Source organism: Cryobacterium mannosilyticum, from assembly GCF_004402705.1.
In the GTDB taxonomy this organism is placed as follows: Bacteria; Actinomycetota; Actinomycetes; order Actinomycetales; family Microbacteriaceae; genus Cryobacterium; species Cryobacterium mannosilyticum.
On sequence record NZ_SOFM01000021.1, the window covers coordinates 1 to 53443 of the forward strand.

At 67.0% G+C, this 53443-nt stretch carries 66 protein-coding genes; 10 read left to right on the forward strand and 56 right to left on the reverse strand.

What is annotated here, in order from left to right:
- Window positions 1-211 precede the first annotated feature (211 nt).
- Entirely contained in the window at window positions 212-1195 is a 984-nt protein-coding gene (locus E3O32_RS07395) for a P-loop NTPase family protein (protein ID WP_134508144.1), read from the forward strand.
- Window positions 1196-1436: 241 nt separating this feature from the next.
- Here E3O32_RS07395 and E3O32_RS07400 read toward each other — a convergent pair whose 3' ends face one another.
- A complete protein-coding gene (locus E3O32_RS07400; RefSeq protein ID WP_174776495.1) occupies window positions 1437-3164 on the reverse strand; it encodes a glycerol-3-phosphate dehydrogenase/oxidase in 1728 nt (575 codons plus the stop codon).
- Between the two features lie 40 nt (window positions 3165-3204).
- Window positions 3205-4323, reverse strand: coding sequence for a GuaB3 family IMP dehydrogenase-related protein (locus E3O32_RS07405; protein ID WP_134508146.1), 1119 nt, complete (start codon window positions 4321-4323; stop codon window positions 3205-3207).
- A 112-nt stretch (window positions 4324-4435) separates the two neighbouring features.
- On the opposite strand from E3O32_RS07405, the gene E3O32_RS07410 reads away from it, so the two are divergent.
- Window positions 4436-5578, forward strand: a complete 1143-nt coding sequence (locus E3O32_RS07410; protein ID WP_134508356.1) for a MalY/PatB family protein — start codon at window positions 4436-4438, stop codon at window positions 5576-5578.
- A 73-nt stretch (window positions 5579-5651) separates the two neighbouring features.
- Here the strand turns inward: E3O32_RS07410 and guaB are convergent, their stop codons facing one another.
- Window positions 5652-7154 carry an IMP dehydrogenase gene (guaB, locus tag E3O32_RS07415; protein ID WP_134508148.1) on the reverse strand — a complete coding sequence of 501 codons (1503 nt, stop codon included), beginning with the start codon at window positions 7152-7154 and terminating at the stop codon, window positions 5652-5654.
- A 309-nt stretch (window positions 7155-7463) separates the two neighbouring features.
- Between guaB and E3O32_RS07420 the strand changes: the two genes are divergently transcribed.
- The 4 genes from E3O32_RS07420 to E3O32_RS07435 are packed head-to-tail and all read left to right on the forward strand — an operon-like array spanning window position 7464 to window position 11412.
- Window positions 7464-8741 (forward strand): branched-chain amino acid ABC transporter permease, encoded by a 1278-nt coding sequence (locus E3O32_RS07420; protein WP_134508150.1) that lies wholly within the window; start codon window positions 7464-7466, stop codon window positions 8739-8741.
- Window positions 8742-8755: 14 nt separating this feature from the next.
- A complete protein-coding gene (locus E3O32_RS07425; RefSeq protein WP_134508358.1) occupies window positions 8756-9736 on the forward strand; it encodes a branched-chain amino acid ABC transporter permease in 981 nt (326 codons plus the stop codon).
- Window positions 9726-10649, forward strand: a complete 924-nt coding sequence (locus E3O32_RS07430) for an ABC transporter ATP-binding protein (RefSeq protein WP_134508152.1) — start codon at window positions 9726-9728, stop codon at window positions 10647-10649. The genes E3O32_RS07425 and E3O32_RS07430 overlap by 11 nt, the downstream gene beginning before the upstream one ends.
- Window positions 10636-11412, forward strand: a complete 777-nt coding sequence (locus E3O32_RS07435) for an ABC transporter ATP-binding protein (RefSeq protein ID WP_134508154.1) — start codon at window positions 10636-10638, stop codon at window positions 11410-11412. Before E3O32_RS07430 ends, E3O32_RS07435 begins: the two co-directional genes overlap by 14 nt.
- A gap of 351 nt (window positions 11413-11763) precedes the next feature.
- On the opposite strand, the gene E3O32_RS07440 is transcribed toward E3O32_RS07435, so the two are convergent.
- The 4 genes from E3O32_RS07440 to groES all read right to left on the reverse strand — a co-directional run bounded on the left by E3O32_RS07440 (window position 11764) and on the right by groES (window position 15267).
- Window positions 11764-13059, reverse strand: a complete 1296-nt coding sequence (locus tag E3O32_RS07440; RefSeq protein WP_134508156.1) for an ABC transporter substrate-binding protein — start codon at window positions 13057-13059, stop codon at window positions 11764-11766.
- A 126-nt stretch (window positions 13060-13185) separates the two neighbouring features.
- Entirely contained in the window at window positions 13186-13911 is a 726-nt protein-coding gene (locus tag E3O32_RS07445) for an ABC transporter substrate-binding protein (protein WP_134508157.1), read from the reverse strand.
- A gap of 30 nt (window positions 13912-13941) precedes the next feature.
- The gene (gene rarD / locus E3O32_RS07450; RefSeq protein WP_134508159.1) at window positions 13942-14883 is read right to left on the reverse strand and encodes an EamA family transporter RarD; all 942 of its coding nucleotides are present in this window, start codon (window positions 14881-14883) and stop codon (window positions 13942-13944) included.
- Window positions 14884-14970: 87 nt separating this feature from the next.
- On the reverse strand, window positions 14971-15267 hold the full coding sequence (gene groES / locus E3O32_RS07455) for a co-chaperone GroES (RefSeq protein WP_066597535.1): 297 nt from the start codon (window positions 15265-15267) through the stop codon (window positions 14971-14973).
- Between the two features lie 129 nt (window positions 15268-15396).
- Between groES and E3O32_RS07460 the strand changes: the two genes are divergently transcribed.
- The gene (locus E3O32_RS07460; protein ID WP_134508161.1) at window positions 15397-16596 is read left to right on the forward strand and encodes a class I SAM-dependent methyltransferase; all 1200 of its coding nucleotides are present in this window, start codon (window positions 15397-15399) and stop codon (window positions 16594-16596) included.
- A 46-nt stretch (window positions 16597-16642) separates the two neighbouring features.
- On the opposite strand, the gene E3O32_RS07465 is transcribed toward E3O32_RS07460, so the two are convergent.
- The 10 genes from E3O32_RS07465 to glmS form a co-directional block, all read right to left on the reverse strand.
- Window positions 16643-17071 (reverse strand): hypothetical protein, encoded by a 429-nt coding sequence (locus E3O32_RS07465; RefSeq protein ID WP_134508163.1) that lies wholly within the window; start codon window positions 17069-17071, stop codon window positions 16643-16645.
- Window positions 17072-17079: 8 nt separating this feature from the next.
- The gene (locus E3O32_RS07470) at window positions 17080-17682 is read right to left on the reverse strand and encodes a DUF4190 domain-containing protein (protein ID WP_134508165.1); all 603 of its coding nucleotides are present in this window, start codon (window positions 17680-17682) and stop codon (window positions 17080-17082) included.
- Between the two features lie 55 nt (window positions 17683-17737).
- Window positions 17738-18133: a DUF4190 domain-containing protein gene (locus E3O32_RS07475; protein WP_134508167.1), complete on the reverse strand. Its 396-nt coding sequence runs from the start codon at window positions 18131-18133 to the stop codon at window positions 17738-17740.
- A 142-nt stretch (window positions 18134-18275) separates the two neighbouring features.
- Window positions 18276-19343 carry a tRNA (adenosine(37)-N6)-threonylcarbamoyltransferase complex transferase subunit TsaD gene (tsaD, locus tag E3O32_RS07480; protein ID WP_134508169.1) on the reverse strand — a complete coding sequence of 356 codons (1068 nt, stop codon included), beginning with the start codon at window positions 19341-19343 and terminating at the stop codon, window positions 18276-18278.
- A complete protein-coding gene (gene rimI / locus E3O32_RS07485; RefSeq protein ID WP_166790802.1) occupies window positions 19340-19858 on the reverse strand; it encodes a ribosomal protein S18-alanine N-acetyltransferase in 519 nt (172 codons plus the stop codon). Before rimI ends, tsaD begins: the two co-directional genes overlap by 4 nt.
- A 1-nt stretch (window position 19859) precedes the next feature.
- Window positions 19860-20492, reverse strand: a complete 633-nt coding sequence (tsaB, locus tag E3O32_RS07490; protein ID WP_134508171.1) for a tRNA (adenosine(37)-N6)-threonylcarbamoyltransferase complex dimerization subunit type 1 TsaB — start codon at window positions 20490-20492, stop codon at window positions 19860-19862.
- 9 nt (window positions 20493-20501) lie between these two features.
- Window positions 20502-21011, reverse strand: a complete 510-nt coding sequence (tsaE, locus tag E3O32_RS07495) for a tRNA (adenosine(37)-N6)-threonylcarbamoyltransferase complex ATPase subunit type 1 TsaE (protein ID WP_134508361.1) — start codon at window positions 21009-21011, stop codon at window positions 20502-20504.
- Between the two features lie 38 nt (window positions 21012-21049).
- Entirely contained in the window at window positions 21050-22195 is a 1146-nt protein-coding gene (alr, locus tag E3O32_RS07500) for an alanine racemase (RefSeq protein ID WP_134508173.1), read from the reverse strand.
- 28 nt (window positions 22196-22223) lie between these two features.
- Window positions 22224-22580, reverse strand: a complete 357-nt coding sequence (locus E3O32_RS07505) for a holo-ACP synthase (RefSeq protein WP_134508175.1) — start codon at window positions 22578-22580, stop codon at window positions 22224-22226.
- A gap of 34 nt (window positions 22581-22614) precedes the next feature.
- On the reverse strand, window positions 22615-24465 hold the full coding sequence (gene glmS, locus E3O32_RS07510; RefSeq protein WP_134508177.1) for a glutamine--fructose-6-phosphate transaminase (isomerizing): 1851 nt from the start codon (window positions 24463-24465) through the stop codon (window positions 22615-22617).
- Window positions 24466-24498: 33 nt separating this feature from the next.
- Here glmS and coaA point away from each other — a divergent pair, with 33 nt between their 5' ends.
- On the forward strand, window positions 24499-25455 hold the full coding sequence (gene coaA / locus E3O32_RS07515) for a type I pantothenate kinase (protein ID WP_134508179.1): 957 nt from the start codon (window positions 24499-24501) through the stop codon (window positions 25453-25455).
- Between the two features lie 78 nt (window positions 25456-25533).
- Here coaA and glmM read toward each other — a convergent pair whose 3' ends face one another.
- The 4 genes from glmM to E3O32_RS07535 all read right to left on the reverse strand — a co-directional run bounded on the left by glmM (window position 25534) and on the right by E3O32_RS07535 (window position 28912).
- Window positions 25534-26895, reverse strand: coding sequence for a phosphoglucosamine mutase (gene glmM / locus E3O32_RS07520; protein WP_134508181.1), 1362 nt, complete (start codon window positions 26893-26895; stop codon window positions 25534-25536).
- Between the two features lie 18 nt (window positions 26896-26913).
- On the reverse strand, window positions 26914-27399 hold the full coding sequence (gene rpsI, locus E3O32_RS07525) for a 30S ribosomal protein S9 (RefSeq protein ID WP_134508183.1): 486 nt from the start codon (window positions 27397-27399) through the stop codon (window positions 26914-26916).
- Between the two features lie 49 nt (window positions 27400-27448).
- The gene (gene rplM / locus E3O32_RS07530) at window positions 27449-27895 is read right to left on the reverse strand and encodes a 50S ribosomal protein L13 (protein WP_134508185.1); all 447 of its coding nucleotides are present in this window, start codon (window positions 27893-27895) and stop codon (window positions 27449-27451) included.
- A gap of 183 nt (window positions 27896-28078) precedes the next feature.
- The gene (locus E3O32_RS07535) at window positions 28079-28912 is read right to left on the reverse strand and encodes a tRNA pseudouridine synthase A (RefSeq protein ID WP_134508363.1); all 834 of its coding nucleotides are present in this window, start codon (window positions 28910-28912) and stop codon (window positions 28079-28081) included.
- A gap of 145 nt (window positions 28913-29057) precedes the next feature.
- On the opposite strand from E3O32_RS07535, the gene E3O32_RS07540 reads away from it, so the two are divergent.
- Window positions 29058-30962, forward strand: a complete 1905-nt coding sequence (locus E3O32_RS07540) for an acyltransferase family protein (protein ID WP_134508187.1) — start codon at window positions 29058-29060, stop codon at window positions 30960-30962.
- A gap of 200 nt (window positions 30963-31162) precedes the next feature.
- Here E3O32_RS07540 and rplQ read toward each other — a convergent pair whose 3' ends face one another.
- The 11 genes from rplQ to E3O32_RS07595 form a co-directional block, all read right to left on the reverse strand.
- Entirely contained in the window at window positions 31163-31675 is a 513-nt protein-coding gene (rplQ, locus tag E3O32_RS07545; protein WP_134508188.1) for a 50S ribosomal protein L17, read from the reverse strand.
- 47 nt (window positions 31676-31722) lie between these two features.
- Window positions 31723-32712 (reverse strand): DNA-directed RNA polymerase subunit alpha, encoded by a 990-nt coding sequence (locus E3O32_RS07550; protein WP_134508190.1) that lies wholly within the window; start codon window positions 32710-32712, stop codon window positions 31723-31725.
- A 172-nt stretch (window positions 32713-32884) separates the two neighbouring features.
- Window positions 32885-33283, reverse strand: coding sequence for a 30S ribosomal protein S11 (gene rpsK, locus E3O32_RS07555; protein WP_055821293.1), 399 nt, complete (start codon window positions 33281-33283; stop codon window positions 32885-32887).
- Between the two features lie 44 nt (window positions 33284-33327).
- Window positions 33328-33702: a 30S ribosomal protein S13 gene (gene rpsM / locus E3O32_RS07560; protein ID WP_134363338.1), complete on the reverse strand. Its 375-nt coding sequence runs from the start codon at window positions 33700-33702 to the stop codon at window positions 33328-33330.
- A gap of 158 nt (window positions 33703-33860) precedes the next feature.
- Entirely contained in the window at window positions 33861-33974 is a 114-nt protein-coding gene (gene rpmJ / locus E3O32_RS07565; protein WP_035834639.1) for a 50S ribosomal protein L36, read from the reverse strand.
- Window positions 33975-34040: 66 nt separating this feature from the next.
- Complete coding sequence (gene infA, locus E3O32_RS07570) at window positions 34041-34262, reverse strand: translation initiation factor IF-1 (RefSeq protein WP_022883252.1); 222 nt, start codon at window positions 34260-34262, stop codon at window positions 34041-34043.
- 186 nt (window positions 34263-34448) lie between these two features.
- A complete protein-coding gene (locus tag E3O32_RS07575) occupies window positions 34449-35600 on the reverse strand; it encodes a mannitol-1-phosphate 5-dehydrogenase (RefSeq protein WP_134508191.1) in 1152 nt (383 codons plus the stop codon).
- Window positions 35597-36037: a PTS mannitol transporter subunit IIA gene (locus E3O32_RS07580; protein WP_134508193.1), complete on the reverse strand. Its 441-nt coding sequence runs from the start codon at window positions 36035-36037 to the stop codon at window positions 35597-35599. Before E3O32_RS07580 ends, E3O32_RS07575 begins: the two co-directional genes overlap by 4 nt.
- Window positions 36034-37515 carry a PTS mannitol transporter subunit IIBC gene (locus E3O32_RS07585; protein ID WP_134508195.1) on the reverse strand — a complete coding sequence of 494 codons (1482 nt, stop codon included), beginning with the start codon at window positions 37513-37515 and terminating at the stop codon, window positions 36034-36036. The genes E3O32_RS07580 and E3O32_RS07585 overlap by 4 nt, the downstream gene beginning before the upstream one ends.
- Window positions 37516-37573: 58 nt before the next feature.
- On the reverse strand, window positions 37574-37846 hold the full coding sequence (locus E3O32_RS07590; protein ID WP_134508197.1) for an HPr family phosphocarrier protein: 273 nt from the start codon (window positions 37844-37846) through the stop codon (window positions 37574-37576).
- Window positions 37847-37906: 60 nt separating this feature from the next.
- Window positions 37907-38212, reverse strand: coding sequence for a PTS sugar transporter subunit IIB (locus tag E3O32_RS07595; RefSeq protein ID WP_134508199.1), 306 nt, complete (start codon window positions 38210-38212; stop codon window positions 37907-37909).
- Between the two features lie 151 nt (window positions 38213-38363).
- Here E3O32_RS07595 and E3O32_RS07600 point away from each other — a divergent pair, with 151 nt between their 5' ends.
- On the forward strand, window positions 38364-40277 hold the full coding sequence (locus E3O32_RS07600; protein ID WP_241974699.1) for a BglG family transcription antiterminator: 1914 nt from the start codon (window positions 38364-38366) through the stop codon (window positions 40275-40277).
- Window positions 40278-40300: 23 nt separating this feature from the next.
- Here the strand turns inward: E3O32_RS07600 and E3O32_RS07605 are convergent, their stop codons facing one another.
- From E3O32_RS07605 to rpsJ, 24 genes are all read right to left on the reverse strand, one after another.
- Window positions 40301-40630: a PTS sugar transporter subunit IIB gene (locus E3O32_RS07605; RefSeq protein ID WP_134508203.1), complete on the reverse strand. Its 330-nt coding sequence runs from the start codon at window positions 40628-40630 to the stop codon at window positions 40301-40303.
- 121 nt (window positions 40631-40751) lie between these two features.
- Window positions 40752-41582: a type I methionyl aminopeptidase gene (gene map, locus E3O32_RS07610; protein WP_134508205.1), complete on the reverse strand. Its 831-nt coding sequence runs from the start codon at window positions 41580-41582 to the stop codon at window positions 40752-40754.
- A gap of 81 nt (window positions 41583-41663) precedes the next feature.
- Window positions 41664-42248 carry an adenylate kinase gene (locus E3O32_RS07615; protein WP_134508207.1) on the reverse strand — a complete coding sequence of 195 codons (585 nt, stop codon included), beginning with the start codon at window positions 42246-42248 and terminating at the stop codon, window positions 41664-41666.
- Window positions 42245-43567 carry a preprotein translocase subunit SecY gene (secY, locus tag E3O32_RS07620; protein ID WP_134508209.1) on the reverse strand — a complete coding sequence of 441 codons (1323 nt, stop codon included), beginning with the start codon at window positions 43565-43567 and terminating at the stop codon, window positions 42245-42247. The genes E3O32_RS07615 and secY overlap by 4 nt, the downstream gene beginning before the upstream one ends.
- A 98-nt stretch (window positions 43568-43665) precedes the next feature.
- Window positions 43666-44229: a 50S ribosomal protein L15 gene (gene rplO / locus E3O32_RS07625; protein WP_134508211.1), complete on the reverse strand. Its 564-nt coding sequence runs from the start codon at window positions 44227-44229 to the stop codon at window positions 43666-43668.
- A complete protein-coding gene (gene rpmD, locus E3O32_RS07630) occupies window positions 44229-44411 on the reverse strand; it encodes a 50S ribosomal protein L30 (RefSeq protein WP_174774754.1) in 183 nt (60 codons plus the stop codon). The genes rplO and rpmD overlap by 1 nt, the downstream gene beginning before the upstream one ends.
- Complete coding sequence (gene rpsE / locus E3O32_RS07635) at window positions 44411-45121, reverse strand: 30S ribosomal protein S5 (protein WP_370249150.1); 711 nt, start codon at window positions 45119-45121, stop codon at window positions 44411-44413. Before rpsE ends, rpmD begins: the two co-directional genes overlap by 1 nt.
- Window positions 45118-45489, reverse strand: coding sequence for a 50S ribosomal protein L18 (rplR, locus tag E3O32_RS07640; RefSeq protein WP_134508213.1), 372 nt, complete (start codon window positions 45487-45489; stop codon window positions 45118-45120). Before rplR ends, rpsE begins: the two co-directional genes overlap by 4 nt.
- 2 nt (window positions 45490-45491) lie before the next feature.
- The gene (gene rplF / locus E3O32_RS07645) at window positions 45492-46028 is read right to left on the reverse strand and encodes a 50S ribosomal protein L6 (RefSeq protein ID WP_134508215.1); all 537 of its coding nucleotides are present in this window, start codon (window positions 46026-46028) and stop codon (window positions 45492-45494) included.
- 6 nt (window positions 46029-46034) lie between these two features.
- Complete coding sequence (gene rpsH, locus E3O32_RS07650; RefSeq protein ID WP_134363327.1) at window positions 46035-46433, reverse strand: 30S ribosomal protein S8; 399 nt, start codon at window positions 46431-46433, stop codon at window positions 46035-46037.
- Window positions 46434-46550: 117 nt separating this feature from the next.
- Window positions 46551-47150, reverse strand: a complete 600-nt coding sequence (gene rplE, locus E3O32_RS07655) for a 50S ribosomal protein L5 (protein WP_134508217.1) — start codon at window positions 47148-47150, stop codon at window positions 46551-46553.
- The gene (rplX, locus tag E3O32_RS07660) at window positions 47150-47509 is read right to left on the reverse strand and encodes a 50S ribosomal protein L24 (RefSeq protein WP_134508219.1); all 360 of its coding nucleotides are present in this window, start codon (window positions 47507-47509) and stop codon (window positions 47150-47152) included. Before rplX ends, rplE begins: the two co-directional genes overlap by 1 nt.
- Window positions 47510-47512: 3 nt before the next feature.
- Entirely contained in the window at window positions 47513-47881 is a 369-nt protein-coding gene (gene rplN / locus E3O32_RS07665) for a 50S ribosomal protein L14 (protein WP_134508221.1), read from the reverse strand.
- Window positions 47882-47914: 33 nt separating this feature from the next.
- The gene (rpsQ, locus tag E3O32_RS07670; RefSeq protein ID WP_134508223.1) at window positions 47915-48214 is read right to left on the reverse strand and encodes a 30S ribosomal protein S17; all 300 of its coding nucleotides are present in this window, start codon (window positions 48212-48214) and stop codon (window positions 47915-47917) included.
- 2 nt (window positions 48215-48216) lie between these two features.
- Window positions 48217-48564: a 50S ribosomal protein L29 gene (gene rpmC, locus E3O32_RS17745; RefSeq protein ID WP_134508225.1), complete on the reverse strand. Its 348-nt coding sequence runs from the start codon at window positions 48562-48564 to the stop codon at window positions 48217-48219.
- On the reverse strand, window positions 48564-48983 hold the full coding sequence (gene rplP, locus E3O32_RS07680; protein ID WP_134508227.1) for a 50S ribosomal protein L16: 420 nt from the start codon (window positions 48981-48983) through the stop codon (window positions 48564-48566). Before rplP ends, rpmC begins: the two co-directional genes overlap by 1 nt.
- A gap of 2 nt (window positions 48984-48985) precedes the next feature.
- A complete protein-coding gene (rpsC, locus tag E3O32_RS07685) occupies window positions 48986-49747 on the reverse strand; it encodes a 30S ribosomal protein S3 (RefSeq protein WP_104100964.1) in 762 nt (253 codons plus the stop codon).
- The gene (gene rplV, locus E3O32_RS07690) at window positions 49747-50112 is read right to left on the reverse strand and encodes a 50S ribosomal protein L22 (protein ID WP_134369265.1); all 366 of its coding nucleotides are present in this window, start codon (window positions 50110-50112) and stop codon (window positions 49747-49749) included. Before rplV ends, rpsC begins: the two co-directional genes overlap by 1 nt.
- 26 nt (window positions 50113-50138) lie before the next feature.
- On the reverse strand, window positions 50139-50420 hold the full coding sequence (gene rpsS, locus E3O32_RS07695) for a 30S ribosomal protein S19 (protein ID WP_104100966.1): 282 nt from the start codon (window positions 50418-50420) through the stop codon (window positions 50139-50141).
- A 9-nt stretch (window positions 50421-50429) separates the two neighbouring features.
- Entirely contained in the window at window positions 50430-51269 is an 840-nt protein-coding gene (gene rplB / locus E3O32_RS07700; protein ID WP_134508229.1) for a 50S ribosomal protein L2, read from the reverse strand.
- Between the two features lie 25 nt (window positions 51270-51294).
- Window positions 51295-51597 carry a 50S ribosomal protein L23 gene (rplW, locus tag E3O32_RS07705; protein ID WP_134508231.1) on the reverse strand — a complete coding sequence of 101 codons (303 nt, stop codon included), beginning with the start codon at window positions 51595-51597 and terminating at the stop codon, window positions 51295-51297.
- The gene (rplD, locus tag E3O32_RS07710; protein WP_134508233.1) at window positions 51597-52247 is read right to left on the reverse strand and encodes a 50S ribosomal protein L4; all 651 of its coding nucleotides are present in this window, start codon (window positions 52245-52247) and stop codon (window positions 51597-51599) included. The genes rplW and rplD overlap by 1 nt, the downstream gene beginning before the upstream one ends.
- A 4-nt stretch (window positions 52248-52251) precedes the next feature.
- Complete coding sequence (rplC, locus tag E3O32_RS07715) at window positions 52252-52911, reverse strand: 50S ribosomal protein L3 (protein WP_134508235.1); 660 nt, start codon at window positions 52909-52911, stop codon at window positions 52252-52254.
- Between the two features lie 8 nt (window positions 52912-52919).
- Window positions 52920-53228, reverse strand: coding sequence for a 30S ribosomal protein S10 (gene rpsJ, locus E3O32_RS07720; protein WP_035834607.1), 309 nt, complete (start codon window positions 53226-53228; stop codon window positions 52920-52922).
- Window positions 53229-53443 lie beyond the last annotated feature (215 nt).

Here is a 53443-nt window from a genome sequence, read left to right on the forward strand (position 1 = left end):
CCGCGCCCCTCGCCGCGCCCGTTTCCGCAGGCCGCACCCGCGACCGCCGCCGCGGCCTGCCGAACCCGCCGCGGCGGCGAGGGCCCGTCGACCCGTCGGTCCCTCACCGGCGTGGTGCCTGCAGCCCCTCCCCCGCCGGGGAATCTCGAGATTGTCCACCATCTCTGCGCACCGGGGCAAACCGTGCCCCGACGAAGCGGATCCTCGGGTGATGTCGACGACCTCGCTGACCCCCCTGCACCTGCTCGCCGCGATCGCGCGCCGGAACGGCATCATCCTGAGCCGCGACGCGACCGCCGTCGGTCTTGAGCGCGAGCTGCGGACCGAGTTCGAACGCGGTCGGGTGGTCCGCCTGAGGACGGGGGCTTACACACTCAGATCGGAATGGGACCTCCTGAGCGAGGATGCCCGCTACCTGCGTCGCGTGCAGGCCCACGCCGCGGTGAGCGACGAGCCTGTCGTCTTCTCCAACCACTCCGCCGCCGCCATCTGGGGGCTCCCCATGATCGGTCCCTGGCCGAAGGGAATCACCGTCCTCGTCGACCCGGCCGCCGGTGGCCGTTCTCGCCACGGCATCACCCGTCGTTTTCAGGATGGCCCCCTGTCGATCGTGGAACGGGACGGGATGCTCGTCACCTCGGCCGCCGACACCGCGGTTGCGATGGCCCGAATCCTGCCCTTCCCGGCGGCGGTCGCCATGCTGGACAGAGCCATCCATTGTCCCCGGGAGGGCTCCGCCCTTTCCTCCAGGGATGAACTCGAGGTCGCGCTGGCCGCGATACCGGCGCGGACACGCGTCAACGGCCGCACCGCCGCGTTCCGCGCTGCGGAATTCGCCGCGACGGAATCCGGCTCCGCGGGCGAATCCGTCAGTCGCGCGGTCATGTACCTGCTCGGATTCCTCGTGCCGGAACTGCAGGTGCGGTTCGACGACGATCAGGGTTTCATCGCCTTCGTCGACTTCTTCTGGCGCCGGATCAACCGGGTCGGCGAATTCGACGGGCTCGGGAAATACATCAAGGAGGAGTACACGCACGGACGGAGCACCGCACAGGTGGTCATGGACGAGAAGCGCCGAGAAGACCGGGTGCGGGCCTGCGGCCCCATGGTCAGCCGGTGGGAATGGCCGCTCGCCGTGGACCCGATCGCCTTCGGCCGGTTCCTCGTTCGGGTCGGCGTCCCGCGGGTTCGATGACCCGGAACTACGCCCTCAGGCTCAGCCCCGCGCAACGCAGTCCGGCGCAGCAGACCGCCGCGCCACCACGGGGAGTTCGGATGCCCGCCGCACCCGCAGCAGCGGGCCGCGGCGGCGCCCGGAACCGCAGCCCGCGCCCGCCGTCGCGGCCGCGGCCTGCGGAATCGGGCGCGGGCTGGCTCGCGGTGCGGCGGACCGTGCCCTGCGTGCCGGGGGACGGGCTGAGCGGGAGGCCCGCGTGCTACTTGGTCGCGATGTCCGGTGCCTCGAGCCGGGCGCGGTCGGCGGACTCGTCGTCGGGCTCCAGCTGCGACGCCCGCTCGGCGGCGACCCGCTTGAGGTAGTACGCCACCTCGCGTTCCTCCCGGTCGGTGTCCCAGCCGAGCACCTCGGCCATCAGCCGGGCAGCGACCGGCGCCGCCGAAACCCCGCGATCCCAGGCCTCGATCGAGATCCGGGTGCGCCGGGCGAGCACGTCCTCGAGGTGCAGGGCGCCCATGTGGCTGGCGGCATAGACCACCTCGGCCTTGATGTAGTCGTCGGCTCCGGGCAGCGGATCGGCGAGCTCCGGTGTCGCCTTGATCAGGTCGAGCAGTTCGTCGGTGAGGGTGCCGTACCGGTTGAGCAGGTGCTCGATCCGCACGGTGTGCAGCCCGAACGCCTTGGCGATCCGGCCGCGCTTGTTCCACGCGGCCCGGTACCCCTCCGCGCCGAGCAGCGGGATCTCGTCGGTGGTCGAGGCCGGGATCCGCCCGTCGAGCGCATCGACGGCCGCATCGATCGCATCCTTCGCCATCACGCGGTAGGTGGTCCACTTGCCGCCCGCGATCACGACCAGTCCGGGCACCGAGTGGCCGACGAGGTGCTCCCGCGACAGCTTCGAGGTGCTCTCGGATTCCCCGGCCAGGAGCGGGCGGAGGCCGGCGTAGACGCCCTCGACGTCTTCCCGGGTGAGCGGAACCCGCACGACGGCGTTGACGTGTTCGAGCAGGTAGTCGATGTCGGCGGCGGTGGCCGCGGGGTGCGCCTTGTCCAGGTGCCAGTCGGTGTCGGTGGTGCCGATCAGCCAGTGCCGGCCCCATGGGATGACGAAGAGCACGCTCTTCTCGGTGCGGAGCAGCAACCCCATCGCCGACTGGAACCGGTCGCGCGGCACGACGAGGTGGATCCCCTTCGACGCGCGCACCTTGAACGTGCCGCGTTCACCGACCATGCGCTGGGTGTCGTCCGTCCACACCCCGGTCGCGTTGACGACCTGCTTGGCGCGCACCTCGAAGCGTTCGCCGGTCTGCAGGTCGTGCGCCTGCACGCCGACCACCCGTTCGCCGACCTTGATGAAGCCTTCGACCCGCACCCGGCTGGCCGCGTGGGCGCCGTAGAACGAGGCCGTGCGCACGAGCGACGCCACGTAGAGGGCGTCGTCGACCTGGGCGTCATAGTAGGTGATACCGCCGACGATGGCGTCGGTGTTGAGGCTGGGCAGCAGCCCCTTGACCTGGCGCTTCGACAGGTGGCGGTGGTGCGGCACGCCGGGCGGGCGCCCGCCGGTGTAGGAGAAGATGTCGTAGAGCAACATGCCGGCGCCCACGTAGAACCGCTCGGTGACGCGCTTCTTGAGCGGGTAGAGGAACCGCACCGGCTTCACCAGGTGCGGCGCGATGCGCTGCAACAGGAGTCCCCGCTCGGTGAGCGCCTCCCGCACCAGCCGGAAGTCGAGTTGTTCCAGGTAACGGATGCCGCCGTGCACGAGTTTGGACGACCGGCTCGAGGTTCCGGAGGCCCAGTCCCGCGCCTCGAGGATGCCGACGCTCAGCCCGCGGGTGACTGCGTCCAGGGCGCAGCCCGCGCCGACGATTCCCCCGCCGACCACGAGGATGTCCAACTCCTTGCCTTTCAGCCGCGCGAGCGCGGCCGCGCGTTCGTCAGGACCCAGCTTCGTGGACCGTGACACCGAGTTACCTGTGGCCATGTGCTCACTCCCATCGGGTGGTGTGTTGCTTACCTTGACGCTAGTTCGTTCGGTACGGCGCGACAACCACTTCGACGCGCTGGAATTCCTTGAGGTCCGAGTACCCGGTGGTCGCCATCGAACGGCGCAGAGCGCCGACGAGGTTGGCGGTGCCGTCGGCGATCGGGGTCGGACCGTAGAGGATGGTCTCGAGCGGGGCCAGGGCGCCCACCTCGACGCGCTTGCCGCGGGGCAGCTTCGAGTGGTGCACCTCGGGGCCCCAGTGGAAGCCGCCGCCGGGGGCATCCGTCGCCCGGGCCAGCGCCGTGCCGAGCATGACCGCGTCGGCGCCGCAGGCGATGGCCTTGACGATGTCGCCGGAGGTGTTCAGTCCGCCGTCGGCGATGACGTGCACATAGCGGCCGCCGGACTCGTCCATGTAGTCCCGGCGGGCGCCGGCGACGTCGGCCACGGCGGTGGCCATGGGGGCGTGGATGCCGAGCGAGGCCCGGGTCGTGGAGGCGGCGCCGCCGCCGAAGCCGACGAGCACGCCGGCCGCGCCGGTGCGCATCAGGTGGAGGGCCGCGGTGTACGTGGCCGCGCCGCCGACGATGACGGGCACGTCGAGTTCGTAGATGAACTTCTTGAGGTTGAGCGGCTCCTGGTTCTGGGAGACGTGCTCGGCGGACACCGTGGTGCCGCGGATGACGAACAGGTCGACTCCGGCGGCGACGACGGTTTCGTAGAGCTCCTGGGTGCGTTGCGGCGACAGGGCGCCGGCCACGGTGACACCGGCCGCGCGGATCTGGGCCAGGCGCTCGGTGACGAGGGCGGGCTTGATCGGCTCGGCGTACATCTCCTGCATTCGTGCGGTCGCCCGGTCGGCGGGCAGGTCGCGGATCTCCGCGAGAAGCGGTTCAGGGTCGTCGTAGCGGGTCCACAGACCCTCGAGGTCGAGCACGCCGACTCCGCCGAGCTGACCCATCATGATGGCCGTGGTCGGTGACACCACGGAGTCCATCGGCGCGGCGAGGAACGGGATGGAGAACTGGTAGGCGTCGATCGTCCAGTTGATCGAGACATCCTCCGGGTCGCGAGTGCGCCGGCTGGGCACAATCGCGATGTCGTCGAAGGCATACACGCGGCGAGCGCGCTTGGAGCGGCCGATCTCGATTTCCATGGTCCCAGTTTAGGTGCCGCCCGCCGACACCGCCCACCTGGCACCGGGAGCGACGGAGGGCAGGGCGGCCGGCACCCTCGACGGCACCGGCCGGAGGGTGCATCCTGAGGGCATGAACGTGACCGCCGAACCACTGACCCTGTTGCGCGAACGAACGAGCATGAAATGGCGCACCTACCCGGGCGACGTCCTGCCGCTGTTCATCGCCGAGATGGATTACCCGCTCGCCGAGCCGATCGCGGACGCCCTGCACGACGCCGTGCGCCGCAGCGACACCGGCTACGCCGCCCCGGCCAATGACCTCGGCGAGGCGTTCGCCGGATTCGCCGGAAACCGGTGGGGCTGGCGGGTCGACCCTGACCAGGTGGCCAGCACGACGGATGTCAGCGTCGCCATCGTCGAGACGCTGCGGGGCCTGATTCTCCCGGGCGACCGGGTCGTGATCACTCCCCCGGTCTACCCGCCGTTCTTCGACCTGGTCGCCGAGTCGGGCGGGCGGGTGGAGCCGGTGCCGCTCCTGCACGGCCAGACCGGCTGGACGCTCGACCTCGACGCGCTCGAGCGGGCCTTCCTGGGCGGCACCCGCTTCATCCTGCTCTGCAACCCGCACAACCCGATCGGGCATCCGCACGGCATCGAAGACCTCACCGCCCTGGCCGAACTGGCTGCCCGCCACGGCGTCACCGTGGTCAGCGACGAGGTGCACGCGCCGCTCACCCAGGCCGGGGCCGTGTTCACGCCGTACCTGACGGTGTCGCCGGAGGCGGCGGAGCACGGCGTGTGCCTCACCTCCGCGAGCAAGACCTGGAACCTCGCCGGGCTCAAGTGCGCTCTCATCGTCACCGCGTCCGAGCGGATGCGCCGGGTCGTCACCGCCCTGCCGCAGGAGGTGTCCTGGCGCACGAGCCAGTTCGGTCTGATCGCCGGGGTCGCGGCGTACCGGCACGGGCAGCCGTGGCTCGATGGGGTGCTCGCCGCGCTGGACGCCAATCGCGGCCTGCTCGGCGCCCTGCTCGACGCGCAGCTGCCCGGCGTGCCCTATTCCCCGCCCGACGCGGGCTTTCTGGCCTGGCTCGACCTTCGCAGCCTCGGCTGGGGCGACGACCCGTCGGTCGCCGCCCTGGAGCGTGCGAAGGTGGCGCTCAGCCCCGGCCCGATGTTCGGCACTCCCGGGCAGGGCTTCGCCCGCCTCAATTTCGCCTGCTCGCCCGAGGTGCTCTCCGAGGCGATCTCGCGCCTGGCCGCCGCGATCTGACGCGACCAGCGCCGGCACGCGACCAGCGCCGGTGCGCGACCAGCGCCGGTGCGCGATCAGCGACGGTACGCGATCAGCGCCGGTAGTTGGGTGCCTCGACCACGATCTGCACGTCGTGCGGGTGCGACTCCTTAAGCCCCGCAGCCGTGATCCGCACGAACTTGCCCTTCTGCTTGAGCTCGTCGATCGTGCGCGCGCCGACGTAGAACATGGACTGGCGCAGCCCGCCGATCAGCTGGTAGGCCACTGCGGACACCGGTCCGCGATAGGGAACCTGGCCCTCGATGCCCTCGGGGATGAGCTTGTCGTCGGACGGGACATCCGACTGGAAGTAGCGGTCCTTCGAGTACGACGTCTTCGTGCCGCGGCTCTGCAATGCGCCGAGCGACCCCATGCCGCGGTAGGTCTTGAACTGCTTGCCGTTGACGAAGACGAGTTCGCCCGGGCTTTCGTCGCAGCCGGCCAGCAGGGAGCCGAGCATGACGCTGTCCGCCCCGGCCACGAGCGCCTTGGCGATGTCGCCCGAGTACTGCAGGCCGCCGTCGGCGATCACGGGGATGCCGGCCTCCCGGGCCGCGAGGGACGCCTGGTACACGGCGGTGATCTGCGGCACCCCCACGCCGGCGACGATTCGGGTGGTGCAGATCGAGCCGGGGCCCACGCCCACCTTGATCGCGTCCGCGCCGGCGTCGACCAGGGCCTGGGCGCCGGAACGGGTCGCCACGTTGCCGCCGATCACGTCGACGTCGGCGAAGGCCGGGTCGGTCTTCAACCGACGGATGATGTCCAGCACCCCGGCACTGTCGCCGTTGGCGGTGTCGACCACGAGCACGTCGACCCCGGCCTCGAGCAGCGCGGTGGCGCGCTGCCAGGCGTCGCCGAAGAAGCCGATCGCTGCGCCCACGCGCAGGCGTCCGGCGTCGTCCTTGGTCGCGAAGGGGTATTCCTCGCTCTTGTCGAAGTCCTTGACGGTGATCAGGCCCGTGAGCCGGCCCGCGTCGTCGACCAGCGGAAGCTTCTCGATCTTGTGGGTGGCGAAGATGGCGACGGCGTCCATCGGCGCCATCCCGACCTTGCCGGTGATCAGGGGCAAGGTCGTCATGACCTCGCGCACTCGAACGCTGTGCTTCTTGGTGCTCGAGACGAATCGCATGTCGCGGTTGGTGATGATCCCGACGAGCACGCCGTCCGAGTCGATCACCGGGAGGCCGCTGATCCGGTACTGGCCGCAGAGCGCGTCGACCTCCGCAACGGTGGCGTCGGGCGAAGTTGTTACCGGATTGGTAATCATGCCGGATTCGCTGCGTTTGACCAGGTCGACCTGCTCGGCCTGGTCCGAGATCGAGAGGTTGCGGTGCAGCACGCCCAGGCCGCCTTCGCGGGCCATCGCGATCGCCATCCGGGTCTCGGTGACGGTGTCCATCGCGCTGGACAGCAGCGGCGTGGCCACGCTGATCCGACGCGTCAGCCGAGACATTGTCTCGGCTTCACTGGGAATGACGTCGGTGTGCCCCGGCAGGAGCAGCACGTCGTCGTAGGTGAGCCCGGTGAAACCGAACGGATCTGGCTGATCCATGAAACCCCTTTTGCGTGAGCTGAAGAATGGAAGAAGTCCGGGAATCCCAGGGATGCGACCGGTTCATCAATGTTAAGCGAGATTGACCCCCGCGCATTCCGGCGGGATTAAACAGCGCGACTCGCCGAACCCGCCGAACGAAATCGTCGTCTGGGGGAACATTGCCGAAACATATGAGACATAATCGGCACGTACTGTCGACAATGATGTTGGCAGGTGAGACCCGGGGCAGGCTCGGTGACAGACCCAGCATGCCGCCATGGAGGTGCAGTGAATTCCACTGAAGCTGTTCGCAGATACTCACCCAGGATGCTGGTGATCTTCCTCGGTCTGCTTTTCGCAGCCCTGACGATGTCCACATTCTCCACGCTGTCGGCAAGCCCGGCGCACGCGGACGAGGTCGGCACCGACCAGTACGACTACGTGCTGGCCGGGAACGTCCAGTTCAATCAGAAGCCGCTGGACGGCGTGCTGATCACGGTCAAGGGCTCCGGCTACGAGGCCGAGGTCAAGACCGGCGTCGACGGCAAGTGGAAAGTCGGCGTCCCTGAGAAGGCCACCTACACGGTCAGTCTCGACGAGAAGACCCTGCCCAAGGGCGTCATCGTCGCCAAGGGCGGCAGCGTCATCAAGGCCGAGTTCGGGCTCACCAAGGTGAAGTCGGTGAACTTCTTCCTCGGCGAGGGCACCCGGGTCACGGTCAGCTTCTTCGACCAGTTCCTCAACCGGTTCGTGAACGGAATCAACTTCGGGCTCCTGCTCGCCCTGGCGGCCATCGGCCTGTCCCTGATCTTCGGGACCACCGGGCTGAGCAACTTCGCCCACGCGGAGATGATCACCTTCGGCGCGCTGATGACCCTGGCCTTCTCGGTCACACTGGGGCTGCCGGTCTGGCTCGCCATCATCATCGCGCTCGTGCTCAGTGCCGGCCTAGGCTGGAGCCTCGACGCGGTGATCTGGAAGCCGCTGCGCCGCAAGGGAGTGGGCCTGATCCCGCTGATGATCGTCAGCATCGGCCTGTCGCTCGCCCTGCGTTATGTCTTCCAGTTCTTCGTCGGCGGCGGCACCAGCCAGCTGCCCGGTTCCGGCCTGGCCGACCTGCAGTTCGGCCCGGTCCGGCTGTCCCTGATCGACCTGGGCAGCATGGGCATCAGCATCGTGGTGCTGCTCGCCGTCTCCTACTTCCTGCTGCGCACCCGCATCGGCAAGGCCACCCGTGCCGTGTCGGACAACCCCAGCCTCGCCTCCGCGAGCGGGATCGACGTGGACGGCGTCATCCGCATCGTCTGGGTCGTCGGCGGCGCGCTGGCCGGCCTCAGCGGCATCCTCTGGGCCTACTTCCGCCCCGGCGTCAGCTGGGACATGGGCTTCCAGATCCTGCTGCTCGTCTTCGCGGCCACCACGCTCGGCGGCCTGGGCACGGCCTTCGGCGCCCTGGTCGGCTCGATGATCGTCGGCCTCTTCGTCGAACTGTCGACGCTGTGGCTTCCCTCCGACCTGAAATACGTCGGTGCACTCGTTGTGCTGATCCTGGTGCTGCTGCTTCGGCCGCAAGGCATCCTGGGTCGCAAAGAAAGAATTGGCTAGAAGGGCATCCGATGATCGACTGGGGAGCAATCTTTAGCAACGCGGCCGTCGAGCTGATCAGCCCGACCACCGCCGCCTACGCCCTTGCGGCGCTCGGGCTGGCGGTCCACTTCGGCTACACCGGCCTGCTCAACTTCGGCCAGGCCGGGTTCATGGCCCTCGGCGCCTACGGGTACGCCATTTCCATCCTCAGCTTCGGCTTCCCCGTCTGGGGCGCCGTGCTGGTGGGGATCGGGGCATCCGTGGTCTTCGCCCTGGTCCTGGGCATCCCGACCCTGCGCCTGCGCGCGGACTATCTCGCGATCGTCACGATCGCCGCCGCTGAGATCGTGCGGCTGCTGTTCACGACGAACACGTTCGAGCCGCTGACCGGTTCGGCGAACGGCCTGAGCGGGTACAAGGGCGGCTTCGCCGCACTGAACCCGATCCCCGAGGGCAGCTACGGCTTCGGGCCGTTCGAATACAACGCCTACGACTGGTGGCTGCGCATCGTGGCCTGGACGATCGTGGTGCTGGCCTGCCTGTTCACCTGGCAGATCATGCGCAGCCCGTGGGGCCGGGTGATCAAGGGCATCCGTGAAGACGAGGATGCCGTGCGCGCCCTGGGCAAGAACGTCTACTCCTACAAGATGCAGTCCCTGGTTCTCGGTGGCGTGTTCGGCACGATCGCCGGGATGATCTTCGTGCTTCCCCGGGCGGTGGTCCCGTCGAACTACCAGACGTCGCTCACATTCTTCATCTACGCGATCCTCCTGCTCGGCGGCGCGGCCACGATTCTCGGCCCGGTCATCGGCTCGATGATCTTCTGGGTGCTGCTCTCGTTCTTCTCGGGTTTCATCGCCCGGGCCGTCGAGGCCGGCTGGCTGCCGTTCATGACCAGCATCCAGGCCGGACAGTTGCGCTTCATCCTGGTGGGTGTCGCGATCATGCTCATAGTCATCTTCAGACCGCAGGGCATCTTCGGAAACAAGAAGGAGTTGGCCTTTGTCAAGTAATCCAGTTCCCAGCAGCAAGCCGGTCAAGTCGATCGACCTGCACATCGGCGAGGCCGAACCCGGGTGCAAGAAGCGCGACCCGATCCTGATCGCGGACGGCGTGAGCCGCACCTTCGGCGGGCTCAAGGCCGTCGACGTCGACCACGTGGAGATCCCCCGCGGCGCCATCACCGCCCTGATCGGGCCGAACGGCGCCGGCAAGACCACGCTGTTCAACCTGTTGACCGGCTTCGACAAGCCCGACACCGGGTCGTGGACCTTCGAGGGCCGGTCCCTGTCCGGGATGCCGGCGTTCAAGGTGGCCCGGATGGGCCAGGTGCGCACGTTCCAGCTGACCAAGGCGCTCGGCCTGCTCACCGTGATGGACAATATGCTCCTCGGGGCGAAGGGGCAATCCGGCGAGAACCTGTTCCGGGCGATGCTCCCGTTCTTCTGGCGCAAACAGGAGGAGGACAACAAGGCCAGGGCCATCGACATCCTCACCCGGTTCAAGCTGGACACCAAGAAGGACGACTACGCCGCCAGCCTGTCCGGCGGGCAGCGCAAGCTCCTCGAAATGGCTCGCGCCCTGATGAGCGAGCCGACCCTGGTCATGCTCGACGAACCGATGGCCGGTGTGAACCCGGCGCTGACCCAGTCGCTGCTCGACCACATCCTCAACCTGAAGACCCAGGGCATGAGCGTGCTCTTCGTCGAACACGATATGCACATGGTGCGCCACATCGCCGACTGGGTCATCGTGATGGCCGAGGGCCGGGTGGTCGCGGAAGGCGACCCGCACGAGGTCATGCGCAACCCCGCCGTGATCGACGCCTACCTGGGCCAGCACCACGATGAAGACCTCGGCGCGGATCCCTCCGCCGAGAAGGAACACGTCGTAGCGATCAAGGAGCTGCTCGATGACGAACTCTAGCCCGACCACAGCCCCGGCACCCTCACCCGCGCAGACGGGCGTGCCCGTCGTCGACGTGAAGACGGTCACGGCCGGCTACCTGCCCGGGGTGAACATCCTCAACGCCTGCTCGCTGACCGCCTACGACGGCGAGCTGATCGGCATCATCGGCCCGAACGGCGCCGGCAAGTCGACGCTGCTCAAGTCGATTTTCGGCCAGGTGAAGGTGCGCGAGGGTGAGATCCTGCTCCGCGGGGAGAACATCACCAACCTCAAGGCGAACAAGCTGGTCTCCAAGGGTGTCGGCTTCGTCCCGCAGACGAACAACGTCTTCCCCACGCTCACCATCCAGGAAAACCTGGAGATGGGCATGTTTCAGAAGCCGAAGGGCCTCGCTGAGCGCCTCGAGTTCGTCACCGAGATCTTCCCCGAGCTGAAGAAGCGCCTGCAGCAGCGGGCCGGGTCGCTGTCGGGCGGTGAACGGCAGATGGTCGCCATGTCGCGGGCGCTGATGATGGGCCCGCACGTGCTGCTACTCGACGAGCCGAGCGCCGGGCTGTCCCCGGTGCGGCAGGACGAGGCGTTCCTGCGGGTCAAGGAGATCAACAAGGCCGGCGTGACCACCATCATGGTCGAGCAGAACGCGCGCCGATGCCTGCAGATCTGCGACCGCGGCTACGTGCTCGACCAGGGTCGGGACGCGTACACGGGAACCGGCCGTGAGCTGCTGAACGACCCCAAGGTGATCGGCCTGTACCTGGGCACCCTCGGCCAGGACGACTAGCCTCCCGGAACCCGCCAGCCGGGCACAGAAGCGGCGCCGGAGGACATCCTCGGGCGCCGCTTCTCTGTGTGCCCGCCGCCCCCGTTCCCACCCCGGAGCCTCCGCCCCGCGCTTCCCCGACCAGCAGGTGGCTAATTCAGGAGATTCCGGGCTGTCGCCGCGCTCCGCAGCACTGCTCCGGGCCCTCCGCAGCAGACTCGGCCCGATTCTCCTGAATTAGCCCCCGCGCCAGAGCGCGATGGGGTGCTCCGGGCCCCGGGACGCGCAGCTGAGACGGGTGGTGGAGACGGGTGGTGGAGAAAAAAGGGGGCCCCGACCGAAGTCGGGGCCCCCTTGTTGGTGCTGCGGAGACTAGTTGATGCGCTTGTACGTGTTGTCAGCCTTGTACTCGTAGACCCCGATGGTCGCCTCGGTCGGGTCGCCGTTCTCGTCGAACGTGACCGGGCCGGAGAAGCCATCGTAGTTGACCTGCTCACCCTTCGCAAGAGCCTTGGCGGCCGTCTTGAAGTCGGTGACCTTGGTGCCGTCGCCGGTGCCGCCCGAGACCTGGCGGAGGTAGTCGGCGATGGACGTGCCCTTGACGTCGTTCGCAGCGTAGGCGGCGAGCGCGATCAGCACGACCGCGTCGTAGGACTCGGCCGCATAGCTGAAGTCGGTCAGGGTCGGGTCGATCTCCTTCAGGCGCGTGGTGAAGTCACCGAGCGTTCCGACGTCGAGTCCGGGCAGCGTGCCCTTCGCACCGGTGATGAGACCGGGGGCGAAGTCCTTGCTGTAGTCGGACAGGTTGCCGTCGACGAAGTAGAGCTTGCCACCCGGGTAGCCGGAGCCGACGAGCGCGGGCGTGATGACCTTGGCCTGGTCGAACGTGATCAGGGCGATCGCATCCGGCTTGGCGGCGGTCACTTCGGAGATCTGAGCGGCGAAGTTGGAGTCGCCCTCGTTGAACAGCGACTTGGCGACGACCTTGCCTCCGGCGGCTTCGAACGCCTTCGTGGTGGAGTCGGCCAGGCCGGTGCCGTAGGAGTCGTTGAGCACGATCAGCCCGAGGGTGCTGTTCCCGTCCTCGGCGATCTGGTTGCCGAGCACCTCACCCTGGAGCAGGTCAGACGGCGCGGTGCGCCAGTAGAGGCCCTTGTCGTCGTACTTCGTGAAGTCCGCCGAGGTGTTGGCCGGCGAGAACTGCACGACGCCGGCACCGGTGATCTGGTCGATCACGGTCTTCGAGACGCCCGACGAGGCGGCGCCGAGGATGGCCGAGACGTCCTGGGACAGGAGGTCGGTCACCGACACGGTGGCGGTGTCGGTCGTGGTGTCACCCGAGTCGCGGTAGACGGGATCGACGGTGAGCCCGAGCTTCGCGTCGTTGATGTCCTTGACGGCGAGTGCGACACCGGCCTCTTCGGGCGGGCCGAGGAAGGCGAGGGCGCCACTCTGGGGAAGGATCGTGCCGATCTTGAGAGTGAGGTTGCGGTCGCCGGCCTTGATGGCCTTCGCGTCTCCACTCGCAGCGGGCGTCTCCGATGCAGTCGGGGCAGCGGAATTGCTGCTGCATCCGGTGAGCAGAAGTGCGCTGACACCGACCATGGCGACGCCGGTGATGACTGCCCGGACTGAGCGGGAGGCCGAGGCCTTCGCGAATACGCTCATGTTGCTCCTTGGGAATAGGAAGTGAAAGGTCACAGCGATCGATTGACCGCCGTGCTGTCACATTATTGACAGGAATCGCGTGAAACAAGGCGACAGGGTTACATCCGTGTAACGCGACCCAAATCGTTACGATCGGCGGCCGGTGACACCCTCATAGGCGATCTGTTGCGTCTCGGCCAGCGCCGCCGCACATTCTCCCCAAGAGGCGCAGACCATAGGGCCCGAACTCACCCGGTCGAGGGCCGCCGCAATCGACGGCCCGCCGTCGTCGTCGGCCTGCACCGCTGCCAGCGCAGTGAGGATCACGCCGTCGTAGGCCTCGCCTCCGCCGGCCGTGCCCTCCATCTCCGGGTCCATGGTGCCAAGGCGCGCCGCGAACTCGTCGCCGGCGGCGAGCGGGGTGCCTCCGTTCGCGAACTGAGCGAGGGAGACCAGCGCCACCCGGGCGGCGGCCAGGGCGGATGCGACGTCCGGCGGCACCGGACTGGTCGCGTCCCAGAGCACGGCGTCGACGCCGCGGGCCAGGAGATCGGCCACGGCTCCCGGAGCGTCGCGGACTGAGTCCCGGTGCACGATCACGACGGGGTGGCCGAGCACCAGGCCCTGTTCGGAGATCTCCCTGGCAGCCAGTTCGGTGCCGGCGACCTGGGCTGCCCCGGAGGCGGCGGCGTCCCCCGTCATCGGGAACAGCGAGCCCAGCAACAGCGTGCCGTCACCGGATGCCGCCACCCGGGGCGCGACGCTGGGCGCGGCGGTGGCCGGGGCGGCCACGGTCGTCGGCGCGCAGCCCGCGACGGAGACGAGGAGCAGCCCGGCGAACGCGAGCGAGGCGGCGATGGTGCGACGGGGCATCCGGACTCCTTTCCCCGAGCGTAACGCGGGTCAGGCCGGTTCGAGGGACGCTCGCCGCGGCGCCCGCCCGCTGACGACCATGTCCGTGGTCAGGATGACCAGCGCCACCCAGACCAGGCCGAATCCGACCCAGCGTTCGGGCGGCATCGGTTCGTGCAGGATGAACACCCCGACCAGGAATTGCAGGATGGGCGCGATGAACTGGATCAGCCCCAGGTAGGTGAGCGGGAGACGCCGGGCCGCGGCGGCGAAGAAGAGCAGCGGCACGGCCGTGACGACGCCGGTGGTGAGGAGACCGACCGTGTGCCACGGCGAGATGGCTCCGAAGGTGAGCCCGGAGACGGCACCGACGACGATCAACTGCACGATCGCGATCGGGGCGAGCCAGATGGTTTCCAGGGTGAGTCCGGCCAGGGCGTCGACGCTGTGGCCGACGCGTTTCTTGATCAGCCCGTAGAAGCCGAACGAGAACGCGAGCACAAGGGAGATCCAGGGCAGCGAGCCGTAGCCGACGGTGAGCACGACCACGGCGGCGAGACTGATGCCCATGGCCATCCATTGCAGCGCCCGGAGCCTCTCGTGCAGCACCAGAACGCCGAGCAACACGGTCACGATCGGGTTGATGAAGTAGCCGAGCGCGGCCTCGACCACATGGCCCGACAGGGTTCCGAAGACGTAGGTCTGCCAGTTGACGAAGATCAGGATGCCGGCCAGGCCCATTGTCCAGACGATCCGCGGGCGGCGCAGCACCGCGAGGAACTGACCCCACTTCTTCGTGACCGTGATCAGCAGTGCGCAGAAGACCAGGGAGAACAGCACCCGCCACGCGACGACCTCGAACGCTCCGGTGGGGGCGAGCAGGAGGAAGTACAGCGGCAGCATCCCCCAGAGTCCGTAGGCGAGGACCGCGTAGATCAGCCCGGTGCTGTGCGCGCTCCGCTGCGGGCGTCCTGCTGCGATGTGGGTGTCCATGGTCTGCCCATCCTCCGGGACGGCCCCCGGAAACGACAAATCCCGGATGGCCAGGGCCATCCGGGATTTGCTGCGTGGTGCGTCTGACTAGCGGACGACGACCGCGAGCACGTCGCGGGCCGACAGCACGAGGAGATCCTCGCCACCGAACTTGACCTCGGTTCCGCCGTACTTGGAGTAGATCACCTTGTCGCCGACGGCGACGTCGAGCGGGATGCGGTTGCCGTTGTCGTCGATGCGGCCGGGGCCGACGGCGACGACTTCGCCCTCCTGGGGCTTTTCCTTGGCGGTGTCAGGAATGACCAGACCTGATGCGGTGGTCTGCTCTGCGTCGACCTGCTTGATGACGATGCGATCCTCGAGCGGCTTGATGGAGACCGACACGGTTGACCTCTTTCTTAGCTAAGACATAGTTAGCAGACTCACAGCGAGAGTGCTAAGTCGAGTTTAGGGCGCATCTGGCACTCACGCAACGTGAGTGCCAGATGCGCCCATGGTTGGTAGGTTTGCGGGATGGATCGCTCAGAGCTCGTCGAGCTGTTATCGCCGGACGGCTTGCGCCTGCTGGACTCCCTGCCGCCCTATGACCCGACGGGCGACGTCGTGCAGATGGTGAGTGACCTCCGCAAGGCCGGCCACGCCCCCGGCCTGGTCACCGCCGTGCTGAACCAGTCCCGGCTGCGTGCACGCGCCGTACCCAAGTTCGGAGAGTTCGCCGGGCGGATGCTGTTCACCGAGGCAGGCCTGGAGCAGGCAACCCGGTTGCGGGTGGCCGCACTGCACGCCGGCCGATTCGTCGGTGCCGCCCTGGCCCGCGTCGTCGACCTCGGGTGCGGGATCGGCGGCGACGCGATGGCCATGGCCGCGATGGACCTCGCGGTGACGGCGGTCGACAGCGACGAGGTGACCGCGACCGTCGCCAGCTTCAACCTTGCTCCGTTCCAGAACGCGGCGGTGGCGCACGGCGACGCCGAGACGTTCGATCTTTGCGGCTTCGACGCGGCCTGGCTCGACCCGGCCCGGCGCACCGCGGGCCACAACAACACGTCCCGTCTGACCCGTCCGGAGGACTACTCCCCCAACCTCGATTTCGTGTTCGGCCTGAGTGAGCGGATGCCGATCGGCGTCAAGCTCGGCCCGGGGCACGACCGCGACCTCATCCCCGCCGGCGCGGAGGCGCAGTGGGTGTCCGTCGATGGAAAACTGGTCGAGATGGGACTGTGGTTCGGCGCCCTGGCCCGCGACGGCATCCGCCGGTCGGCCCTGCTCCTGGACCGGGACGGAACCCACGAGCTGAACGCGCCCGCCGACAGCGAGGACGTGGAAGTGGGGGTGCTCGGTGACTATCTCTACGAGCCCGACGGTGCGGTCATCCGTGCCCGGCTGATCGGCGATCTCGCCCGCTCGCAGGGCGCCCTCATGTTGAGCGAGGGAATCGCCTACCTCACCTCCGCCGTCCTGCGCCCGACCCCGTTCGCCACGGCCTTCCGGGTGCTCGAGGTGCTGCCGTTCGACGAGAAGAAGCTCCGTCTGGCGCTACAGGAACGCCGGATCGGCACGCTGGAGATCAAGAAACGCGGCGTGGACGTCGACCCGGCCACGCTGCGCACCCGGTTGCGGCTGAAGGGATCCGAATCGGGCACCCTCGTGCTCACCCGGGTCGCCGGTCAGCGCGTTGCACTGCTCGTGGAGCGTGTGCGCACACTGGCCTGAGCAGCCGGCCGAGGCCGTTCGGCGGCCCGGAGTCAGTACGCGATCGTCAGTACGCGATCCGGCCCAGGGCCTGGCTGATGATCACGCACCAGCCGATCACGATCGCCAGGCCGGCGAGACCGGAGACCAGCCCCCAGACCCACAGTGCGCCGCCGAGGCGTTCGGACCGGCGCGCCATGATCGCCAGCACGACGGCGGCCAGCGAGAGCGGCGCACCCCAGACACCGAACAGGGCGACGAGCAGTCCGGCCAGTCCGAATGTGAGCGCTGCGACGGAGAGCCCCCGCCCACCCTCACGCGATTGCAGCTCGGTGTCGGTGTAGACGTAGGGGACCCATTCGGTGGGCGCGGTGACGGTCGACTCGTAGTCCAGTTCGCCGTCGACCGTTCCTCGCGGTCGCGTGAGGTCGAGCCGGAAGTCACCGCGTCCGGTGGGCGGGGCGGGCTGGTCCCCGTCCGGGCGTTCGGCCTCCATGGAGCGGTTCAGTAGCTGTATCCGGTGTTCGGGATGTTGGCGAAGACGACGGCCCAGATGACGATGCTCAGCAGTGCGAGGGCAACGCCGATCGCCCCGGTGATGATTCCGGTCAGCCAGAAACCCTTCGCGCGGGGTTCCTTGGTGCGCCCGAGGAACCCGAGCACGACGGCCGCCGCGGGAATGAACAGACCGAAGATGCCGCCGGCGATCGGGATGAACACCACCGGGGAGCCGAGGATTCCGATGATTCCGGCGACGAGCGCCAGGATGCTGAGAATCGGCTGTTTGGTGGCGGGCCGCCCCGGATAGGGAGCATACGGCGCACCGGAGGCCGGCGGCGGGCTGCCGTAGGGCGGCGGGCTGCCGTAGGGCGGCGGGGCGGCAGGACCGGCACCGTAGCCGGGCGGCGGCGGCGTCGCGGCCGGGCCCGCACCGTAGCCGGGCGGGGGTGTGGCTGAGGCGTAGGCGGGCGCGACCGGCGGCGCGGCTGACGTGTTCGGGAAGTCGGGAACCTGCGGGACCTCAGGCACGTGCGGGACATCCGGCACCTGCGGTACCTCCGGCACGTGCGGCACCCCCGAGAGGCCTGGAGTATTCGAATCGCTCATGAGCAATTTCCTTTCCACATCTTTCATTCCGAACCGCGGCCTCGCCGCGGCAAGATCAGTAGCCGGAAATGGAGCCGTCGTTGACCGCGGCGGCGATGACCACGAACCAGACGATGATGACGATGATGGTCGCCAGAACGCCGAGATAGCCGAGGACGAGGCCTCCGATGGCCAGGCCGCGGCCCTTCTCACCGGTCTTCTTGATCTGGCTCAGGGCGATGTGCCCGGTGATGATCGCGACGAGGGAGATGAAGAACGCCGACACGAGCGAGACGATCGCCAGCACGTTGTACTTGTCGGAGGGCGCCTGGGCGTAAGGCTGCGCGTAGGCGCCGCCCTGACCGTAGGCGGGCGCGGCCGGGGCTCCGTAGGCCGGGGCGGCGGGCGGCTGGTAGATCGGCGGCTGGTTGGTCGGGGGCGGGGTCACCGGCGGCAGGTTCGGGTCGGTCATGTCATGCACTCCTTCAGGAAGTGGGTCGTGTGGCGGTGCCATAGTGGCAGCGCGGGCCGCGCGGTGTCAACGTGTGTGACGAACCGGGTCCCACTCGCCCAGAATATCCCTTTCCGCAAGGAACCTCGGATGAGACGGGATTTCAGACCTGGATCTCCGAGACCGGCAGTGTTGAGTCCGCCCCGAACTCGAGCGACGAGGGCTCGTGCCCGGCCATGATGAGCTGAGCGCCGAGGGCGGCGATCATGGCGCCGTTGTCGGTGCAGAGCGACAGGGGCGGGATTCGGAGGGCGATGCCGGCGGCATCCGTGCGCTCCACGGCCACCTGGCGCAGACGGGCGTTGGCTATCACTCCGCCGCCGAGCAGCAGCCGCGGAACCTCGAAGTCGACACAGGCGGCAACGGCCTTGGTCAGCAGGATGTCCACGACAGCCTCGCGGAAGCTGGCCGCCACGTCGGCGATCGGCACGGGTTCGCCCGCATCCTGCCGCTGCTCGACCCACCGGGCCACCGAGGTCTTCAGTCCGGAGAAGGAGAAGTCGTAGCGGTGCCTGGCCATGTCCTTGGTCTGGCTGAGGCCGCGCGGGAACCGGATGGCCGCGGGGTTGCCCTCCAGCGCGGCCCGGTCGATCTGCGGGCCGCCGGGGTAGGGCAGACCCAGGATGCGGGCGACCTTGTCGAACGCCTCCCCCGCCGCGTCGTCGATGGTCTCACCGAGGAGTTCGACATCGGAGACGAGGTCGCGCACGAGCAGCAGGGACGTGTGCCCGCCGGAGACGAGGAGCGCGATTGTCGGGTACTCGAGCGGAGCACCGGTCTGGTCGTCGTCGATGCGCAGCAGGTCTGCCCCGACGTGCCCGACCAGGTGGTTGACCGCGTAGATCGGTTTGCCGAGTGAGATCGCCAGGGCCTTGGCCGCCCCGACGCCGACCATGAGCGCTCCGGAGAGACCGGGGCCGCAAGTCACGGCGACCGCGTCGATCTCGGCCAGGCTGATGCCCGCCTCGGCGGTCGCCGCGCGGATCGCCGGCACGAGCTCCTCGAGGTGGGCACGGGCGGCGACCTCCGGCACGACGCCCCCATAGCGGGCGTGTTCGTCCATCGAGGAGGCGATCGTGTTGGAGAGCAGGGTGGTGCCGCGCACGATTCCGATCCCGGTCTCGTCGCAGGAGGTCTCGATCCCGAGTACCAGCGGGTTGGTGCGATTCATTCGGTCGCCTCCGGGCGTTCGGGTTCCGAGGGCACGGCCGGGGCCATCTCCGGGGCCGTCAACCGCACCCGCATCACCAGGGCGTCGACATTGTCGGGCTGGTAGTAGCCGCGGCGCACGCCGAGCTCTTCGAAGCCGAGCCGGCGGTAGACCCGCTGGGCCCCCGGGTTGTCGGCGCGCACCTCGAGGAAGACCTCGCGGGCGCCGCGCTTGCGGGCCTCGATGAGCAGGGTCTGGACGAGCGTGCGCCCGAGGCCGTGCCCCCTGGCTTCCTCGGTGACCGCGATCGTCTGGATGTCGCCCTCCGTCGCCCCGCGGGGTGCCTGCAGGCCGGCGTAGGCGTCGATCTGGGTGGGAGCGTCGGGCGGGAACGCCACCAGGTAGTAGCAGTCCGGGTCGGTGACGTCCCTGTTCATGGCTTCCCTGGACCAGGCGTCGTTCTCGAAGATGCGGGTTTCGAGCGCCATGATGGCGTCGACGTCGTCGCGGGTGGCCCGCCGCAATTGCCAGGTCACGTCAGCTCACCCGTTTCGGACCGGTGGACATGGTGACGTCCGGCGACCGCAGGTAGAGCGCTTCGTCGGCGGCGAAGGCGCGCTGGTGGGCCCAGCTGAGCTCGGCGACCAGCCCCAGCTCGCCGGCGGACACCGTCGCCGCGTCGAAACGGGGCAACCCGGCGTGGGCCCAGTCGGGCTCCTGCAGCACGGCCGGCTTCGCCACCCCGGGCGGGTCGATGCGGATCGGCAGGCCGACGGCATCCGCCCCGCTGTACGCGGACCAGTTCACCTCGCGGCGTCGCGCGTCGGTGACCACGACGAGGCCGCCGGCATGGCCGGCCCGGTAGCGTCCGAAGGCGATGGCGTCGTGGCTGACGATCGGCACGAACGGTTTGCCGGCGCCGAGGGCGAAGACACGCGCGGCGGCGATCCCCACCCGCAGCCCCGTGAACGGGCCGGGGCCCATTCCGCCGGCGACCGCGGAGAGGTGGCCGACTGTGACGCCGGCGGCGGCGAGGCAGTCTGCGATCAGCCGGCCGACCACCTCGGCGTGGCGCATGGTGTCGTCGGTGCCGAGTTCGGCGATGATACCGCGCTCGAGGTCGACGACGGCGACACTCGTGCCGGCGGAGGTATCGATGGCGAGAAGCACCTCACCAGCCTATTCGCTGAGCCGCGCGTCCCTGGCCTCTCCGGCGGCGGCGGGTTCGAATCCGGCGGCCCCCGCCCAGCGCGGACCGTGTGGCGTGATCGTAACCGTGCGGGGCTCGTCGAGGTCGAGCCCGTCGTCGTCGAGGCCGGATGGCGCGGCCTGCGACGCCCCGAGCGGGCGCTCGATCTCGATGTCCAGCCACGATTCGGTGATGCCGTCGAGCATGCCGCGGCCCCACTCGACGACGACGATCGAGTTCGGGAAATCGATGTCGAGGTCGTCGAGTTCGACGGCGCTCGCCAGGCGGTAGGCGTCGACGTGCACGAGGGGCGGGCCGCCGACCGTGCTGGGATGCGTGCGGGCGAGCACGAAGGTCGGGCTGGTGACGGAGCCGCGAACCCGCAGACCGACGCCCAGGCCGCGGGTGAAGGTGGTCTTCCCCGCTCCGAGCGGCCCGGTGAGCACGACCAGGTCGCCGGCCCGCAGCCGGCCGGCAAGGGCGGCGCCGAAATCGTGCATTCCGTCGGCGTCGGGGATCACGGTGCGCACGAGGCCGATCAACCCTCCGTGCCGGGCTGGGCAGCCTCTCCCGGCTGCCGGTAGCTGCGTGGAACGCGGTGCCCGATCCGGGTCACGATCTCGTAGTTGATGGTGCCGGCGGCGTCCGCCCAGTCGGTGGCGCTCGGCGCGCCGGCCCCGGGGTCGCCGAACAGCACCACCTCGTCGCCGACGGCGACGTTCACCTGGCCGACGCTCACCACGAACTGGTCCATCGCGATCCGGCCGACGATCGGATGCGTGCGGCCGCCGATCCGCACGGTCGCGGCGCCGGACGCCTGCCTGGGCACCCCGTCGGCGTAGCCGAGGGGGACGAGGGCGATGTTGCCGTCTTCGGGCGCCCGCCAGAGGTAGTCGTAGGAGACCCCGGCGCCGGCGGCGACCCGGCGCACGGCGGCGACTCTCCCGCGCAGGGTCATCGCGGGGACGAGACCCAGGTCGTGCGAGTCCTGGTCCTCGAACGGCGACAACCCGTACAGGCCGATGCCGATCCGCACCATCGAGAACCGCGCTGCCGGCAACCGGAGCGCGGCGGCCGTCGAGGCGAGGTGGATCAGGCTCGGGGTCAGTCCGGCGACGGCGGCCAGCCGCACGCCGCGCTCGAACCGGCCGACCGCATCCGCGTCGTCGGACGGGGACGCGTTCGAGAGGTGGCTGAAGAGACCGCGCACGCGGAGCAGTCCGGCCCGCTCCAACCCGGCGGCCAGCGCGAACACGTCGGCCCAGTCCGGTTCGTGCACGCCGTTGCGGTTGAGCCCGGTCTCGAGTTTGAGCTGAACCGAGGCCGTGCGGCCGAGGGCCGCCGCGGCATCCGCCGCCTGCCGCAGCTGGCGTTCCGACGACAGGCCGAGGTCGATGTCCTGGCTGATCGCCGCCCTGAAGTCGACGTCAGGGTCGTGCAGCCAGGCGAGGATGGGCGCGTCAATGCCGCCGGCGCGCAATTGGAGCGCCTCGTCGACGTCGGCGACCCCGAGCCAGTCCGCCCCGGCGGCGAGCGCCGTGCGGGCGACCGGCAGTGCGCCATGGCCATAGGCGTTCGCCTTCACCACCGCCATCAGGTGCGGAGTGCCGATCAGGGTGCGCAGGTGGGCGACGTTGGCGGCGATCGCGCCGAGGTCGATGACCGCCTCCCGGAAGCCCGTCACGAGAAGACGCCCGCCATGAGGACGCACGTCATGAGTCGCCCTCGGCGACCACGAAGGCGCAGGCCACGCCGGCGTCGTGCGTCATCGTCAGGTGGACCGTGCTGATCCTCCGCGCCCGCAGCGCCTCGGCCACTCCGCCGGTGAGGTGGAAGCCGGGGTTGCCGTGTTCGTCGGCGACGACCTCCATATCCTGCCAGGTTGCCCCCGCGCTGTCGCCGAGGGCCTTGATCAGCGCCTCCTTGGCGGCGAACCGGGCGGCCAGCGAATGCACCGGCAGCTCGCGTTCGGCGGCAGTGAACAGCCGCGGCACCAGTCCGGGCGTGCGCAGCACCTGGCGTTCGAAGCGGGCGAGGTCGACGATGTCGACCCCGATGCCTCGAATCATGCGACGACCTCGCCCATCCCGTTCCCGACGACCGCTACTCGACCGTGACGGACTTCGCCAGGTTGCGCGGCTGGTCCACGTCCAGGCCCTTGACCGTGGCCAGCTCCATCGCGAAGATCTGCAACGGGATCACGGCCAGGAGCGGCTCGAACAGCGGTGCGGCCAGCGGGATCCGGATGACGGTGTCCGCGTAGGGCAGCACCGCCACGTCGCCCTCTTCGGCGATCGCGATGATCCGGGCACCGCGGGCGCGGATCTCCTGGATGTTGGAGACGACCTTCGGGTGCAGGTGCGCCGAGCCGCGGGGGCTCGGCACGATCACGAAGACCGGCTGGCCGGGCTCGATCAGGGCGATCGGGCCGTGCTTGAGCTCTCCGGCGGCGAAACCCTCCGCGTGGATGTACGCGAGCTCCTTGAGCTTGAGCGCACCCTCGAGGGCGATCGGGAAGCCGACGTGGCGGCCGAGGAAGAGCACCGCGCGGGTGTCCGCCATCCAGCCGGCCAGTTCGTGCACGACGGATTCCTGGAGCAGGGTGGTGGCGATCTTCTCGGGGATGGCCTGGAGTTCGCGGACCTGTTCGGCCGACTCGGCGGCGGTGAGGCTGCCGCGCACGCGGGCCAGGTGCAGCCCGAAGAGGTAGAGCGCAGCGATCTGGGCGGTGAAGCCCTTCGTCGATGCGACGGCAACCTCAGGGCCGGCGTGCGTGTAGATCACGGCGTCGGATTCGCGCGGGATGGTGGCACCCTGGGTGTTGCAGATGGAGATGGCCTTGGCGCCGCCCTCCCGGGCGTACTTGACCGCCATCAGCGTGTCCATGGTCTCGCCGGACTGGCTGATCGAGATGACCAGGGTCTCCGGGCTGAGCACCGGGTCGCGGTAGCGGAACTCGTGGCTGAGCTCCACGTCCACCGGGACCCTGGTCCACTTCTCGATCGCGTATTTGGCGACGTAGCCGGCGTTGGCCGCGGTGCCGCAGGCGACGATGATGATCCGGCGGATGCCGGCGAGCACGTCATCGCCGAAACCGGTCAGCTCGGGCACGACGGCCTGGCCCTCGTGGATACGCCCGCGGAGGGTGTTGGCCACGGCATCCGGCTGCTCGGAGACCTCCTTGGCCATGAAGCTGGACCAGCCGCCCTTTTCGGCCGCCGACGCATCCCAGGCGATGTCGAACTCCTCGATGTCAACCGGGGTGCCGTCGAAGTCGGTGACGGTGACCAGGTCAGGGGTGATCGTGACGATCTGGTCCTGGCCGACGGCCACGGCCCGGCGGGTGTACTCGACGAAGGCGGCGACGTCGGAGCCGAGGAAGTTCTCCCCGTCGCCGAGGCCGATCACGAGCGGGGAGTTGCGGCGGGCGCCGACGACGACTCCGGGCTGGTCCTGGTGCACGGCAAGCAGGGTGAAGGCCCCGTCGAGGCGGGAGACGACCGACCGGAAGGCCTCGCCGAGGTCGCCGAGCCGCTGGTATTCGCGTCCGAGCAACACTGCGGCAACCTCGGTGTCGGTCTCGCTCTCGAAGTCGAAGCCCTCGGCGATGAGCTCGTCCTTGAGGACGGCGAAGTTCTCGATGATGCCGTTGTGGATCAGGGCGAGCTTGCCGTTGTCGCCCAGGTGAGGGTGCGCGTTCGCGTCGGTCGGGGCGCCGTGGGTGGCCCAGCGGGTGTGGCCGATGCCGGTGCGACCGTTGTTGATCGGGTGGGCCTCCAGCTCCCCGGCCAGCACGGCCAGCTTGCCGGCGCGCTTGGCAGTGTTGAGCACACCGTCAGCGTCGATGACGGCGATGCCCGCCGAGTCGTACCCTCGGTACTCCAGGCGCCGCAGCCCTCCCATCAGAACCTCGACGCTTTTATCTTCTCCGACATATCCCACGATTCCGCACATGGACCCGATTTTAGTCGGACTAAGCTTGGGGAAATGTCCGATCCGGTTGCGAGCCCCTGGAAGAACGGCCATGGAACCCCGTTCGTCGAGCTCGACCGGGCCGACTGGGCCGCTCTCGCCCCCACGACGATGCTGCCGCTCCGGGAGACGGAGATCGTGCAGCTGCGGGGCCTCGGCGAACCGCTCGACCTCAGTGAGGTGACGGATGTCTACCTTCCCCTGAGCCGGCTGCTCAACCTCTACGCCGCAGGAGCCAGGCAGCTGCACCGGGCCACCAGCGACTTCCTCGGCGAGCGGGCGCAGCGCACGCCGTTCGTGATCGGCGTCGCCGGATCCGTCGCGGTCGGCAAGTCCACCATCGCCCGCCTGCTGCGGGAACTCCTCGCCCGGTGGGAGGACACCCCCCGGGTGGAACTCGTGACCACCGACGGTTTCCTCTTCCCCAATGCCGAACTGGGCCGGCGCGGCCTGATGGACCGCAAGGGATTCCCTGAATCGTACGACCGGCGCGCTCTGCTCCGCTTCGTGGCCGCGGTCAAGAGCGGCGCCGCCGAGGTGCGGGCCCCGTTCTACTCGCATCTGAGCTACGACATCGTTCCGGACGCCCAGATCGTGGTCCGCCAGCCCGACATCCTGATCGTCGAAGGTCTCAATGTGCTCCAGCCTCCGGGGCCGGGGCACGGGCTGTCGGTCAGCGACCTGTTCGACTTCACCGTGTTCGTCGACGCCCGCACCCAGGACATCGCCCGCTGGTACGAGGAGCGCTTCCTGAAGCTCCAACGGGGAGCTTTCACAAACCCGAAGTCGTACTTCCACCGCTTCTCCACGCTGACCGAGGCCGAGGCGCGCAGTCGGGCCCGGTCGATCTGGACCGAGATCAACGAGCCCAACCTGGTGCACAACATCCGCCCGACCCGGTCACGGGCGACTCTCGTGCTGCGAAAAGACCCCAACCACGCCGTCTCGAAGGTGCTCCTGCGCAAGGTGTGACTCGCCCCCGCGGTAACTCGCACCGGCGCTCGTGGACTCAGGCTCGGCGGGGACGTTCGCGGCAGCGGGTCCGGTCGCTCAGAGGGCCAGGCACTCCCGCACGACGTCGGCCAGGGCGTGCGCCAGCCGGTCGGCGGTCGCCTGGTCGGCAGCCTCGACCATGACGCGCACCATCGGTTCGGTGCCCGACGGGCGCAGCAGCACCCGCCCGGTCTCGCCGAGTTCGGCCTCGGCCGCGAGCACCGCGGAGGCGATCGTGTCGTCCTCACCCAGCGCGTGGTGGTCCACGCCGCGCACGTTCACCAGGATCTGCGGGTAGACCGTCATCACGGATGCCAGTTCGGCGAGGGTCTTGCCCGTGCGCGCCATCTCGGCAACGAGGTGCAGGCCGGTGAGGATTCCGTCACCGGTGGTGGCGAACTTGGTCATGATCACGTGACCGGACTGCTCGCCGCCCAGGGAGAGATCGTGTTCGTTGAGCGCTTCGAGCACGTACCGGTCGCCGACCTTGGTCTCGATCATGCGGATGTCGTTGGCCGCCATGGCCTTGCGCAGGCCGAGATTGCTCATCACCGTGGCGACGAGGGTACGGTCCTTGAGCACGCCGCGCTCGGCCATCGACACCGCGAGGATCGCCATGATCTGGTCACCGTCGACGATGTTGCCGTCGCGGTCCACCGCGAGGCACCGGTCGGCGTCGCCGTCATGCGCGATGCCGATGTCGGCTCCGCTGGCGAGCACGGCGGCGGCGAGGTTGTCGAGGTGGGTCGAGCCGACGCCGTCGTTGATGTTGAGACCGTCGGGGTCGGCGCCGATCACGGTCAGGCGCGCGCCGGCATCCGTGAAGACCTGCGGCGAGACGCCGGCGGCGGCGCCGTGGGCGCAGTCGAGCACGACGTGGATGCCGTCGAGGCGGTTCGGCAGGGTGCTGAGAAGGTGCACGACGTACCGGTCCTCGGCATCGGCGAACCTGCGGATGCGGCCCACGTCACCGCCGATCGGCGTGAGGTTGGGTCCCGCGAGGTGTTCCTCGATCCGGTCCTCGACGTCGTCGGGGAGCTTGGTGCCACCGAAGGCGAAAATCTTGATCCCGTTGTCGGGAGCGGCGTTGTGGGAGGCGGAGATCATCACGCCGAAGTCGGCGCCGATGTCCGATATCAGGAATGCGGCGGCGGGCGTCGGGATGACGCCGGCGTCGAGAACGTCCACCCCGGAGCTGGCCAGGCCTGCTGCGACGGCGGCGGAGATGAACTCGCCGGAAATGCGGGGGTCGCGGGCGAGCACCGCCACGGGGCGGCGGCCTTCCGCGAGACGCAGCCTGGCGCGGCGGCCCTGGGTGAGTACCGCCGCACTGGCCTGCGCGAGTGAGAGGGCCAGGCCAGCCGTGAGATCACGGTTGGCCAGGCCCCGAACACCGTCGGTACCGAATAGTCGAGGCATCTGGTACCGGCTATCGAGTTAGCGCTTGGAGAACTGAGGCGCCTTACGGGCCTTCTTGAGTCCGGCCTTCTTGCGCTCCTTGACGCGGGCGTCACGGTTGAGGAAGCCGGCCTTCTTCAGGATGGCACGGTTGTTCTCTTCGTCGATCTGGTTCAGCGAACGTGCGATGCCGAGACGCAGGGCGCCGGCCTGGCCGGACGGGCCACCACCGGTGATGCGGGCGATGACGTCGTAGCTGCCGATGAGGTCGAGCACCTTGAACGGGTCGTTGATCAGCTGCTGGTGCAGCTTGTTCGGGAAGTAGTCCCCGAATTCGCGGCCGTTCACCGTGATGGTGCCCGAGCCGGGAACGATGCGCACGCGGGCGATGGCCTGCTTGCGACGTCCCACGGCTGCGCCGGGAACGTTGAGGATGGCGCGGGGCGCCTTGGTTGCGGTCTCGGCGGGAGTCTCGGTCGAGTAGCTCTCCGGAGCCTGGTCAATCTGGTCTGCGATCTTCGCCACGATGTAGTGAATCCTTTTTTCTTAGAGTCGAGAAGTCTGGTGGCCGGCGCTACTGAGCGACCTGGGAGAGGGTGTACGGCTTCGGCTGCTGGGCAGCGTGCGGGTGCTCCGGGCCGGCGTAGACCTTCAGCTTGGCCAGCTGGGCGCGGCCGAGCGTGTTCTTCGGCAGCATGCCACGGATGGCCTTTTCCACTGCACGGGTCGGGTGCTTCTCGAGCATCTCCGAGTAGTTGGTGGCCGTGAGGCCGCCCGGGTAACCGGAGTGGCGGTACGCCATCTTCAGGTCGAGCTTCTTGCCGGTGAGGGCGATCTTCTCGGCGTTGATGATGATGACGAAATCGCCCATGTCCATGTGGGGAGAGAACGTTGCCTTGTGCTTTCCACGGAGGAGAACGGCGGCGTGGCTGGCAAGACGACCGAGAACGATGTCTGTGGCGTCGATGACGACCCAGTCGTGCTGGACTTCGCTTGCCTTGGGAGTGTAAGTGCGCGTCACTATTGAGCTGCTTTCTTGTTCGAACGGAGGTGTTCGTGAATCCCGCTCCGGGTGTGTTCCAAATCTGGGAACACGATCGATGGAGGGCTCACGTTCGTGTGCCTGGCTGCAACGCACAGACACCAAAGATCAATAGTAGTGGCCCCGGCCACCGGAGCGCAATTCCCCGTCGGCGGACGGCGCCTATTCCGTGTCGTCGATGAGTTCGCGGCGCGCCCTGGTCTCCCGGGCCCGGGCCGCGAGCTGCTCGTCGGCAGGGTAGGCGACCTCCATCAGAGTCAGCCCCTGCGGCGGCATCACCTTGAATTCGCTGGTCCTGGCCCGCTCGATCCGGAGGTCGACCAGCCGGTCCCCGGCCAGCCGGCCCTCGCCGACGGCGACGCAGGCGCCGACCAGGGCCCGCACCATGCTGTGGCAGAAGGCGTCTGCCTGCACGGATGCGACGAGCACGCCGTCCGGATCCCGTCGCCAGTGGAACTCCTGCAGGGTGCGGATGGTCGTCGCGCCCGGGCGCGGCTTGCAGTAGGTGGCGAAGTCGTGCAGGCCGATCAGCGTCGCCGCGGCTTCCGCCATCTTGTCCCCATCGAGCCGGAACCCGTGCCAGGTGGTGCGGAACCGTTGCAGCGGGTCGTGGCCGAGAACGGAATCCGCGATCCGGTACTCGTACCGCCGCCACAGGGGCGAGAAGCGCGCGTCGAAGCCGGGTGGGGCGATGCTCGAGGACTTGAGCACGATCTCGGGCTGGGTGACGAGGATGCCGCTCAGCCGCCGCTGCACCATCACCGCGAGCGGCGTCGGCGGGCGCCCCTTGCCGCGGCTGACCCGCACGAGACTGTCCGCCTGCTCCGCGTTCAGGTCGAAGTGCGCGACCTGCCCGGCGGCGTGCACCCCGGCATCCGTTCTCCCCGCGACGGTCAGGACAGGGGTCGGCGGGTGACTGTGCAGGATGCCGGCGAGCCCCGCCTCGATCTGGCCCTGCACGGTGCGCAGGCCCGGCTGGGTGGCCCACCCGGACATGCCGGTGCCGTCGTAGGCGATATCGAGCCTGATCCGGGTCGTTTCCGGCGGAAGGGTCTCGTCGAACACCGGGGGAAGAATCACGGAGGTAAGTGTATGGGCCGGGCCGGGTTATCGTTGAACCCGGACAGCGTCCGCTCCCGCCATGAATCCCAGTCGCCCCAACCCCACAGTCGCTCGCCCGGACTCCGTGGGCACGGCGCCGAAGCGCCTGGCCGGGCTGGACGGGCTGCGCGGGATAGCGGTCACCCTGGTGGCGGTCTACCACTTCTTCCCGGCCGCTTTGCCCGGCGGGTTCGTCGGCGTCGACGTCTTCTTCGTGATCAGCGGTTTCCTGATCACCGGGCTCCTGATCGCCGAGCACCGGCGCACGGGCAGGTTCGCCCTCCGCCGGTTCTGGCAGCGGCGGGCACTGCGCCTACTGCCGCCGCTGGTCCCCCTGGTCCTGGTGGCCTGCACCGCCGCCTGGCTCATCGGCGGGGACGTGCTGGTCGGGCTCGGCTGGCAGGTGCTCGGCGCGCTGACCTTCGGCTACAACTGGGTGTCGATCGCCGGGTCGACGAGCTACTTCGACACCGCCCAGCCCGAACTGTTCCGCAACCTGTGGTCGCTCGCGGTGGAGGAGCAGTTCTACCTGGTCTGGCCGTTCGTGCTCTTCGCCGTGCTTCTGATCCGCGGCCCCTGGCGCCGCGTGGCCCTGGTCGGCGGGCTCGCCGCGGCCGCCATGCTGTGGATGGCGGTGCTGTACCATCCGGGGAGCGACCCGACCCGGGTGTACTACGGCTCGGATACCCACAGCTTCGGTCTCTTCGCGGGTGCCGCCCTCGCGCTCCTGCTCGCCCCCGGCGCACCGGCGACGCCACTCCCCCGGCTCCGGGCGGTCCTCGGCCGGGCACGGCCGTGGCTGGGACTGACCGCCTTCGCCGGGCTCCTCGCCGCGGCCTGGGCGCTGCCCGCGACCGGGGCCGTGACCTACCGGGGCGGACTGGTCGCGGTCAGCCTGCTCAGCACTATCGTCGTCTGGGCCGCGGTCCGCGGCCGCCGGTTCGGACCGTCCCTCGATGTGGTGCCCCTGCGCTACCTCGGCGAGCGGTCGTACGGCATCTACCTCTGGCACTGGCCCGTGCTCGTGCTGGTGCAGGTGGCGTGGCCCGCGGCCGCCGGGCCCGCTGGGTTGGCGGGGTTGCCGGCCGGACTCTTCGCGGGGATCGTTGCCGGGGCGCTCACCCTGTCGGCGGCGGCGGCGTCTTATCGCTGGCTGGAGCGACCCGTCCGGGCCTCTGGGGTGCGGGCCGGCATCCGTCGGCTGTCCGCCGCAGCGTCCGGCTCGGTCCCGCGGCGCGCACTCGTGGCCGTCGGCATGGTCGCCTCGCTGCTCGTCGTCGGAGGCACGGCGGCGGCGCTGGTCACCGCGCCCCGCGAGACCAGCGCGCAGCAGGAGATCGACCGCGGGCAGAGGGCGATGGATGCCGCGGCCGCGGCCGCGGTCGCCGCCAGGCGCGCCGCCGACTCCAGTCACCGGCCGCTGCCCGGCGGCAGCATGATCACCGCGGTGGGCGACTCGGTGATGCTGGCGTCCGCCCCCGAGCTGCAGACCAGCTTCCCGGGGATCTCCATCGATGCCGCGGTGAACCGGGGCATGCGCTCCGCACCCGGCATCCTCGCCGCCCTCGACCAGGCCGGCACCCTGCGCTCGGTCGTCGTCATCGGGCTCGGCACGAACGGGCCGATCGACGAGGATGAGCTCGCCGCGATCCAGGCCGTGACCGGACCGAATCGGCAGTTGATCATGGTCAACGCCTTCGCCGAGCGAGACTGGACTGCCGGCGTCAACGCCACCCTGGCCGACTTCTCCGCCCGGTATCCGCTCGTGGAACTGGCCGACTGGCACGATGCGATCGCGCCGCGCTCCGACGTGCTCGCCGAAGACAACATCCACCCGGGACCGACCGGCGGGCAGATCTACGCCGACACCATCTCCTCGGCGATCCGGCTCCTCGCCACCCACCCGCCGCGCGGACCGCTCGACGTCTACCGCCTAGGCGAGTAATCGGCCGGCCTCGCCCGTTCCTCCCCCGGCTTCCCGATTCCGCCGCCGAACTGTGAGTTCGGCACCGCTTCGGGCCGCCGAAAAACAGGTGCGCAGCTCACAGTTCGGCGAGGTGTACCCGGGGCGGATGAGGCTTTTGGGCATGGAAAAAGGGGCCCGACCTGAGTCGGACCCCTTTCAGATAAGCAAAGAGCTCGCGCTTACTTGGCTTCCTCAGCGTCGGCCGGGGCAGCGGCGTCGGCTTCAACGACCTCGACCGGTGCGGCGTCGGCTTCAACGACCTCGACCGGGGCAGCCTCTTCAGCGACAGGCTTCGCGGCCTTGGCGGAGGAGGACTTCTTGACCTTCGGGGTCAGCGGCTCGAGGACGAGCTCCATCTGGACCATCGAGGCGTTGTCGCCCTTGCGGAAGCCGAGCTTCGTGATGCGGGTGTAGCCGCCCTCGCGAAGTGCAACCTGCGGCGCGATCTCGGTGAAGAGTTCGTGCACGACGGTCTTGTCGCCGATGGTGGCGAGGACGCGACGACGGGCGTGCAGGTCGCCCTTCTTCGCGAACGTGATCAGTCGCTCGGCAACCGGACGCAGGCGCTTGGCACGGGTCTCGGTCGTCTTGATCGACTTGTGGGTGAACAGGGACGCGGCCAGGTTGGCGAGCATCAGGCGCTCGTGGGCCGGTCCGCCGCCGAGGCGGGCTCCCTTAGTGGGCGTAGGCATTGGTAATCTCCAGTATCAAAAGTCGAAAGTCAGTCTGAGCGACTGCTTTAGATGGTTTCTTCGTCGTAGCCGCTGTAGAAGTGGGCGCCGTCGAATCCGGGCACCGAGTCCTTGAGCGACAGGCCGAGCTCTACGAGCTTGTCCTTGACCTCATCCACCGACTTCTGACCGAAGTTGCGGATGTTCATCAGCTGGGTCTCCGAGAGGGCGACCAGTTCGCTGACGTTGTTGATGCCTTCACGCTTGAGGCAGTTGTACGAACGAACCGACAGATCGAGGTCTTCGATCGGAATCGACAGTTCGGTCGACAGCACGGCGTCGACCGGCGCGGGGCCGATTTCGATGCCCTCAGCGGCGGTGTTCAGCTCGCGGGCCAGACCGAACAGCTCGGTCAGCGTGCGACCGGCGGATGCGATGGCGTCGCGAGGCGAAATCGCCGACTTGGTCTCCACGTCGACGACGAGGCGGTCGAAGTCGGTGCGCTCACCGGCACGAGTTGCCTCGACACGGTAGGTCACCTTGAGCACGGGCGAGTAGATCGAGTCGACCGGGATCTGGCCGGCCTCTGAGTACTCGTTGCGGTTCTGGGTGGCCGACACGTAGCCACGGCCACGCTCGATGGTCAGTTCGAGTTCGAACTTCGCCTTGTCGTTCAACGTGGCGATGACCAGCTCGGGGTTGTGCACCTCGACCCCGGCCGGAGCCGAGATGTCAGCGGCGGTGACCTGGCCGGAACCCTGCTTGCGCAGGTACGCGGTGATCGGCTCGTCGTGCTCGCTGGAGATGACGAGACCCTTGATGTTCAGGATGATCTCGGTGACATCTTCTTTGACACCGGGAACGGTGCTGAACTCGTGCAGCACACCGTCGATCCGGATGCTGGTGACAGCGGCTCCCGGGATCGAGGACAGCAGGGTGCGGCGCATCGAGTTGCCGAGGGTGTAACCGAAACCAGGCTCGAGAGGTTCGATGACGAACCTGGATCGGAACTCCGAAATGTTCTCTTCGGTGAGCGTGGGGCGCTGTGCGATAAGCACTATTGATTCCTTTCGGCTAAGTGTCCGCTATATGACACTTGCGTGGCGAGGTATTGAGTGTGAAAGAAAACGGTGACCTGGCAGCGACAGGCTCGAGTCCGAGCCTGTCGCTGCCAGGGTGGCGGTGATCGAGCCGGTCGAAAGCTCGACGAACTCGATCACCGCGAGGGAGTTAGACCCGGCGACGCTTGGGCGGGCGGCATCCGTTGTGAGCCTGGGGCGTCACATCGTTGATCGAACCGACCTCGAGGCCGGCGGCCTGAAGCGAACGGATCGCCGTCTCGCGTCCGGAGCCGGGGCCCTTGACGAAGACGTCTACCTTCTTCATGCCGTGCTCCTGCGCCTGGCGGGCGGCCGACTCGGCTGCCAGCTGTGCGGCGAACGGGGTCGACTTGCGCGAACCCTTGAAGCCGACTCCACCTGAGGACGCCCAGCTGATGACCGCACCGGTGGTGTCGGTGATCGAGACGATGGTGTTGTTGAACGTGCTCTTGATGTGGGCCTGGCCCACAGCGATGTTCTTCTTTTCTTTCTTGCGCGGCTTCCGAACGGCCGACTTTGGTGCTGCCATGAATTTCTCCTGAATCCTGAGGGCGAGACGGGCCGGGCCGAGGCCTAGCGCGCCTTCTTCTTGCCGGCTACGGTGCGCTTCGGGCCCTTGCGGGTGCGAGCGTTGGTCTTGGTGCGCTGGCCGCGAACGGGCAGGCCCTTGCGGTGGCGGATGCCCTCGTAGCTGCCGATCTCGACCTTGCGGCGGATGTCAGCGGCAACCTCACGGCGGAGGTCACCCTCAACCTTGAAGGTTCCTTCGATGTAGTCACGGAGGGCGACGAGCTGGTCGTCACTCAAATCCTTGACTCGGATGTTTCCATCGATTTCAGTGTCGGCGAGGGTCTTGAGTGCCCTCGTACGGCCAACACCAAAGATGTAAGTCAGTGCAACTTCCACGCGCTTGTCGCGAGGAATATCAACGCCGGCTAGACGTGCCATTGTGGCTTCTCCTGTATATGAGTGGAGGTCTGTAGCACTGCCTGTTCATCGGCCTCCAACCGATGGTGTCGCCCCGAAGGGTTCCCGGCAGTGCTATTTTCTGTATTCAGTTTGTCTCGACGTGCCCGGCACCTGTGCGGTGATCGGGCGTGTCAAGATCAGCCCTGACGCTGCTTGTGACGCGGGTTCTCGCAGATGACCATCACGTTGCCGTTTCGGCGGATGACCTTGCACTTGTCGCAGATCTTCTTGACGCTGGGCTTGACTTTCATTGTGTGTCCTTGTATTCGCTGTCTTCGTACCCCAGGAACGCCTCGGGCCGTTACTTACAGCAACGCTTACTTGTAGCGGTAGACGATCCGGCCGCGAGTCAGGTCGTACGGGCTCAGCTCCACGATCACGCGGTCCTCAGGGAGGATACGGATGTAGTGCTGACGCATCTTGCCCGAAATGTGGGCAAGAACTTTGTGGCCGTTGGTCAGCTCAACACGAAACATCGCGTTGGGAAGAGCTTCGACTACTGCGCCCTCGATTTCGATGACACCGTCTTTTTTTGCCATAACTCACTATCGCTAGGGTATTGATTGCTGGTCGTGCGTGGATTGTGGTGCCTTGACACGCCGAAAGCGACGGCATCAGACACCAAGGATTTACTCTATGGTATGAAGTTGCAATTTGCCAATTCATGCCTATAATCCTCGGAGTGTCCGACGCCGCCGCCGGGTTCGTGCCCTCGAGCGTGTTGTCTACAGGCGGTCCTGGGCCGCGCGGACGACCTGCACCACGTCCGCGAAGAGCGGATGCGCGGGGTCGAGACCGCAGACCTGGCCGGTGAACGCCTCCGCGGTCTCGGAGCGCAGCATCCGTTGCAGTTCGACGCTCTGTTCGTCATCCGGCACGTCGAACCGGAGGGCCGCGCCGACCGCCGCGAGCAGCGCCGTCGGGCGCGCGCCGCCTTCGGCGATCTCCGCCGCCGGCCCGATGAACCGCTCGTGGCGGCTGAGCTTGCGCATCGGCTGGCGCCCCACCCGTTCGACCGTGTCCGGCAGGGCGGGGTTCGCGAAGCGCACCAGGATCTTCTCCCGGTAGGCGCGCTGCGCCGCCTCGTCGAGGCCGTGCTTGGCCACGAGCAGGGCGGAGGTCTCCTCCAGCACGCGACGGGCCCCGTCCAGGACCTCGGGCACCGAGAGGGCGTCGGAGATCCGGGACACGCCGGCGAGCGAGCCGAGGTAGGCCACCGTGGCGTGGCCGGTGTTCACGGTGAACAGCTTGCGCTCGATGTAGGGGGCCAGGTTGTCGACGAAGGTCGCCCCGGGGATGACCGGGGCGGAGTCGCCGAAGGCGCCACGCTCGATCACCCATTCGTAGAACGCCTCGACGGTGACGTCGATGCCGGATCCGGCCGCCTGGCCGGGCACGATCCGGTCGACCGCCGTGTTGGCGAACGCGGCCCTCCGGGAGAGGTACTCCCGGTCCTCGGCGGACACGTCCTTCCAGACGTGCCCGGCGAGCACGTCGGTGGCGTTGATCGCGTTCTCGCAGGCCATCACGGCGAGCGGCGCGAGCTCGGCCGCCCTCCGTCTCAGGCCGGCGAGGATCACCGGCGCCACGAAGGGGAGGACCGTCGGCCCGACCGCCGTCGTGACGATGTCGGCGGTCGCGATCTCCTCGATCAGCCGTTCCTCCTCGGCGCGGCTGTTGATGGCGCGGAAGTCGTCGACCACGCGGTCGGTCGACGTCTCCCCTGCCTCGTGCACGGTGTAGCTCGTCGCGGCCTGCAGGGCCTCGATCAGGGAAGCATCCACATCGGCGAAGACAACCTCGTATCCGGCATCGTGGAGCAGGAGGCCGACGAATCCGCGGCCGATGTTGCCCGCGCCGAAGTGGATGGCTTTCATTCTGCGTTGACCTCCTCGAGGAGCGTGAAGATGTCCTCGGCCGTTACGGCATCGATCAGTTTCTGCACCTCGTCCTCGTCCGAGAAGACGACGGCGATCTTCGAGAGGATCCCCAGGTGCTCATTGTTGAGTCCGGCGATGCCGACGGCGAACCGCACCGGCTGCCCGTCCCAGTCGATCGGTTCGGGATAGCGCACGAGCGACAGGGATGACCGGATGATCGACTCCTTGGCTTCGTTCGTGCCGTGCGGGATGGCGAGGAAGTTGCCCATGTAGGTCGACACGCTCGCCTCCCGGTCGAACATCGAGTCGACGTAGGCGCTGGTCACGGCGCCGGCCGCCACGAGCAGGGCGCCGGCCTCGCGGATCGCGTCCTGCTTCGTGGTGGCCGTGCCGGCGGCCACCACGTTGCCGGGTTCCAGGATGTGCTGGGTCATCGTGTTGCTTCCTCGGTCGCCCGGCTCTGCAGCAGGGTGACGACCTCGTCGTATTTCGGGCTGTTCATGAAGTTGTCCACCGAGACGAAGATCGAGTCGGGCGACTTGGCCTGCGCTCGGGCGGCCAGGTCCTGGTGGGTGATGACCAGGTCGGCCGTGCCGTCGAGGTTCGCGATGGCCTGGTTGACCACAGTGATGCCGTCGAGCCCGGCCTTCTTGATCTTGTTGCGGAGCACCGATGCGCCCATGGCGCTCGAGCCCATGCCGGCGTCGCAGGCGAAGACGATGTTCTTGACCGGACGGCTGGTGCCGACCGCCGTGGCGCCCGCTCCGGCGAGTCCGCCGAGGACGCTGCTGGACTTGCCCTTCATCGCCTCCGTCTTCGCGACGGCCCCGGTCAGGTCGCCGTCGAGGCCGTTGGCGATGTCGCGCTTGCGGCTGGACCGCAGGATGACCGCGGCGATCAGGAACGACACCGTAGCGGAGAGGATCACGGAGAGGATCACGCCGACGTAGCTGTCCGACGCGGTCTGGATGAGGACCGCGAAGATGCTGCCCGGTGAGGCCGGAGCGCGCAGGCCGGTCTGGAAGGCCACGTTGGTCGCCACGCCGGTCATGCCGCCGCCGATGGCCGCGAGGATGAGGATCGGCTTCATCAGCACATACGGGAAGTAGATCTCGTGGATGCCGCCGAGGAAGTGGATGATGATCGCACCGGGCGCGCTCGCCCGGGCAAGGCCGAGACCGAAGAACGAGTAGGCGAGCAGGATGCCGAGGCCGGGGCCGGGGTTCGCTTCGATCAGGAAGAGCAGCGACTTTCCGGATTCCGAGACCTGCTGAACGCCGATCGGCGTGAACACGCCGTGGTTGATGGCGTTGTTGAGGAACAGCACCTTGCCGGGCTCCACCAGGATGCTCGCCAGCGGCAGCAGGTTGTTGGCGACGAGCCAGTTCACGCCACTCTCCAGCACGGAGCTGAAGCCGGTCACGACGGGGGCGATTCCGAAGAACGCCCCGAGGGCGAGGATGCCGCCGAGGATGCCGGCGGAGAAGTTGTCCACCAGCATCTCGAAGCCGGGCTTGATCTTGCCGGCCCACAGGCCGTCGAGCTTCTTCAGCAGGTACGCCGAGAGCGGGCCGACGAGCATGGCGCCGATGAACATCGGGATCTCACTGCCGACGATGACACCCATCGTGGCGATCGTGGCGATGACACCGCCGCGGATGCCGTAGACCATCCGGCCACCGGTGTTGGCGATGAGCAGTGGGAGCAGGTACACGATCATCGGGCCGACCATCTTGGCGACCGTTTCGTTGGGGGTCCAGCCGGTGGGAATGAAGAACGCGGTGATGAGACCCCACGCGATGAAGGCCGCGATGTTGGGCATGATCATTCCGCTGAGGAAGGTGCCGAAACGCTGGACGTGCACGCGGGCTCCCCCGCTCTTGTTCTGTGTCCCGGTTGACGTCGTCGTCATTTTTCTGCCTTTCGTGTTGGTTGTGATTGTGCTGGTGCGTGGATTGTGTGCGTGCGGATCACGCCTGGGCGTCGTGGTCGGTGGTGAGCAGGCCGGCGAGGGTGTCGAGCACGAGGTCGGCATCGGTTCCTTCGGCGGTCAGGGTGACCTCGTCGCCGAAGTTGATGCCGAGCGAGATGACCCCGAGGATGCTTGCCGCGTCCGCGACAGTGCCGCCCTTGGCGGCCAGTGTGACCTCGAGGCCGGAATCGGAGGCGGCCTGCGTGAACAGCCTCGCCGGCCGGGCGTGCAGCCCGTGGGTCGATCCGATCAGAACGGTGCGTTCAGCCATCGGAGTGTGTCCTTTCTCGTGCATTCGTTCTCCCGCGGTCTCGGTGGAGTCCGGGGGTGGTCAGCCGGTCAGAGTGTGCAGCGCCGCTTCTAGTGCCTCGTCGCCATCCTGTGCGGTGAAGACGGTGGCCGGCAGCAGCGAGCAGCCTGCGCCCGCCCGTTCGGCCAGTGCAGTGAACTCGTCGAAGCGGGGAGCAAGGTGCGGTCCGACCAGGAGGACATCGACGCCGTCGAGGGCATCCGGCAGGTCCGACTCGCTACCCGCCGACACCTCCAGGTCGAGGCCGCGGGCTGCGGCCGTCCGGCGCATCCGGAGGGCCACGAACGTGCTGGACGCACCGGCACCGCAGACAACCAAAATCTTCATCGATTCTCCTTTCGCAGTAGCGCTGAGCCCAGTCTGGCCAGATGGTCCTGATCCGGCCACCACGTCCTTTTCCGCACCCCCGGAAGCGGTTCTGAGCGGAACAACGGGCCAGGCGTGGTTGACTACAAGCGGATTGATGGAGCTGTGTGCAATGAGCGATAAACAGACACGGATGCTGGACTACCTGTCCCAGACGCCGGCCTGGGTCACCGCCGGCGAGCTTGCCGACCTCCTGGGCGTCACCCCTCGCACCGTGCGGAGCTACATCACCGCGGTGAAGGCGGCCGCGCATCCGCTCGAGGTCGTCGAATCGGGTGCCGCCGGGTACCGGCTCGACCTGGATGCCTACGCCGCCTACCGGGCAGCGCGGCGGTCGAGCACCGAGCCGGAGACCCCGCAGAACCGGCTGTACGCGCTGGTGCGCCGGCTCACCGAGGCGGAGGCCGGACTCGACGTCTACGACCTGTCCGAGGAGTTGTTCGTCAGCGACTCAACCGTCGACGCCGACCTGGCGAAGGTCAGGCAGCTGCTTCCCGACACCGGGCTCACCCTGATCCGCCACGGCAGCGTGGTCACCCTCAAGGGCTCCGAGACGGATCGCCGCCGCCTTCTCAGCCGGATGTTCCGGGAGGAGAGTTCCCGCGGCCTGCTCGAGCTCGAGGCGATCCAGAAGGAGTTCGCGTCCGAGAGTCTGGGGGCGTTCAAGACCGACCTGATTGCGATGCTCGACTCCCAGGGCTACTTCGTCAACGAGTACGGCACCAACGACGTGCTTCTGCATGTGGCCATCGCGATCGACCGGGTGACCAGGCGCACCGCCCCCGTGTTCGCCGCCGCCTCCACCGGCCCGCCCGACGACATGACCCTGGCCCTCGCCGCCCTGGTCACACGCCATTTCCAGGTCGAACTGGGCAGCGGGGACCTCGATTACCTGGCCCTGCTCCTGAAGACCAGGGTGATCACGCCCGGCCACGACAAGCCCGCCGCCGTGCTGATCGAAAGCTTCGTGCGCGCCGAAGACCTCGAATCGGTGCGCCGGATCGTCGGCCAGGCCGGTGAGGAGTTCCTGGTCGACCTGGTCGAGGAGAATTTCATCGTTCGCCTGACGCTGCACGTTCGAAACCTGATCAACCGCGCGCAGGACCGTTCGTACTCGCACAATCCGCTCACCCGGTCGATCAAGACGAGCTACCCGATGATCTACGAGCTGGCGGTGTACATCGCCAGCGCGCTGCAACGCCAGGAGAACATCGTCATCAACGACGATGAGATCGCCTATATAGCCATGCACGTCGGGGCGCACCTGCAGCAGCAGTCCCGCCGGGAAGACCTGGTCAGCTGCGCCCTGGTCTGCCCGAACTACTACGACATGCACGTGCTGCTCCGGGAACGCATCGAACGGGTGCTGGGCGACGAGCTCGAGGTGGTCTCGGTGATCACCCGCAGCGACGTCGAATGGGCGGAGATCGAGGCGGACCTGGTGCTCACCACCATCGACCCGCTGGTGCCCTCCGAGGGCGTCATCGTGATCCAGCCGTTCCTCACCGAGGGCGACATCGAACGGGTCAGGAAGGCCGCCAGCCGCATCCGCCGGATGCGTCGCCGCGCCCACCTCAAAGACGACCTGCTGCAGTTCTTCGACGAGTCGCTGTTCTCGCACAACTTCTACGTCGCCGACGAGAGCGCCATGATCAGGGCCCTCGGCGAACGGATGCTCAGCCAGGGCACCATCGGGCAGGACTACATCGACGGCGCGATCGAACGCGAACTGATGTCGTCGACGGCGTTCACCGACAATCTCGCGGTGCCGCACTCGATGTCGATGACGGCGAACCAGACCTCGATCGCAGTCGTCGTCAACGACTCACCGATGGACTGGGGTGAGAACCGGGTCAACGTGGTGGCCCTGGTGGCGTTCAGCAAGGAAGGACGGCGCAGTTTCCAGACCGTCTTCGACCAATTCGTCGAGGTCTTCTCAGACCGTGCCGATGTGCAGCGACTGGTGAAACGGTCCGTGGACTTCGCCTCGTTCATCGACGAACTCGTCCACCTGATGGACCAGTAACCGGCTGGAACTCCGGCGCCGGCTCAGGCCGTCGCGTCCACCCAACTGCGGGACTTGAAGGCGTAGATGGCCGCGTCCAGGGCCTCGTCGCCGTTCTGCGAGGCGAAGACGGTGTCCGGAAGGAGCGCGATGCCGACCCCGGCCTTGATCGCCTGCGCCCGGATCTTCTCATAGCGCGGCGCCAGGTGCGGCCCGACCAGCAGCACGTCGACCGGCCCGAGGGAACCGGGCAGGTCGGATTCGCTTCCGGCGTGCACCGAGACATCGAGGCCCCGCTCGGTCGCCGTGTGGCGAACGCGGTGTGCCACGAAGGCGCTGGAGGCACCGGCACCGCAGACGACGAGGATCTTCATTGACGTGCTCTTTTCTCTTGGCGGGTTGTACCCACCTCAAGTCTCTCGCGTCCGGCGCTGCCCCGCCACCAAACCGCGCCCGGCCCAATCCCCCGTTCGCGAGGCCTTGCGGGGGACTCCCCTACTGGATCGGCACCGGGGTGATGCCGAGCGGCGCCAGGCCGGCGGCGCCGCCGTCTTCCGCGGTGAGCACCCAGATGCCGTCCTTGTGCACGGCGACGCTGTGTTCCCAGTGCGCGGCGGCTTTGCCGTCTCGGGTGGCGACGGTCCAGTCGTCAGCCCGGGTGTACGTCTCGATGTCGCCGAGCACGACCATGGGTTCGATCGCGACGACCAGGCCGGGCTTGACGTCCGGGCCCTTCTGCCGCACCCGGTAGTTGAACACCGGCGGGGCCTCGTGCATGGACCGGCCGATGCCGTGGCCGACGTAGTCGGTCAGGATCCCGTACTGGCCCTGGGATTCGACATAGTCCTCGATGGCGTCGCCGACCTCGTTCAGGTGGCGCGCGACCGCCAGCCTGGCGATGCCGTGCCAAAGGGACTGCTCGGTCACCTCCGAGAGCTTCTGGCGTTCCGCCACGAGCTCAGGCCGGCTCGGGTCGGGAATGACGAAGCTGAAAGCCGCGTCGCCGTTCCAGCCGTCCAGGATCGCGCCGCTGTCGATTGAGACGAGGTCACCGGCCGCGAGGACCCGGGAGCCGGGGATGCCGTGCACGACGTCGTCGTTGACCGACGCGCAGACCGTGTGGTGGTAGCCCTGTTCGAGTTTGAAATTCGGCTGTCCGCCCAGCGCCACGATGGCGGCCTCCGCCGCGGCGTCGATCTCCAGGGTCGTCGCCCCGGCCCGGATCGCGGCGCGGGCCGCGTTCAGCGACGCGGCCGTCGCCAGGCCCGGGGCGAGCATGAGTCGCATCTGCGCCGGCGACTTGTAGATGGAACGTCGAAGGCTCATGGTGTCGATCCCTGCATTGCTGATTGTCGTGCGTGAATTGCCGCCGGCCGGGTGCGGCCCGCGTGCGCTCGGGCCCGCGGCTCAGGCGGCGTGGATGCCGCGCTCTGCCAGGGCGTCAAGGATGCGGGTGGTGACCTCGTCGACGGCGCCCAGGCCGTCCACGGTGACCACGATGCCGCGGGAGCCGTAGATGTCGATCAGCGGGGCGGTCTGCTCCGCGTATACGTCCAGGCGGTGCCGGATGACCTCGGCCGTGTCATCGGCCCGGCCCTGCTCGGCTGCACGCTTGAGCAGCCGGGCGACGACCTCGTCGGTGTCGGCGACGATCTGCACGACGACGTCGAGGGCAGTTCCGTCGGCTTCGAGCAGACGGTCCAGCTCCTGCACCTGGTCGAGCGTGCGCGGGTACCCGTCGAGCAGGAAGCCCGCGGCGGCATCGGCCTGGTGCAGGCGGTCGCTGACGATCGCGTTGGTCAGGGAGTCGGGCACGTACTTGCCGGCGTCGATGTACTCCTGCACCTGGATGCCGAGGGGGGTCTTGTTCTTCACGTTGTAACGGAAGATGTCCCCGGTCGAGACGGCCGGGATCGCGAAGGCCGTGGCCATCCGCTCGGCCTGGGTGCCCTTGCCGGCCCCGGGCGGGCCGATCACGAGGAGACGCGTCATCGGAGAAGCCCTTCGTAGTGGCGCTGCTGGAGCTGCGAGTCGATCTGCTTGACCGTCTCGAGTCCGACGCCGACGATGATCAGGATGCTCGCTCCACCGAACGGGAAGTTCTGGTCGGCGCCGATCGCGGAGAAGGCGATCAGCGGCAGCAGCGCGATCAACCCCAGGTACAGGGCGCCGGGCAGGGTCACCCGGGTGAGCACGAAGTCGAGGTACTCGGCCGTGGGGCGTCCCGCGCGGATACCGGGGATGAAGCCGCCGTACTTCTTCATGTTGTCGGCGACCTCTTCGGGGTTGAAGGTGATCGCGACGTAGAAGTAGGTGAAGCCGACGATGAGCAGGAAGTACATTGCCATGTAGAGCGGGTGATCGCCCTTGGTCAGGTTGTTGGTGATCCAGGTCACCCAGGCGGCGGGCGACTGGCCGGCCGCGGGCTGGTTGAACTGCGCGATCAGAGCGGGCAGGTACAGCAGCGATGAGGCGAAGATGACGGGCACGACGCCGGCCATGTTCACCTTGATCGGGATGTAGGTGTTGTTCCCGCCGTAGGTGCGGCGACCGACCATCCGTTTGGCGTATTGCACAGGGATGCGCCGCTGTGACTGCTCGACGAAGACCACGGCGGCCACCACGAGCAGGCCGACCACGATCACGATCAGAAGGATGTCGATGCCCTTCTGCTGGCCGATCGCACCGAGCGAGTTCGGGAAGCGGGCCGCGATCGAGGTGAAGATCAGCAGGGACATGCCGTTGCCGATGCCGCGCTCGGTGATGAGCTCACCCATCCACATGATCACGCCGGTGCCGGCGGTCATGGTGATGACCATGAGCATGATGGCGTACCAGGCGTCATTGGTGATCAGTTGCGAGCACTCGGAGCTGGCCGACGTGCCGAAGAGAGCACCACTGCGGGCCACCGTGATCAGCGTCGTCGACTGGAGGATGCCGAGGGCGATGGTGAGGTAGCGCGTGTACTGGGTCAGGGTGCTCTGACCGGACGCACCCTCCTTGTAGAGGGTTTCAAAGTGTGGGATGACCACGCGCAGCAGCTGCACGATGATCGAGGCCGTGATGTACGGCATGATGCCCAGCGCGAAGACTGAGAGCTGCAGCAGTGCGCCACCGCTGAACAGGTTGACGAGCTCGTAGAGGCCGCTGGTTCCCTGGTTCGCGGCAAGACAGGCTTGCACGTTTCCGAAGTCGACGAACGGCGCCGGGATGAATGAGCCCAGGCGGAACAGGGCAACGATCCCCAGGCTGAACCCGATCTTCTTGCGAAGGTCGGGCGTGCGGAATATCCGCGCAATGGCGCTGAACACAATGCCTCCAGTTGATAACGTGAAAAACGAGCTTGTCGAGACCAGCATCGAAAGATTTCGATCGGTGGCCTCGACAAGCTCGTTCAGCGTCGACGGACTTACTTGATTGAGCCACCTGCAGCGACGATCTTCTGCTCTGCTGAGCCGGAGACCTTGTCCACCGCAATGTTCAGCTTAACGGCAATGTCACCGTTGCCGAGAACCTTGACCTTCTCGTTGTCGCGAACCGCGCCCTTGGCCACCAGGTCGGCGATGGTTACATCGCCGCCGTTCGGGTAGAGCTCGGCCAGCTTCTCCAGGTTGACAACCTGGTACTCGACGCGGAACGGGTTCTTGAACCCGCGCAGCTTCGGGGTGCGCATGTGCAGAGGCATCTGCCCACCCTCGAAGCCGACGCGCACGTTGTAGCGTGCCTTCGTGCCCTTTGTGCCACGACCCGCGGTCTTACCCTTGGATCCTTCACCACGTCCGACGCGCTGACGCGACTTCTTGGCGCCGGCGGCGGGACGAAGGTGGTGCACCTTCAGGACCTGCTCGCGCTTCTCAGCAGGAGCGGCCTTGACGGCAACCTTGGCGGCAGCAGCCTTCTTGGGGGCTGCAGCCTTCTTCTCGGTGGCGGGCTTGGCGGCTGTCGTCTTGACAGCGTCCTTCTCGTCAGCCATTAGTCGATCTCCTCAACCTTGACAAGGTGAGCGACGGTGTTGACGTAGCCGCGGTTCTGCGAGTTGTCCTCGCGGATGACCACGGCGCCGATGCGTCGGAGACCCAGGCTGCGAAGCGTGTCGCGCTGGTTCTGCTTCTCACTAATTTTGGACTTGATCTGTGTCACTTTGAGGCGAGCCATCAGGCACCTGCCTTTGCTGCCGCTGCGGCTGCTGCCGCTGCGGCGTCGGCACGCAGGAAGCGTGCCGGGGCAACGTCTTCGTACGCGAGGCCACGGCGAGCCGCAACCGCACGCGGCTCTTCGAGCTGGTGCAGGGCCTCGACAGTGGCGTGGACGATGTTGATGGTGTTCGACGAGCCGAGCGACTTGCTCAGCACGTCGTGGATGCCGGCGCACTCGAGTACGGCGCGCACCGGGCCACCGGCGATAACGCCGGTACCTGCTGCGGCCGGACGGAGCAGAACGACGCCTGCAGCGGCCTCACCCTGGACGGGGTGCGGGATGGTCAGGCCAACGCGGGGAACGCGGAAGAAGTTCTTCTTCGCTTCCTCGACACCCTTGGAGATCGCGGTAGGCACTTCACGCGCCTTGCCGTAGCCGACTCCGACCAGTCCGTTGCCGTCTCCGACGACGACGAGGGCGGTGAAGCTGAAGCGACGACCACCCTTGACGACCTTGGACACCCGGTTGATGGTGACGACGCGCTCCAGGAACTGGCTCTTGTCGGCATCGCGGCTACCGCGGTCCTTGTTGGGGTTGCGCTCACGGCCACCACGACGAGCCTCACGAGGCTCGTTCTGCGGGGGCGTCGTCGACGCAGCAGTTTCGACGGGTGCCTCAGCGGCCACCACGTTCTCCTTCGTTGCTGTGCTTGCAGTTTCAGTGCTCACAGGTTCAATCCACCCTCTCGAGCTCCCTCGGCGATGGCAGCGACGCGTCCTGCGTACTTGCTGCCGCCACGGTCAAATACGACGGCTTCGATACCGGCGGCCTTCGCGCGCTCGGCGACGAGTTCGCCGACCTTGCGGGCCTTGGCGGTCTTGTCACCATCGAAGGTGCGCAGACCGTCTTCGAGCGTGGACGCCGACGCAAGGGTGAAGCCCTTGCTGTCGTCGACGACCTGCACGAACACGTGGCGAGCCGAACGGGTCACGACGAGACGCGGCCGAAGCGCGGTCCCCTCGATCTTCTTGCGAAGACGTGTGTGCCTGCGTCCGCGGGCAGCAGCCTTGCTCTTACCTCTAGTTCCGAGACCCATGGTTACTTACCACTCTTTCCGGCCTTGCGGCGAACAATCTCGCCGGCGTAACGCACACCCTTGCCCTTGTAGGGCTCTGGCTTGCGAATCTTACGGATGTTGGCGGCGACTTCGCCGACAGCCTGCTTGTCGATGCCACCGACCGTGAGGCGGTTGACGCTCTCCACGGTGAGGGTGATGCCGGCAGGTGCCTCGACGAGGACCGGGTGCGAGAAGCCGAGGGCGAACTCGATGGAGGTGCCCTTCTGGGCGACGCGGTAACCGGTACCGACGATCTCGAGCGACTTGGTGTAACCCGTGGTCACTCCGATGATCTGGTTGGCGATCAGCGTGCGGGTCAGGCCGTGCAGCGAACGCGAGTTGCGCTCGTCGTTCGGGCGAGTGACGACGACGTGGCCGTCTTCGATCTTGACCTCGATGGGGTTGGCGACGGTGAGCGCGAGCTCGCCCTTCGGACCCTTGACGCTGATGAGCTGGCCGTCAGCGGCCACAGTGACATCCGCGGGGATCGGGATGGGGAGTCTTCCAATACGTGACATCGTCGACTACCACACGTAAGCGAGAACTTCTCCGCCTACGCCCTTCTTCTCGGCCTGGCGGTCGGTGAGCAGACCGCTGGAGGTGGACAGGATGGCAACGCCGAGGCCACCGAGAACGGTGGGGATTTCGGTCGACTTCGCGTACACGCGCAGGCCGGGCTTGGAAACCCGCTTGATGCCTACGATGGAACGCTCGCGGTTCGGACCGAACTTGAGGTTGAGCGTGAGGGTCTTGCCGACCTCTGCATCCTTGACGTCCCAAGCCGAGATGTAACCCTGGGCCTTGAGGATGTCTGCGATGTTCGCCTTGAGCTTGCTGTGCGGCATGGACACGGTGTCGTGGAACGCCGAGTTAGCGTTGCGCAGTCTGGTCAGCATGTCTGCGACCGGATCTGTCATTGTCATTTGTGGTGCCTTTCTCGCCTGGTTTCGTTCATCCGTTACACGGGTGACGACCTTGGTCGTTGTGGGGCTGGACGGTTGTCCAGCCCCCGGGGTGTACTACAAGGAGCCGAAGCTACTTTACTTGGTGTTTTCGGCCGTCTTGAACGGGAAGCCCAGCGCCTTGAGCAGCGCGCGTCCTTCTTCGTTGTTCTTGGCCGTCGTCACAACCGTGATATCCATACCGCGGATACGGTCGATCCGGTCCTGGTCGATCTCGTGGAACATGACCTGCTCGGTGAGACCGAAGGTGTAGTTGCCGCTGCCATCGAACTGCTTGTCAGACAGACCGCGAAAGTCACGGATACGGGGAAGCGCGAGGCTGAGCAGCCGGTCGAGGAACTCCCACATACGGTCGCCACGAAGTGTGACGTGCGTGCCGATGGGCTGTCCTTCACGCAGTTTGAACTGCGCGATCGACTTGCGTGCCTTGGTGACCTGCGGCTTCTGGCCGGTGATCTTGGTGAGGTCGGCGACGGCGCCATCCATGATCTTGCCGTCGCGAGCTGCCTCGCCGACACCCATGTTGACAACGATCTTGACCAGGTTCGGAACCTGGTGAACGTTGGTGAAGCCGAGGTCCTTGGTGAGCTGGGCAGTGATCTCATCGCGGTACTTCTGCTTCAGGCGCGGCAGGACTGCCGGAGTTGCTTCGGCCGCTGCTACTGCAGTGTCGGTCATCAGAGGTCCTTCCCTGACTTCTTGGCGTAACGGATGCGGACGGTCTTGGTGACCCCGTCCTTCGTCACGTCTTCGAGGCGGACGCCGACGCGAGTCGGCTTCTTGGTCTCCGGGTCGACGATGGCCACGTTGGACACGTGAATCGGCGCCTCCATGGTCTCGATGCCGCCGGTCTTGGTGCCGCGCTGGGTCTGGCCAACGCGAACGTGCTTCGTGACGAAGTTGATGCCCTCGACGAGGACCCGGTTCTTCTCCACGAACACGGCGATGACCTTGCCCTGCTTGCCGCGGTCGCCGCCGCGGGCCTGGGTGCGGCCGGTGATGACCTGAACGAGGTCACCCTTTTTGAGTCTGGCCATGATTTAGATAACCTCCGGTGCCAACGAGATGATCTTCATGAACTTCTTGTCGCGAAGTTCGCGACCGACCGGTCCGAAGATTCGGGTGCCGCGAGGGTCACCGTCGTTCTTCAAAATCACTGCGGCGTTCTCATCGAACTTGATGTACGAACCGTCTGAACGACGGGTCTGCTTTTTGACGCGAACGACAACGGCCTTGACGACGTCGCCCTTCTTGACGTTTCCGCCCGGGATCGCATCCTTGACCGTGGCGACAATCGTGTCGCCCAGTCCGGCGTAGCGACGGCCGGAGCCGCCGAGCACGCGAATGGTCAACAGTTCCTTGGCACCCGTGTTGTCGGCAACCTTGAGTCGTGATTCTTGCTGAAGCACTTTTTAACTCCTTCTATCAAGCAAGCGCGAGGCTTACTTGGCCTTCTCGAGGATCTCGACCAGGCGCCAGCGCTTGGAGGCGCTGAGCGGACGGGTCTCACTGATCAGGACCAGGTCGCCGATGCCGGCGATGTTTGCCTCGTCGTGAGCCTTCAGCTTGGACGTACGGCGGATGACCTTGCCGTACAGGGGGTGCTTCACGCGGTCTTCGACCTCGACAACGATGGTCTTGTCCATCTTGTCGCTGGTCACGTAACCACGCAGCGTCTTGCGGTAGCCGCGAACGAGAGCCTCAGCCTCGGCAGCGACGACCTTTTCGTCAGTCTTCGCCATGACTAGGCCTCCTTCGTCTCGACGGCGTCGTCCGCAGCGGTGTCGTCAACAGACTCGACTGCAGGCTTGGCCTTCTTTGTCTTCTTCTCAGCCTTTTCCGCCTTGGCGGGGGCCTCGACGGGCACGGGAGTCGGGCGAATGCCCAACTCGCGCTCACGGAGAACCGTGTAGATGCGAGCGATGTCGCGCTTGACCGCGCGGAGGCGGCCGTGGCTTTCGAGCTGGCCGGTGGCCGACTGGAAGCGAAGGTTGAACAGTTCTTCCTTCGCCTTCTTCAGCTCGTCGAACAGTCGCTCATTTTCAAAAGTGTCGAGCTCGACCGAGGCGAGCTCCTTGGATCCGATCGCCATTATGCGTCGCCCTCCTCGCGCTTGATGATGCGTGCCTTCAAGGGCAGTTTGTGAATTGCGCGGGTCAGCGCTTCCTTCGCGACGATGTCGGTGACACCGCTCAGCTCGAAGAGGACGCGACCCGGCTTGACGTTGGCGACCCACCACTCGACGGAACCCTTACCGGAACCCATGCGGGTTTCGGCCGGCTTCTTGGTGAGCGGGCGGTCCGGGTAGATGTTGATCCAGACCTTTCCGCCGCGCTTGATGTGACGCGTCATGGCGATACGAGCGGACTCGATCTGACGGTTGGTCACGTAGGCGGGCGTGAGTGCCTGGATGCCGTACTCGCCGAACGACAGCTCAGTACCACCGGTTGCGTGGCCGGTGCGGCCCGGGTGGTGCTGCTTGCGGTGCTTGACTCTGCGTGGAATCAACATGGTTATGCCTCAACTCCTGCTGCAACCGGTGCCGCTGCCTCTGCGCGGGGCGCACGGCGGGGTCGGTCGTCACGTCGTTCGGGGCGGGTCGACTTAGCGTTGGCCTGCTCGCGAGCGAGTTCCTTGTTGGTGATGTCGCCTTTGTAGATCCAGACCTTCACGCCGATGCGGCCGAAGGTGGTCTTGGCTTCGTAGAAGCCGTAGTCGATGTTCGCGCGCAGGGTGTGCAGTGGCACGCGTCCCTCACGGTAGAACTCCGAACGGCTCATTTCGGCGCCACCGAGGCGACCGGAAACCTGGATGCGAACACCCTTGGCGCCGGCGCGCTGGGCACCCTGCAGGCCCTTGCGCATCGCGCGGCGGAATGCCACACGTGCGGAGAGCTGCTCTGCGATGCCCTGGGCGACGAGCTGAGCGTCGACCTCGGGGTTCTTGACCTCGAGGATGTTCAGCTGGATCTGCTTGGCGGTGAGCTTCTCGAGGTCGGAGCGGATGCGCTCGGCCTCCGCGCCGCGGCGACCGATCACAATGCCCGGACGGGCGGTGTGAATGTCGACGCGAACGCGGTCACGAGTGCGCTCGATCTCGATGCGGGACACGCCGGCACGGTCGAGGCTGGTGCTCAACAGTCGGCGGATCTTGACGTCTTCAGCAACGAAGTCGCTGTAACGCTGGCCGGGCTTCGTCGAGTCAGAGAACCATCGCGACACGTGGTCGGTCGTGATTCCCAGACGGAAGCCGTAGGGGTTTACCTTCTGACCCATTACTTCGTACCCTCCTCAGGAGTGGCGAGCACAACAGTGATGTGGCTCGTGCGCTTCTTGATCTGGAATGCGCGACCCTGTGCTCGGGCCTGGAAACGCTTGAGGGTCGTACCCTCGTCAACGAACGCCTGGCTGACGAACAGATCCTGCTCGTCCAGGAAGGTGTTGGCTGCATCTGCCTTGACCCGGGCGTTCGCGATTGCCGAAGCAACCAGCTTGTACACCGGATCGCTCGCACCCTGGGGTGCGAACTTCAGGATTCCCAGGGCCTCATGTGCCTGCTTGCCGCGGATCAGGTTGACAACGCGACGAGCCTTCTGGGGGGTAACGCGGATGTGACGCACGCGTGCGATCGACTCCACCATTTCTTCTCCTCCTTCACGTCCCCGCGTTAGCGGCGACGGCCCTTCTTGTCGTCCTTCACGTGTCCACGGAAGGTGCGGGTGGGCGCGAACTCGCCGAGCTTGTGCCCGACCATGCTCTCGGTGACGAACACCGGGATGTGCTTGCGTCCGTCGTGAACCGCGATGGTGTGCCCGAGCATGCCGGGGATGATCATCGAACGGCGCGACCAGGTCTTGATTACGTTCTTGCTGCTGGCTTCGTTCGCCTTGACAACCTTGCGAAGCAGGTGGTCGTCAACGAACGGGCCTTTCTTGAGACTGCGAGGCATCGTCTACTCCTACTTACGCTTCTTGCCGACGGTACGGCGACGAACGATGAGCTTGTCGCTTTCCTTGTTCGGGTGGCGGGTGCGCCCTTCCTTCTGGCCCCAGGGGCTGACGGGGTGACGTCCACCGGACGTCTTACCCTCACCACCACCGTGCGGGTGGTCGACCGGGTTCATGGCAACACCACGAACGGTCGGGCGAACGCCTTTCCAGCGCATACGGCCGGCCTTGCCCCAGTTGATGTTCGACTGCTCGGCGTTGCCGACCTCGCCGATCGTGGCGCGGCAGCGGGCGTCGACGTTACGGATTTCTCCGGACGGAAGGCGCAGCTGGGCGTAGATGCCATCCTTCGCGACGAGGCGAACAGACGATCCGGCGGAGCGGGCCATCTTGGCGCCACCGCCCGGACGCAGCTCGACCGCGTGAATGATGGTACCGGTGGGGATGTTCTTCAGCGGCAGGTTGTTGCCGGGCTTGATGTCAGCACCGGCGCCCGACTCCACGATGTCGCCCTGGTTCAGCTTGTTCGGGGCGATGATGTAACGCTTGGTTCCATCGAGGAAGTGCAGGAGCGCGATGCGCGCCGTGCGGTTGGGGTCGTACTCGATGTGAGCGACCTTGGCGTTGACGCCATCCTTGTCGTTACGACGGAAGTCGATCAGACGGTACTGGCGCTTGTGTCCACCACCGATGTGACGGGTGGTGATGCGACCCTGGTTGTTACGGCCACCGGTCTTGGACAGGGGGCGAAGCAGGGACTTCTCCGGGGTCGACCGGGTGATCTCTGCGAAGTCTGCAACAGATGAACCGCGACGACCGGGAGTCGTGGGCTTGAACTTACGAATAGCCATTTCTTATTCCTCTAGTCCGCGCCGCTTAGCCGACGGCCGTGAAGATGTCAATGGAACCGGACTTGAGCGTGACGATGGCACGCTTGGTGTCCTTGCGCTTGCCCTGACCGAACTTCGTGCGACGCGTCTTGCCGATCCGGTTCATGGTGTTGATCGAAGCGACCTCCACCTTGAAGATCTTTTCGATCGCGAGCTTGATCTCGGTCTTGTTGGAGCGCGGGTCCACGATGAAGGTGTACTTGCCCTCGTCGATCAGGCCGTAGCTCTTTTCAGAGACGACCGGAGCGATGATGATGTCGCGGGGGTCCTTGTTGAGCGGGGTAGCCATTATGCGGACGCCTCTTCCTTCTTGGTCTTGCTCTCCACGAACGCGTCGAACGCGCCCTTGGTGAAGACGATGTCGTCACTGACGAGCACGTCATAGGCATTCAGCTGGTCCCACGGCAGAACGTGCACCGTCGGCAGGTTGCGGATGCTGCGGAGCGTCATTTCGTCCGTGCGTTCCAGTACAACCAGGACGTGCTTGCTGCTGGCGATCTGGCTGAGCAGTTCGATGGCGCCCTTGGTGCTGGGCGTCTCGGCGCTGAACAGTGCCGTCACGACGTGCAGGCGGTCGCCACGGGCGCGGTCCGAAAGCGATCCGCGCAGTGCTGCCGCGATCATCTTTTTCGGGGTGCGCTGCTCGTAGTTGCGCGGGGTCGGTCCGTGGACGATGCCACCACCGGTCATCTGAGGGGCGCGGATCGAGCCCTGACGAGCGCGACCGGTTCCCTTCTGCTTGAACGGCTTGCGGCCGGCACCGGAAACTTCACCACGACGCTTGGTCTTGTGCGTGCCCTGGCGTGCGGCAGCGAGCTGCGCGACGACGACCTGGTGGATCAGCGGGATGTTGGTCTGAACGTCAAAGATTTCGGCGGGCAGCTCAACGGAGCCGGCCTTCTTGCCCTTGGCGTCGATGAGATCGAGTGAGGTAGTCATGCGACTAGGCTCCCTTCACTGCATTGCGGACGAATACGAGGCGGCCCTTGGCACCGGGAACGGCACCCTTGACCAGCAGGAGGCCCTTGTCGGCATCAACGGCGTGAACCTTGAGGTTCAGCACGGTGACGCGCTCGCCACCCATCCGACCGGCCATGCGCATGCCCTTGAAGACACGGCTCGGGGTCGAGGAAGCGCCGATGGAACCGGGCTTGCGGTGGTTACGGTGTGAACCGTGCGAGGAGGAGACACCCTTGAAGTTGTGACGCTTCATAACACCGGCGAAACCCTTACCCTTGCTGGTGCCCATGACGTCGACCTTGGTGCCGGCAGCGAAGACACCGTCAACGGTGAGTTCCTGGCCCAGGGTGTAGTCAGCGGCATCCGCGGTGCGGAGCTCGGTGAGGTGACGGCGAGGCGTGACGCCTGCCTTTTCGAAGTGTCCGGCGGAAGGCTTGTTGACCTTGCGCGGGTCGATGGCCCCGGCAGCGATCTGAACGCCGGCGTAGCCGTCGATCTCCTTGCTGCGGATCTGGGTGACAACGTTGGGTGAGATCTCGATGACGGTGACGGGAACGAGCTTGTTGTTCTCGTCCCAAACCTGCGTCATGCCGAGCTTCTTGCCGAGGAGACCCTTGGTGGTCTTGGTATCTGCGTAAGACATCGCGGGCCCTAGAGCTTGATCTCGATGTTGACGTCGGCCGGAAGGTCGAGACGCATGAGCGAGTCGACTGCCTTCGGGGTCGGGTCAATGATGTCGATCAGACGCTTGTGGGTGCGCATTTCAAAGTGCTCCCGGCTGTCCTTGTACTTGTGAGGGGAACGGATGACACACACCACGTTCTTCTCGGTCGGAAGCGGCACGGGGCCGACGACGGTCGCGCCCGCACGGGTCACGGTGTCGACGATCTTGCGCGCCGAGATGTCGATGACCTCGTGGTCATACGACTTAAGTCGAATGCGGATTTTCTGTCCCGCCATGTCGAACTCTCTTTCTTGTCAAGGCTTCGTACATCCCGAGGGCTGCATTGGACGCCGTAGTAGCACTGCTGCTGTCGCACCACTGTTCATCTGTCAATTTCGATTCATCGCGCCGCAGCCGCTGGGCCGCGCCACTTCGAACCGCGCCAACACCTGCTCCGGCCGGAGCCGGGGGAAGGCATGGTTTTACCCGTGCAATCCCGGTTGTTGGTTTG

Bases quoted from the DNA above. Each gene is read 5' to 3' on its own strand.
- E3O32_RS07395 (WP_134508144.1), top strand. From the start codon at position 212: ATGTCGACGACCTCGCTGACCCCCCTGCACCTGCTCGCCGCGATCGCG.
- E3O32_RS07400 (WP_174776495.1), bottom strand. From the start codon at position 3,164: ATGGCCACAGGTAACTCGGTGTCACGGTCCACGAAGCTGGGTCCTGAC.
- E3O32_RS07405 (WP_134508146.1), bottom strand. From the start codon at position 4,323: ATGGAAATCGAGATCGGCCGCTCCAAGCGCGCTCGCCGCGTGTATGCC.
- E3O32_RS07410 (WP_134508356.1), top strand. From the start codon at position 4,436: ATGAACGTGACCGCCGAACCACTGACCCTGTTGCGCGAACGAACGAGC.
- guaB (WP_134508148.1), bottom strand. From the start codon at position 7,154: ATGGATCAGCCAGATCCGTTCGGTTTCACCGGGCTCACCTACGACGAC.
- E3O32_RS07420 (WP_134508150.1), top strand. From the start codon at position 7,464: ATGCTGGTGATCTTCCTCGGTCTGCTTTTCGCAGCCCTGACGATGTCC.
- E3O32_RS07435 (WP_134508154.1), top strand. From the start codon at position 10,636: ATGACGAACTCTAGCCCGACCACAGCCCCGGCACCCTCACCCGCGCAG.
- E3O32_RS07440 (WP_134508156.1), bottom strand. From the start codon at position 13,059: ATGAGCGTATTCGCGAAGGCCTCGGCCTCCCGCTCAGTCCGGGCAGTC.
- E3O32_RS07445 (WP_134508157.1), bottom strand. From the start codon at position 13,911: ATGCCCCGTCGCACCATCGCCGCCTCGCTCGCGTTCGCCGGGCTGCTC.
- rarD (WP_134508159.1), bottom strand. From the start codon at position 14,883: ATGGACACCCACATCGCAGCAGGACGCCCGCAGCGGAGCGCGCACAGC.
- E3O32_RS07460 (WP_134508161.1), top strand. From the start codon at position 15,397: ATGGATCGCTCAGAGCTCGTCGAGCTGTTATCGCCGGACGGCTTGCGC.
- E3O32_RS07465 (WP_134508163.1), bottom strand. From the start codon at position 17,071: ATGGAGGCCGAACGCCCGGACGGGGACCAGCCCGCCCCGCCCACCGGA.
- E3O32_RS07470 (WP_134508165.1), bottom strand. From the start codon at position 17,682: ATGAGCGATTCGAATACTCCAGGCCTCTCGGGGGTGCCGCACGTGCCG.
- E3O32_RS07475 (WP_134508167.1), bottom strand. From the start codon at position 18,133: ATGACCGACCCGAACCTGCCGCCGGTGACCCCGCCCCCGACCAACCAG.
- tsaD (WP_134508169.1), bottom strand. From the start codon at position 19,343: ATGAATCGCACCAACCCGCTGGTACTCGGGATCGAGACCTCCTGCGAC.
- tsaE (WP_134508361.1), bottom strand. From the start codon at position 21,011: ATGCACGATTTCGGCGCCGCCCTTGCCGGCCGGCTGCGGGCCGGCGAC.
- E3O32_RS07505 (WP_134508175.1), bottom strand. From the start codon at position 22,580: ATGATTCGAGGCATCGGGGTCGACATCGTCGACCTCGCCCGCTTCGAA.
- glmS (WP_134508177.1), bottom strand. From the start codon at position 24,465: ATGTGCGGAATCGTGGGATATGTCGGAGAAGATAAAAGCGTCGAGGTT.
- coaA (WP_134508179.1), top strand. From the start codon at position 24,499: ATGTCCGATCCGGTTGCGAGCCCCTGGAAGAACGGCCATGGAACCCCG.
- glmM (WP_134508181.1), bottom strand. From the start codon at position 26,895: ATGCCTCGACTATTCGGTACCGACGGTGTTCGGGGCCTGGCCAACCGT.
- E3O32_RS07535 (WP_134508363.1), bottom strand. From the start codon at position 28,912: ATGTCCGGGTGGGCCACCCAGCCGGGCCTGCGCACCGTGCAGGGCCAG.
- E3O32_RS07540 (WP_134508187.1), top strand. From the start codon at position 29,058: ATGAATCCCAGTCGCCCCAACCCCACAGTCGCTCGCCCGGACTCCGTG.
- rplQ (WP_134508188.1), bottom strand. From the start codon at position 31,675: ATGCCTACGCCCACTAAGGGAGCCCGCCTCGGCGGCGGACCGGCCCAC.
- rpsK (WP_055821293.1), bottom strand. From the start codon at position 33,283: ATGGCAGCACCAAAGTCGGCCGTTCGGAAGCCGCGCAAGAAAGAAAAG.
- rpsM (WP_134363338.1), bottom strand. From the start codon at position 33,702: ATGGCACGTCTAGCCGGCGTTGATATTCCTCGCGACAAGCGCGTGGAA.
- rpmJ (WP_035834639.1), bottom strand. From the start codon at position 33,974: ATGAAAGTCAAGCCCAGCGTCAAGAAGATCTGCGACAAGTGCAAGGTC.
- infA (WP_022883252.1), bottom strand. From the start codon at position 34,262: ATGGCAAAAAAAGACGGTGTCATCGAAATCGAGGGCGCAGTAGTCGAA.
- E3O32_RS07575 (WP_134508191.1), bottom strand. From the start codon at position 35,600: ATGAAAGCCATCCACTTCGGCGCGGGCAACATCGGCCGCGGATTCGTC.
- E3O32_RS07580 (WP_134508193.1), bottom strand. From the start codon at position 36,037: ATGACCCAGCACATCCTGGAACCCGGCAACGTGGTGGCCGCCGGCACG.
- E3O32_RS07585 (WP_134508195.1), bottom strand. From the start codon at position 37,515: ATGACGACGACGTCAACCGGGACACAGAACAAGAGCGGGGGAGCCCGC.
- E3O32_RS07590 (WP_134508197.1), bottom strand. From the start codon at position 37,846: ATGGCTGAACGCACCGTTCTGATCGGATCGACCCACGGGCTGCACGCC.
- E3O32_RS07595 (WP_134508199.1), bottom strand. From the start codon at position 38,212: ATGAAGATTTTGGTTGTCTGCGGTGCCGGTGCGTCCAGCACGTTCGTG.
- E3O32_RS07600 (WP_241974699.1), top strand. From the start codon at position 38,364: ATGAGCGATAAACAGACACGGATGCTGGACTACCTGTCCCAGACGCCG.
- E3O32_RS07605 (WP_134508203.1), bottom strand. From the start codon at position 40,630: ATGAAGATCCTCGTCGTCTGCGGTGCCGGTGCCTCCAGCGCCTTCGTG.
- map (WP_134508205.1), bottom strand. From the start codon at position 41,582: ATGAGCCTTCGACGTTCCATCTACAAGTCGCCGGCGCAGATGCGACTC.
- E3O32_RS07615 (WP_134508207.1), bottom strand. From the start codon at position 42,248: ATGACGCGTCTCCTCGTGATCGGCCCGCCCGGGGCCGGCAAGGGCACC.
- rplO (WP_134508211.1), bottom strand. From the start codon at position 44,229: ATGGCTGACGAGAAGGACGCTGTCAAGACGACAGCCGCCAAGCCCGCC.
- rpmD (WP_174774754.1), bottom strand. From the start codon at position 44,411: ATGGCTCGCCTCAAAGTGACACAGATCAAGTCCAAAATTAGTGAGAAG.
- rplR (WP_134508213.1), bottom strand. From the start codon at position 45,489: ATGGGTCTCGGAACTAGAGGTAAGAGCAAGGCTGCTGCCCGCGGACGC.
- rplF (WP_134508215.1), bottom strand. From the start codon at position 46,028: ATGTCACGTATTGGAAGACTCCCCATCCCGATCCCCGCGGATGTCACT.
- rpsH (WP_134363327.1), bottom strand. From the start codon at position 46,433: ATGACAATGACAGATCCGGTCGCAGACATGCTGACCAGACTGCGCAAC.
- rplE (WP_134508217.1), bottom strand. From the start codon at position 47,150: ATGACCGACACTGCAGTAGCAGCGGCCGAAGCAACTCCGGCAGTCCTG.
- rplX (WP_134508219.1), bottom strand. From the start codon at position 47,509: ATGGCCAGACTCAAAAAGGGTGACCTCGTTCAGGTCATCACCGGCCGC.
- rpsQ (WP_134508223.1), bottom strand. From the start codon at position 48,214: ATGGCGAAGACTGACGAAAAGGTCGTCGCTGCCGAGGCTGAGGCTCTC.
- rpmC (WP_134508225.1), bottom strand. From the start codon at position 48,564: ATGGCGATCGGATCCAAGGAGCTCGCCTCGGTCGAGCTCGACACTTTT.
- rplP (WP_134508227.1), bottom strand. From the start codon at position 48,983: ATGTTGATTCCACGCAGAGTCAAGCACCGCAAGCAGCACCACCCGGGC.
- rpsC (WP_104100964.1), bottom strand. From the start codon at position 49,747: ATGGGTCAGAAGGTAAACCCCTACGGCTTCCGTCTGGGAATCACGACC.
- rplV (WP_134369265.1), bottom strand. From the start codon at position 50,112: ATGGTGGAGTCGATCGCACGCGTGCGTCACATCCGCGTTACCCCCCAG.
- rpsS (WP_104100966.1), bottom strand. From the start codon at position 50,420: ATGCCTCGCAGTCTCAAGAAAGGCCCGTTCGTTGACGACCACCTGCTT.
- rplB (WP_134508229.1), bottom strand. From the start codon at position 51,269: ATGGCTATTCGTAAGTTCAAGCCCACGACTCCCGGTCGTCGCGGTTCA.
- rplW (WP_134508231.1), bottom strand. From the start codon at position 51,597: ATGGCTACCCCGCTCAACAAGGACCCCCGCGACATCATCATCGCTCCG.
- rplD (WP_134508233.1), bottom strand. From the start codon at position 52,247: ATGACTACCTCACTCGATCTCATCGACGCCAAGGGCAAGAAGGCCGGC.
- rplC (WP_134508235.1), bottom strand. From the start codon at position 52,911: ATGTCTTACGCAGATACCAAGACCACCAAGGGTCTCCTCGGCAAGAAG.
- rpsJ (WP_035834607.1), bottom strand. From the start codon at position 53,228: ATGGCGGGACAGAAAATCCGCATTCGACTTAAGTCGTATGACCACGAG.